General features: G+C 72.0%; 51 protein-coding genes (2 of these 51 running past the window's edge). 27 read left to right on the top strand and 24 right to left on the bottom strand.

The features are described 5' to 3' along the window. Positions 1–1,303, top strand: partial view of an NYN domain-containing protein gene (locus AB0C04_RS16075; RefSeq protein ID WP_357054368.1) — the 3' portion only. Its footprint begins 161 nt before the window's first position; the window shows 1,303 of its 1,464 coding nt (coding positions 162–1,464); the start codon falls outside the window, past its left edge; the stop codon is at positions 1,301–1,303. Between the two features lie 156 nt (positions 1,304–1,459). On the opposite strand, the gene AB0C04_RS16070 is transcribed toward AB0C04_RS16075, so the two are convergent. The 3 genes from AB0C04_RS16070 to AB0C04_RS16060 all read right to left on the bottom strand — a co-directional run bounded on the left by AB0C04_RS16070 (position 1,460) and on the right by AB0C04_RS16060 (position 4,285). Further along, a complete protein-coding gene (locus AB0C04_RS16070; RefSeq protein ID WP_357054365.1) occupies positions 1,460–2,089 on the bottom strand; it encodes a class I SAM-dependent methyltransferase in 630 nt (209 codons plus the stop codon). Positions 2,090–2,220: 131 nt separating this feature from the next. Further along, a complete protein-coding gene (locus AB0C04_RS16065) occupies positions 2,221–3,147 on the bottom strand; it encodes a hypothetical protein (RefSeq protein WP_357054362.1) in 927 nt (308 codons plus the stop codon). Continuing rightward, positions 3,134–4,285 (bottom strand): hypothetical protein, encoded by a 1,152-nt coding sequence (locus AB0C04_RS16060; protein WP_357054359.1) that lies wholly within the window; start codon positions 4,283–4,285, stop codon positions 3,134–3,136. Before AB0C04_RS16060 ends, AB0C04_RS16065 begins: the two co-directional genes overlap by 14 nt. 271 nt (positions 4,286–4,556) lie before the next feature. Here AB0C04_RS16060 and AB0C04_RS16055 point away from each other — a divergent pair, with 271 nt between their 5' ends. Genes AB0C04_RS16055 through AB0C04_RS16030 form a run of 6 tightly spaced genes read left to right on the top strand, consistent with a single transcriptional unit; the run spans position 4,557 to position 11,920 of the window. Continuing rightward, positions 4,557–6,233, top strand: coding sequence for an ABC transporter substrate-binding protein (locus tag AB0C04_RS16055; protein WP_357054356.1), 1,677 nt, complete (start codon positions 4,557–4,559; stop codon positions 6,231–6,233). A gap of 6 nt (positions 6,234–6,239) precedes the next feature. After that, on the top strand, positions 6,240–7,196 hold the full coding sequence (locus AB0C04_RS16050; protein ID WP_357054353.1) for an ABC transporter permease: 957 nt from the start codon (positions 6,240–6,242) through the stop codon (positions 7,194–7,196). Beyond that, complete coding sequence (locus AB0C04_RS16045; RefSeq protein ID WP_357054350.1) at positions 7,193–8,080, top strand: ABC transporter permease; 888 nt, start codon at positions 7,193–7,195, stop codon at positions 8,078–8,080. The genes AB0C04_RS16050 and AB0C04_RS16045 overlap by 4 nt, the downstream gene beginning before the upstream one ends. Continuing rightward, positions 8,077–9,135, top strand: coding sequence for an ABC transporter ATP-binding protein (locus AB0C04_RS16040; RefSeq protein WP_357054347.1), 1,059 nt, complete (start codon positions 8,077–8,079; stop codon positions 9,133–9,135). Before AB0C04_RS16045 ends, AB0C04_RS16040 begins: the two co-directional genes overlap by 4 nt. Beyond that, entirely contained in the window at positions 9,132–10,133 is a 1,002-nt protein-coding gene (locus AB0C04_RS16035) for an oligopeptide/dipeptide ABC transporter ATP-binding protein (protein WP_357054344.1), read from the top strand. Before AB0C04_RS16040 ends, AB0C04_RS16035 begins: the two co-directional genes overlap by 4 nt. Next, positions 10,130–11,920, top strand: coding sequence for a gamma-glutamyltransferase family protein (locus AB0C04_RS16030; RefSeq protein WP_357054341.1), 1,791 nt, complete (start codon positions 10,130–10,132; stop codon positions 11,918–11,920). Before AB0C04_RS16035 ends, AB0C04_RS16030 begins: the two co-directional genes overlap by 4 nt. Here AB0C04_RS16030 and AB0C04_RS16025 read toward each other — a convergent pair. Next, positions 11,917–12,603, bottom strand: coding sequence for a GntR family transcriptional regulator (locus AB0C04_RS16025; RefSeq protein ID WP_350875030.1), 687 nt, complete (start codon positions 12,601–12,603; stop codon positions 11,917–11,919). The genes AB0C04_RS16030 and AB0C04_RS16025 overlap by 4 nt on opposite strands. A gap of 70 nt (positions 12,604–12,673) precedes the next feature. On the opposite strand from AB0C04_RS16025, the gene AB0C04_RS16020 reads away from it, so the two are divergent. Then, complete coding sequence (locus AB0C04_RS16020) at positions 12,674–13,414, top strand: YoaK family protein (RefSeq protein ID WP_357054338.1); 741 nt, start codon at positions 12,674–12,676, stop codon at positions 13,412–13,414. Positions 13,415–13,447: 33 nt separating this feature from the next. On the opposite strand, the gene AB0C04_RS16015 is transcribed toward AB0C04_RS16020, so the two are convergent. Then, positions 13,448–15,433: a sigma-70 family RNA polymerase sigma factor gene (locus AB0C04_RS16015; RefSeq protein WP_357054334.1), complete on the bottom strand. Its 1,986-nt coding sequence runs from the start codon at positions 15,431–15,433 to the stop codon at positions 13,448–13,450. Positions 15,434–15,655: 222 nt separating this feature from the next. Between AB0C04_RS16015 and AB0C04_RS16010 the strand changes: the two genes are divergently transcribed. Together AB0C04_RS16010 and AB0C04_RS16005 are read left to right on the top strand one after the other, a co-directional pair. Further along, positions 15,656–16,258 carry a hypothetical protein gene (locus AB0C04_RS16010; RefSeq protein WP_357054331.1) on the top strand — a complete coding sequence of 201 codons (603 nt, stop codon included), beginning with the start codon at positions 15,656–15,658 and terminating at the stop codon, positions 16,256–16,258. A gap of 107 nt (positions 16,259–16,365) precedes the next feature. Further along, positions 16,366–16,644, top strand: coding sequence for a hypothetical protein (locus AB0C04_RS16005; RefSeq protein ID WP_357054328.1), 279 nt, complete (start codon positions 16,366–16,368; stop codon positions 16,642–16,644). 118 nt (positions 16,645–16,762) lie between these two features. Here the strand turns inward: AB0C04_RS16005 and AB0C04_RS16000 are convergent, their stop codons facing one another. Beyond that, complete coding sequence (locus AB0C04_RS16000; RefSeq protein ID WP_357054325.1) at positions 16,763–17,365, bottom strand: dihydrofolate reductase family protein; 603 nt, start codon at positions 17,363–17,365, stop codon at positions 16,763–16,765. Between the two features lie 224 nt (positions 17,366–17,589). On the opposite strand from AB0C04_RS16000, the gene AB0C04_RS15995 reads away from it, so the two are divergent. The 3 genes from AB0C04_RS15995 to AB0C04_RS15985 all read left to right on the top strand — a co-directional run bounded on the left by AB0C04_RS15995 (position 17,590) and on the right by AB0C04_RS15985 (position 20,111). Beyond that, complete coding sequence (locus AB0C04_RS15995) at positions 17,590–18,666, top strand: NYN domain-containing protein (RefSeq protein WP_357054322.1); 1,077 nt, start codon at positions 17,590–17,592, stop codon at positions 18,664–18,666. 105 nt (positions 18,667–18,771) lie between these two features. Beyond that, on the top strand, positions 18,772–19,533 hold the full coding sequence (locus AB0C04_RS15990; protein ID WP_357054319.1) for an MBL fold metallo-hydrolase: 762 nt from the start codon (positions 18,772–18,774) through the stop codon (positions 19,531–19,533). Then, positions 19,530–20,111, top strand: coding sequence for a VTT domain-containing protein (locus AB0C04_RS15985; RefSeq protein WP_357054316.1), 582 nt, complete (start codon positions 19,530–19,532; stop codon positions 20,109–20,111). The genes AB0C04_RS15990 and AB0C04_RS15985 overlap by 4 nt, the downstream gene beginning before the upstream one ends. Here the strand turns inward: AB0C04_RS15985 and AB0C04_RS15980 are convergent. Further along, the gene (locus AB0C04_RS15980) at positions 20,044–22,398 is read right to left on the bottom strand and encodes an alkaline phosphatase family protein (RefSeq protein WP_357054313.1); all 2,355 of its coding nucleotides are present in this window, start codon (positions 22,396–22,398) and stop codon (positions 20,044–20,046) included. The two genes, AB0C04_RS15985 and AB0C04_RS15980, sit on opposite strands and share 68 nt — an antisense overlap. Positions 22,399–22,956: 558 nt before the next feature. Here AB0C04_RS15980 and helR point away from each other — a divergent pair. From helR to AB0C04_RS15955, 5 genes are all read left to right on the top strand, one after another. Continuing rightward, the gene (gene helR, locus AB0C04_RS15975) at positions 22,957–25,101 is read left to right on the top strand and encodes an RNA polymerase recycling motor ATPase HelR (RefSeq protein WP_357055260.1); all 2,145 of its coding nucleotides are present in this window, start codon (positions 22,957–22,959) and stop codon (positions 25,099–25,101) included. 158 nt (positions 25,102–25,259) lie between these two features. Next, positions 25,260–26,837 (top strand): alkaline phosphatase D family protein, encoded by a 1,578-nt coding sequence (locus tag AB0C04_RS15970; RefSeq protein ID WP_357054310.1) that lies wholly within the window; start codon positions 25,260–25,262, stop codon positions 26,835–26,837. A gap of 254 nt (positions 26,838–27,091) precedes the next feature. Continuing rightward, on the top strand, positions 27,092–28,060 hold the full coding sequence (locus tag AB0C04_RS15965) for an ATP-binding cassette domain-containing protein (RefSeq protein ID WP_357054308.1): 969 nt from the start codon (positions 27,092–27,094) through the stop codon (positions 28,058–28,060). Then, entirely contained in the window at positions 28,053–28,853 is an 801-nt protein-coding gene (locus AB0C04_RS15960) for an ABC-2 family transporter protein (RefSeq protein WP_357054305.1), read from the top strand. Before AB0C04_RS15965 ends, AB0C04_RS15960 begins: the two co-directional genes overlap by 8 nt. Continuing rightward, positions 28,850–29,644 (top strand): ABC-2 family transporter protein, encoded by a 795-nt coding sequence (locus tag AB0C04_RS15955; RefSeq protein ID WP_357054302.1) that lies wholly within the window; start codon positions 28,850–28,852, stop codon positions 29,642–29,644. The genes AB0C04_RS15960 and AB0C04_RS15955 overlap by 4 nt, the downstream gene beginning before the upstream one ends. A 70-nt stretch (positions 29,645–29,714) precedes the next feature. Here AB0C04_RS15955 and AB0C04_RS15950 read toward each other — a convergent pair whose 3' ends face one another. Beyond that, positions 29,715–32,147, bottom strand: a complete 2,433-nt coding sequence (locus AB0C04_RS15950; RefSeq protein ID WP_357054299.1) for a glycoside hydrolase family 2 protein — start codon at positions 32,145–32,147, stop codon at positions 29,715–29,717. Positions 32,148–32,229: 82 nt separating this feature from the next. Beyond that, on the bottom strand, positions 32,230–33,066 hold the full coding sequence (locus AB0C04_RS15945; RefSeq protein WP_357054296.1) for a copper resistance protein CopC: 837 nt from the start codon (positions 33,064–33,066) through the stop codon (positions 32,230–32,232). Positions 33,067–33,168: 102 nt separating this feature from the next. Here AB0C04_RS15945 and AB0C04_RS15940 point away from each other — a divergent pair, with 102 nt between their 5' ends. Both AB0C04_RS15940 and AB0C04_RS15935 read left to right on the top strand, forming a co-directional pair. After that, entirely contained in the window at positions 33,169–33,627 is a 459-nt protein-coding gene (locus AB0C04_RS15940; protein ID WP_357054293.1) for a hypothetical protein, read from the top strand. Positions 33,628–33,633: 6 nt separating this feature from the next. Next, positions 33,634–34,995: a hypothetical protein gene (locus AB0C04_RS15935; RefSeq protein WP_357054290.1), complete on the top strand. Its 1,362-nt coding sequence runs from the start codon at positions 33,634–33,636 to the stop codon at positions 34,993–34,995. Between the two features lie 46 nt (positions 34,996–35,041). Here AB0C04_RS15935 and AB0C04_RS15930 read toward each other — a convergent pair whose 3' ends face one another. The 6 genes from AB0C04_RS15930 to AB0C04_RS15905 all read right to left on the bottom strand — a co-directional run bounded on the left by AB0C04_RS15930 (position 35,042) and on the right by AB0C04_RS15905 (position 39,877). After that, positions 35,042–35,794, bottom strand: a complete 753-nt coding sequence (locus tag AB0C04_RS15930; protein ID WP_357054287.1) for a zf-HC2 domain-containing protein — start codon at positions 35,792–35,794, stop codon at positions 35,042–35,044. Positions 35,795–35,874: 80 nt separating this feature from the next. Then, positions 35,875–36,444 (bottom strand): sigma-70 family RNA polymerase sigma factor, encoded by a 570-nt coding sequence (locus tag AB0C04_RS15925; RefSeq protein ID WP_357054284.1) that lies wholly within the window; start codon positions 36,442–36,444, stop codon positions 35,875–35,877. A gap of 151 nt (positions 36,445–36,595) precedes the next feature. Next, positions 36,596–37,222: a response regulator transcription factor gene (locus tag AB0C04_RS15920; RefSeq protein ID WP_357054281.1), complete on the bottom strand. Its 627-nt coding sequence runs from the start codon at positions 37,220–37,222 to the stop codon at positions 36,596–36,598. Further along, a complete protein-coding gene (locus AB0C04_RS15915; RefSeq protein ID WP_357054279.1) occupies positions 37,219–38,493 on the bottom strand; it encodes a histidine kinase in 1,275 nt (424 codons plus the stop codon). Before AB0C04_RS15915 ends, AB0C04_RS15920 begins: the two co-directional genes overlap by 4 nt. A gap of 5 nt (positions 38,494–38,498) precedes the next feature. After that, positions 38,499–38,954 carry an ABA4-like family protein gene (locus AB0C04_RS15910; RefSeq protein ID WP_357054276.1) on the bottom strand — a complete coding sequence of 152 codons (456 nt, stop codon included), beginning with the start codon at positions 38,952–38,954 and terminating at the stop codon, positions 38,499–38,501. Beyond that, positions 38,951–39,877, bottom strand: coding sequence for a hypothetical protein (locus AB0C04_RS15905; protein WP_357054273.1), 927 nt, complete (start codon positions 39,875–39,877; stop codon positions 38,951–38,953). The genes AB0C04_RS15910 and AB0C04_RS15905 overlap by 4 nt, the downstream gene beginning before the upstream one ends. 166 nt (positions 39,878–40,043) lie before the next feature. Between AB0C04_RS15905 and AB0C04_RS15900 the strand changes: the two genes are divergently transcribed. After that, complete coding sequence (locus AB0C04_RS15900) at positions 40,044–40,793, top strand: glyoxalase (RefSeq protein WP_357054270.1); 750 nt, start codon at positions 40,044–40,046, stop codon at positions 40,791–40,793. Between the two features lie 43 nt (positions 40,794–40,836). Here the strand turns inward: AB0C04_RS15900 and AB0C04_RS15895 are convergent, their stop codons facing one another. After that, entirely contained in the window at positions 40,837–41,478 is a 642-nt protein-coding gene (locus AB0C04_RS15895) for a hypothetical protein (RefSeq protein ID WP_357054267.1), read from the bottom strand. A gap of 166 nt (positions 41,479–41,644) precedes the next feature. On the opposite strand from AB0C04_RS15895, the gene sthA reads away from it, so the two are divergent. Further along, positions 41,645–43,048, top strand: a complete 1,404-nt coding sequence (sthA, locus tag AB0C04_RS15890) for a Si-specific NAD(P)(+) transhydrogenase (protein WP_350874991.1) — start codon at positions 41,645–41,647, stop codon at positions 43,046–43,048. Between the two features lie 331 nt (positions 43,049–43,379). On the opposite strand, the gene AB0C04_RS15885 is transcribed toward sthA, so the two are convergent. Further along, a complete protein-coding gene (locus tag AB0C04_RS15885) occupies positions 43,380–44,219 on the bottom strand; it encodes a manganese catalase family protein (RefSeq protein WP_357054264.1) in 840 nt (279 codons plus the stop codon). 820 nt (positions 44,220–45,039) lie between these two features. On the opposite strand from AB0C04_RS15885, the gene AB0C04_RS15880 reads away from it, so the two are divergent. Continuing rightward, complete coding sequence (locus AB0C04_RS15880) at positions 45,040–45,564, top strand: YetF domain-containing protein (protein WP_357054261.1); 525 nt, start codon at positions 45,040–45,042, stop codon at positions 45,562–45,564. 79 nt (positions 45,565–45,643) lie between these two features. Here AB0C04_RS15880 and AB0C04_RS15875 read toward each other — a convergent pair whose 3' ends face one another. Further along, positions 45,644–45,802 (bottom strand): hypothetical protein, encoded by a 159-nt coding sequence (locus AB0C04_RS15875; RefSeq protein ID WP_357054258.1) that lies wholly within the window; start codon positions 45,800–45,802, stop codon positions 45,644–45,646. 579 nt (positions 45,803–46,381) lie between these two features. Between AB0C04_RS15875 and AB0C04_RS15870 the strand changes: the two genes are divergently transcribed. Both AB0C04_RS15870 and AB0C04_RS15865 read left to right on the top strand, forming a co-directional pair. Next, positions 46,382–46,933: a DUF2243 domain-containing protein gene (locus AB0C04_RS15870; RefSeq protein WP_357054255.1), complete on the top strand. Its 552-nt coding sequence runs from the start codon at positions 46,382–46,384 to the stop codon at positions 46,931–46,933. A 56-nt stretch (positions 46,934–46,989) separates the two neighbouring features. Beyond that, positions 46,990–47,766, top strand: coding sequence for a cytochrome c oxidase assembly protein (locus AB0C04_RS15865; RefSeq protein ID WP_357054252.1), 777 nt, complete (start codon positions 46,990–46,992; stop codon positions 47,764–47,766). Positions 47,767–47,860: 94 nt separating this feature from the next. Here the strand turns inward: AB0C04_RS15865 and AB0C04_RS15860 are convergent, their stop codons facing one another. After that, positions 47,861–48,079, bottom strand: coding sequence for a hypothetical protein (locus AB0C04_RS15860; RefSeq protein ID WP_357054250.1), 219 nt, complete (start codon positions 48,077–48,079; stop codon positions 47,861–47,863). Between the two features lie 108 nt (positions 48,080–48,187). Between AB0C04_RS15860 and AB0C04_RS15855 the strand changes: the two genes are divergently transcribed. After that, positions 48,188–48,886, top strand: coding sequence for a TetR/AcrR family transcriptional regulator C-terminal domain-containing protein (locus AB0C04_RS15855; RefSeq protein ID WP_357054247.1), 699 nt, complete (start codon positions 48,188–48,190; stop codon positions 48,884–48,886). Positions 48,887–49,113: 227 nt separating this feature from the next. After that, positions 49,114–50,175 carry a PQQ-dependent sugar dehydrogenase gene (locus tag AB0C04_RS15850; protein WP_357054244.1) on the top strand — a complete coding sequence of 354 codons (1,062 nt, stop codon included), beginning with the start codon at positions 49,114–49,116 and terminating at the stop codon, positions 50,173–50,175. Positions 50,176–50,208: 33 nt separating this feature from the next. Here AB0C04_RS15850 and AB0C04_RS15845 read toward each other — a convergent pair whose 3' ends face one another. The 5 genes from AB0C04_RS15845 to AB0C04_RS15825 all read right to left on the bottom strand — a co-directional run. Beyond that, positions 50,209–51,438 carry an ROK family transcriptional regulator gene (locus AB0C04_RS15845; protein ID WP_357055257.1) on the bottom strand — a complete coding sequence of 410 codons (1,230 nt, stop codon included), beginning with the start codon at positions 51,436–51,438 and terminating at the stop codon, positions 50,209–50,211. A 113-nt stretch (positions 51,439–51,551) separates the two neighbouring features. Next, positions 51,552–52,652 (bottom strand): sugar-binding protein, encoded by a 1,101-nt coding sequence (locus tag AB0C04_RS15840; protein ID WP_350874962.1) that lies wholly within the window; start codon positions 52,650–52,652, stop codon positions 51,552–51,554. 43 nt (positions 52,653–52,695) lie between these two features. Next, positions 52,696–53,994: a multiple monosaccharide ABC transporter permease gene (gene mmsB, locus AB0C04_RS15835; RefSeq protein WP_350874960.1), complete on the bottom strand. Its 1,299-nt coding sequence runs from the start codon at positions 53,992–53,994 to the stop codon at positions 52,696–52,698. Beyond that, positions 53,991–55,538 (bottom strand): multiple monosaccharide ABC transporter ATP-binding protein, encoded by a 1,548-nt coding sequence (mmsA, locus tag AB0C04_RS15830; RefSeq protein WP_357054239.1) that lies wholly within the window; start codon positions 55,536–55,538, stop codon positions 53,991–53,993. Before mmsA ends, mmsB begins: the two co-directional genes overlap by 4 nt. A 210-nt stretch (positions 55,539–55,748) precedes the next feature. Further along, positions 55,749–57,161, bottom strand: partial view of an AAA family ATPase gene (locus tag AB0C04_RS15825; protein WP_357054236.1) — the 3' portion only. The gene runs 1,050 nt beyond the window's last position; 1,413 of the gene's 2,463 nt are visible here — the last part of the coding sequence; its start codon lies beyond the right edge, outside the window; it ends in the stop codon at positions 55,749–55,751.

Raw genomic sequence — 57,161 nt, 5'->3', positions numbered from 1 at the left:
CCGGTTCGATCCGTCCATCGCCACGGCGATGAGGGAGCGGTTCATCGTCGCCGACGAGGTGCGGAGCACCAAGGAGCAGGCCGACATCAAGCTGACGGTGCTCGCGATGGACTACCTGCACCAGGGGTGTCGCCGTTTCATCCTGGTCACCGGCGACCAGGACTTCATCCCGCTGATCCAGCGCCTGCGCGACGACAGCAGCGAGGTCCTGGTCATCTACGGTGACCCGAACCGGCTCGCGACCGAGCTCCGGCAGACGTTCGCCACGCCCGGGCTGAACTCGGTCGACATCGACGGCATCACCCGCCTGCTCGATCGCAGGCAGGAGACCGGCAGCCGTTCTCTGCTCGGCCTCCTGGAGCTCCAGCGGCGCGGCACCATCCTCGGCGGGCCGGAGAAGGGCAACCGCACGGCCACGCTGGCCCGCTGGGGGATCCTGCCCAACGAGGACGACGCCCAGTACCGCTCGCTGGTGGACTCGCTGGCCGAGAAGGTGTTCCGGCAGGACGCCGCGGTCAAGGCCGGCAACGACTGGGTCTCGAAGGGATCCTGGCGTACCTATCTGGACTTCGGCCTCGGCCGCATGGCGGACGTACGCGCCGTCGACCACGTCGTGCGTAGCCTGCTCGCCCGACCGCAGGGGTTGACCATCGCGAGCCTGCGCACCGGCCCCTTCCGGACCGACGACGGCACGCTGCTGGACCGCGCGCTGGACGCGCTGCTGACCGTCGAGGCGATCCGTCTGGGCGCGGACAACAGGTACACCATCGTCCCGCCCGACCTGACCCTCGGCTATCTGGAACCGCTGTGGCGGGTGTACAGCGCGGTCTCGGCCGAGTGCTACCGGCGGGAGGCCCGCAGCATCCCGTACAACCAGGTCGAGTCGCTGCTCAACCGGGGCGGTGTCGGCCAGGGCAAGGACCAGCGGGCGGCCGGCCGGATCGGCGCCGCGCTCACCTACGCGCGGGCCGCCGGCGTGATCGACGTGGTGGCGGTGGACGGCAAGCGCCATGCCATCGCACCGGTCTCCGCACTCTGCCGGCCGTTCGAGCACGCCTACCACGAGATGTACCGGTCCTTCATCTCCGCCACCGACCCGGTGCCGGAGCTGGATGTGCTCCGGTTCATGGAGGACCGGGACCGCGACAAGGCCGATCCGGTCTTCGGCTTCGACAGCCGAGACCGCCATCGGATCCTGCGCATCCTGAGTCAGTCCCGGCTGATCACCTGGCGGGACCACCAGGTCGTCGTCCAGGAGTCCCGGTGGGGTCGGGCGGGCGCGCCGCTGACCCGCCGCCCGTGACGGTGGCAGCGAGCGCCGTTGACGAGGACGATGCCAGGCGCTAACATAGCGAGTTAGGGGAGCAGTGGATGGCAACGGCGAATTGACGTAACCGTGGTCCGATCTGACTCAATACCCGGCCCCAGCCTTCGTGGCTGGGGCTTTCGCTTTTCCCCATCAGGCCACGGGTTTGCGGGCGGCGAGACGCTCGATCAGGCCGAGGGTGAATCTGTCGTGTGCCTCGACCGGCCAGCCCCAGCCGCGGACCTGGTCGGCGGGGCGGCGGAGGAAGTGCTCGCCGCCCATCGGCACGGTGACCAGCTCGGCGAGGCGCTGCACGAGGCGGACCAGCCAGCGGGCGGCCCGTACGTGATCGGCCAGCAGGAGCAGGCCGCCGGGACGCAGCACGCGCCTCATCTCGTCGAGCGCCCGGCGCTCGTCGGGGATGGCGCACAGCGAGAACGTGCAGACCACGGTGTCGAAGGACGCATCCGCCAGGTCGAGGCGCTGGGCGTCGCCGAGCCGAAGGTCCACGTCGTGGCCCAGCTCCGTGGCCCTGCGCCGAGCGGCGGCGAGCATCTGCGGGCTCCACTCCACCCCGGTCAACCGCACCCCCGCCGGGTAGTGCGGCAGGTTGAGGCCGGTGCCGACCGCCACCTCGAGAACGTCCCCCGAGGCCTTCGCGCAGACCCAGTCGCGGGTGTCGCGGAACAGACGTCGCTCGGCGAAATCCATTTGCCGGTCGTAGGAGCCGGCATGCTTGTCCCAGTAGCGGCGCAGCCGCTGGTGGCGATTCGATTCCGTCATCCGAGCCCGCCTCTCGTCCGGCCGGCATCAGCGCTCGCCGCCGGGTGCCGGCCCCCGCGCAGTCCCTGCTCTCGTACCCGGGCATTCTCCCGCAGCGGCAGCCGGCGCAGGGCCCCGCGGGCGGGCGCGGATCAGTAGGGGCAGCTGCGGCCCGCGCGCACCATCAGCGCGTACTCGGCCCCGGTGATCCGGAATCGACCCTTCCTGCTGCCGTCCTTGCTGACGCAGTCGTTGATCGGATTGAGGTAGACCCAGCTGTAGGCCGCGTCGTCCGCGGCGCCGGTCACCTCGAAGGGCTTGTCGCCGGGCGCCGAGACGGTCATCGTCTGCCGACGCCCGTCGGCGAGGTACTGCAGCTCCAGCCGCCATCGGCAGTGCATCTTCTCGCTGAGCGCCCTGACCTGGACGACATTCTTTTCGCCCTTGGGCAGGCTGATCTTGTTGTCCGCGAAGAACGGGCGACTCGACGCGTCGTCGGTCGTGCTCTCGACCAGCATCCGAGGATTCGGCTGGTCCACCCGCGTCACGAGCACGATCTTCTCGGAGGCTCCCTGGGACTCGTTGGGCTCGCGGATACCGGTGAGCGGCGGGGTGCAGGGTGCGACCAGGACGGACCGCATGTCGACGACCTCGACGGCATCGTCGCGGGTGCCGACGAGGGTGATCTCCCAGGTGCTCCGGCCCAAATCGACCGCCGCGAGGTCGGTGGCCGGGTCGCCTGACGTCGAAGCGTCCAGCTTGGACAGGTCGGAGCCGGCGGGGTAGACGAAGCCGCGGGCGCCCTCCTGGGGATAGGGGATGTGCCGCACGTCGAGGACGACCAGCGGCCCTTTCCCCGCCAGGGCCTCGGCCAGTTCGTCCGCGGACTTCCACTGGTTGAGCGTGCCCAGGACGACGGCGCCGAGCCAGGCGCCGACGGCACCGATCACGATCGTCAGCAGCCAGGTGACCGGCCGTTTCCACCAGGCCACCCGCTCGGGCGTGGGCGAGGGTGCGGCAGTCGGCCGGGCCCCGGCGCGGGTCGGGCGCCGGCGGGGCCCCTTCTTACGCGGGCTCATGGATCGGGGCCTCCAGGGCGGCGACAGGCGTCTCGGTGCGCAGGGTTCGGCGGGCGAGCAGGACCAGCAGTGCCACGAGCCAACCCCAGGCCGCGCCGAATCGCAGTGCGTTGGTCAGCTCGCTGCTCAGGTTCATCCACGGCGCACAGCCGGTGGGGGAGCCCGAGAACGCGCACTCGGCGAGGACGACGGTCGGCGCCGTCAGGGCGCACGCCGCAAGCGTGCCACCCCAGCAGACGACGACGAGGCCGGCGCGGTGACCGGAGGCCGGCAGGTCGGCCAGCACCGACCGGAGCAGGAGCCAGAGCAGCACCAGCAGGACGACGGTGGCCACCGAGTTGGGCACCCACCGATCCATCGTCAGTCTTGCCGGGTCGAGGTCCGGGTGGGCGAGCCGGTAGGCCAGGTCCTCGCGCGGGGGCGGCGGCGAGAGCGCGGGATAGAGGAACCGGCCGAGCAACTCGAACAGGGAGTAGGGCTTGTCGGCGTGGCGCACCATCCGCACGCCCTCGATCAGAGCCAGGACCAGGACGGGAAGGATGCCGGCCAGGGCGAGGTTGCCGCTGCGTCCTCGGCGCTCGCCGATCAGGGAGCTGGGATGGGAAATCTCCGCCGCCGGCGACGGTCCGTCCTGCGTCCAACGGCCGCAGACGAACAGGATCGCGCCGGCCACCGCCACCCAGCAGCCGAGGAAGAGCACGTCGGACGTCCAGCCGCCGCTGAGCGAGTAGTTGGCGCTGAAGAGCAGTGACGGGCCGTCCGACGCTGCGTACCCGTCCCGGGTGGCGCTGTGGCTGCGGAGGACGTACACCGCCCACCCGAGGAGGTCGGCGATCGCGGCGGCGACGAGGACGGCCGACGCGCCCGTCACCGCCGCGGCGATCAGGCCGGTCCTGCGGGTGACGAGGCCGCCGACCAGGTAGATCAGCACCGCGACCAGGAGTATCGCGCCGCCATGCAGCAGCGGGATCACCGGCTCCATCAACGGGGCCGTACGTGCGTCGAGGGGGGCGAAGAAGGCGAAGCCCTTGTCGACCAGTGTCGGCAGGTCGCTGGCGTCCCGCGAGAAGTCCCGCGAGTGGAATCTCGGCGTGGTGGCGACGAGCAGTTGCGCGGCGAACAGCGGTATCACGGTCATCCACGCGATGAGGGTCCTGGCCGCCCGGTTCATGCGGGAAGACTGCTGATCGTCACCCCATCAGTCTCGCCTGACTCGCGGCTGAAGTGAAGTCGATGCCTGCCCGCGTGGCGCGGGCCCGCCCGGTGCGGTGGGCTCCGTCGCGTTGCGGACGAGCTTGATGCCGCGAGACCGTGCCTGCTGGGTGCTCGACAGGCATTCATGAGGGTCTTGCGTCGGTCATCGTATACAACATACGCTCCCCGGAATCGCCCACTTGAGGAGATCCCCCATGACGAACCTCTCCTTCAGCGAAACGAGCCCGTCGCGGCTGCGTCCACTGCGGGCCGCCGTGGCGGCGGCAGCGGTCATCTGCGCCGTCGTCGCCTGCTCCCCGGTGTCGGACAGCGGGGGTGGTAACCAGTCCGGCGACAACCAGTCGGCCGGCCAGGACTCCTTCGGTACGCCGGCGGATCCCGCCGCGGTGAAGAACGGCGGCAAGCTCGTCATCGCCCTCTCCGCGGAGCCCGACGCGCTGGACCCCACCCTGTCGCGCAGCCTCTACTCGCGCTACGTCTTCCAGGCGATGTGCCAGAAGCTCTACGACGTGAACGAGCAGGCGCAGGTCGTACCGCAGCTGGCGACCGCGCTGCCGACCACCAGCGGCGACGGGAGGACGGTGACCATCCCGCTGCGCCAGGACGCGAAGTTCGCCGACGGTACGCAGCTCGACTCCGCCGCGGTGAAGGCCACCCTGCAACGGCACCTGACGAACGCCCGCTCGGCGCGCAAGAGTGAGCTGGGCCCCGTCGAGACCGTCGACACCCCCGACGCGCACACCGTCGTGGTGCGCCTGAAGCAGCCGTTCGCGCCCCTGGTCGGGGCCCTCGCCGACCGGGCCGGCATGATCATGAGCCCGAAGGCGATGCAGAGCCTCGGCGACGACTTCGCCTCGGCGCCGGTCTGCGTCGGGCCTTTCAAGTTCGCCAAGCGGGTGCCGCAGAACTCCATCGACGTGGTGAAGGACCCCAACTTCTACGACGCCGGCAAGGTCCACCTCGACGCCATCTCGTGGCGCATCCTCAGCGACGCCAGCATCCGCGCCGCCAACCTGCGCTCCGGCGACGCCCAGGTCGCCGACAGCGTCTCCACGCAGGACGTCGCCTCCCTGCAGGCGGACAGCGCGCTCACCGTCCTGCAGTCGCAGTCGCTCGGCTACCAGGGGCTGACCTTCAACATCGGCAACGTCGACGGGGTGGGCACCACGCCCAAGCCCATCAACCGCCCGATCGCGCAGAACGCCAAGGTCCGGCAGGCCTTCGAGCACGCGATCGATCGGAAGGCCCTCGTCCAGGCCGTCTTCAACGGGATCCCCGCCGTCGCCTGCTCACCGATCTCGCCCGCGAGCCCGTTCTCGACTCCGGAAGCGCAGACGTGCCCGGCGCACGACCCGGCCAAGGCCAAGCAGCTGCTCGGTGAGGCCGGCGTCCAGACGCCCTACCCGGTGACGATGCTCGCCTCGAACACGCCCGACACGCTGCGTCTCGCCCAAGCGTTGCAGGCCATGGTCAAGGAGGGCGGGTTCGACCTCAAGATCAACCCGGTGGAGTACTCGTCGCTCCTCGACGAGCAGGACCGCGGCAACTTCGAACTGCTGCAACTGGGCTGGAGCGGCCGGATCGACCCCGACGCCAACATCACCAACTTCGTCGGCACCGGCGGCAGCCAGAACGTCTCCGGCTACAGCAACCCCCAGCTCGACGCCGCGCTGACCCAGGCCCGTCAGTCCAACGACCTCGAGGAGCGCAAGAAGCTGTACGGGCAGGCGGTGACGATCCTCCAGCAGGACGACGCGCTGATCTACCTCTACCGGCAGCGGAACCTGACCGCCTTCTCCAAGCAGATCCAGGGCCTGCAGGTGTTTCCGGACGGCGTGATCCGCGCGGCCTTCGCCGGGTTCACCAAGTAGGTCGTCGTGCTTCGATACCTGCTCACGCGCGCCTGGCAGTCAGCGCTGACCCTGCTGCTGTCGACAGTCGTGGTGTTCCTCGGCGTGCGGGCACTGCCCGGGGATCCGGCCCTCGCCCTCGCGGGGGAGGACCGGTCCCCGGAGGCGCTGGCGGCCATCCGGCACCACTACGGGCTGGACCAGCCGCTGCCCCTGCAGTTCGCGCAGTACGTGGAACGGATGGCGCAGGGCGACTTCGGTGAGTCGATCCGGACCGGGATACCGGTCTCCTCGATGCTCACCACCGCCCTGCCCGTGACGGCCGAGCTCTCCGTCCTGGCGATCCTCATCGCCGCGGTGCTCGGTGTCGGCGCCGGGGTGCTCGCGGCGGTACGGCGCGGGCGCCCCGCCGAGTGGCTGGCCAACGGGCTGGCACTGGTGGGCCTGTCGGTGCCGCACTTCTGGCTCGGGCTGCTCGCGATCCTCTACCTCTCCGTGGCGACGGGGCTCTTCCCGGCCTCCGGGTTCGTGCCCTTCCTCGACGACCCGGTGGACAACCTGCACCACGTGGTCCTGCCGGCCGTCATCCTCGGCACCGGTCTGGCCGCCATCATCATGCGACAGACCCGTTCGGCGATGTTGGAGTCGCTCTCCTCCGACTACGTGCGTACGGCGAAGGCGAAGGGTCTGCGACCCCGAGCCGTCATCACCCAGCATGCGCTGCGCAACAGCCTCATCGTGGTGGTGACGATCGTGGGCCTCCAACTCGGCGGCCTGATCTCGGGCGCTGTCGTCACCGAGCAGATCTTCGGGCTGCCGGGCTTCGGCAAGATGACCATCGACGCGGTCTTCCAGCGGGACTACCCGGTCATCCAGGCCGTCGTCCTGCTCACCGCGACCGCCTACATCGTCATCAACTTCCTGGTCGACCTGCTCTACTCGGTCATCGACCCACGAATCCGCGTGACGGGGGACCCGGCATGACCGTCCTCACCGTTCCGATGGCGGAGACCGCCCCCGCCGGCATCACCCGACGCACCCGCGTGCTGAGCCGGTTGCGAAGGAACCCGCTGGCCGTGGTGAGCTTCGTCGTGCTGGCGCTCGCGGCCGTCGCCGCCCTGCTCTCACCCTGGATCGCCCCCTACTCCGTCGAGCAGACCGACTTCGCGCACACGTTCTCGCCGCCGGGCACCCCGGGGCACCTGCTCGGCACCGACGACCTGGGCCGGGACGTACTGTCCCGCATCATGCTGGGCGCCCGGGCGTCGCTGCAGGTGGGACTCCTCGCGGTAGCCACCTCGTTGGTCATCGGCGTACCGCTCGGACTCGCGGCGGGCTACTTCCGGGCCTGGGACGCCGTGATCTCGCGCTTCACCGACCTGCTGCTCGCGTTCCCGTTCCTGATCATGGCGGTCGGGCTGGCCGCCATCCGCGGCGCGAGCCTCGGCAACGCCGCGGTGGCCATCGGGATCGCCCAGATCCCGGGGGTGATCCGCGTGGTCCGCTCGGACACGCTGCGGCTCAAGTCGCTGGACTTCGTCGCCGCGGCCGTCGTGGACGGCGCAAGCGACCTGTGGGTGCTCGCCCGGCACATCCTGCCCAACGCGACGTCGGTGATCCTGGTGCAGGCCACGGTCGCCATTCCGGCCGCGATCCTGGGCGAGGCGGTGCTCTCCTTCCTCGGCCTCGGCATCCAGCCCCCGGCACCCAGCCTGGGCACCATGCTGGCCACCGCCCAGCAGTTCTCCGCCCGGGCCCCGTGGGCGGCGGTCCTCCCCGGCGTCGTGATCATGGGGCTGGCGCTGGCCTTCAACGTCTTCGGCGACGCCCTTCGGGACGCCCTCGACCCGAAGGGAGAGCGGCGATGACCACCGTCGAACCGGCGAGCGCCGCCACGGTCGGCACCTCGGTGCTGGAGATCCGCGATCTCACGGTCTCCTTCCGGACCGAGAGCGGGACCGTCTCGGCGGTCGACCGGGTCAGCCTGGACCTCGCTCCCGGCGAGATCGTCGGGATGGTGGGCGAATCGGGCTGCGGAAAGAGCGTCACCGCGATGAGCCTCGCCGGCCTGCTCCCGGAGAGCGCTCGGATCTCCGGCTCGGTACGGCTGCAGGGCACCGAACTCGTCGGCACCCGGGAGTCGGTGCTGCGCCGCGTGCGCGGCAAGGAGATCGCCTACATCTTCCAGGAGCCGATGACGTCCCTGAACCCGGTGCTCACCGTCGGGCGCCAGATCGGGGAGGTGCTGCAGGTTCACGAACGGATGTCCCGGCGGGCCGCGCGGGCGCGTGCCGTCGAGCTGCTCTCGCTGGTGGGCATCCCGTCCGCCGCCGCCCGCGTCGACAACTATCCCCACCAGCTCAGCGGGGGCATGCGCCAGCGGGTGATGATCGCGATGGCGGTGGCCTGCGGCCCGAAGGTGCTGGTGGCCGACGAGCCGACCACCGCCCTGGACGTCACGGTCCAGGCCGGCATCCTCCAGGTCCTCCGCGACCTGCGCGACAGACTGGGCACGAGCATCCTCGTCATCACCCACGACCTCGGCGTGATCGCCGACATCGCGGACCGCGTCGTCGTCATGTACGCCGGGCGCGTGGTGGAACGGGCTCAGGTCAACGACCTCTTCGCGCATCCGCACCACCGGTACACGGCGGGTCTGTTGTCGGCTTCGCCCACCCCGGGCCGGCACGCCGGCACCCAGCGGTTGCAGGAGATCCCCGGTCTCGTGCCCGTCCTGTCCAGCCAACCCGACGCCTGCACGTTCGCGGACCGCTGCCCGGTCGCCGACTCGCAGTGCCTCGACTCCGCCCCGCCCCTGGCGGCGGTCGGAGCAGAGACCGCGGCCGCCGCGAGCGACCATCTGGCGGCGTGTTGGCACCCCTGCCCGACGCCTCGGGCCCAGCCCCAGGAGGTGAACCCATGACGGCACAGCCACCCGCCCTCGAACTCGAGGACCTGGTGATGCACTTCGGGCCGGTACGTGCCGTGGACGGTGTGTCCCTCACGATCCCCAAGGGCCGGGTCACGGCCCTGGTGGGGGAGAGCGGCTCCGGAAAATCGACGGTGGGCCGGTGCGTGGTGCGGCTCGTGGAGCCGACCGCGGGCGTGGTCCGGATCGCGGGGACGGACGTGACGCACCTGTCCCGGCGGCAGCTGCGACGGCACCGCAGCGACGTGTCGATCGTCTTCCAGGACCCCGCCGGCTCGCTGGATCCGCGCATGCTGGTGGGCGACGTGGTGGCCGAGCCGCTGCGCCTGTCCGGCCGGCGGATGCCGCGACGCGACCGGGCGGCCAGGGTCGCCACGGAACTCGAACGGGTCGGCCTGCGCCCAGAGGTGGCGCACCGCTACCCCCACGAGCTCTCCGGCGGGCAACGCCAGCGGGTGAGCATCGCCCGGGCGCTGATCTCCGAGCCGATGCTGCTCATCGCCGACGAACCCACCAGCGCACTCGACGTCTCCGTGCAGGCGTCGGTGCTCAACCTCCTCGCCGATCTGCAACGGGACATCGGGTTCGCCTGCCTCTTCATCACCCACGACCTGTCCGCCGTGGAGTACCTGGCCGACGACATCGCCGTCATGTACCTCGGTCAACTCGCCGAGAAGGGCTCACGCGAGCAGATCTTCACGCGGCCCGCGCACCCCTACACGCAGGCGCTGCTGGCGGCCGCGCCGGTGGCCGACCCGGTCCGCCAACGCCAGCGCCAACCGGTCCTGCTCGGCGACGACCTGCCGTCCGCGTTGGACCCCCCGTCCGGCTGCCGCTTCCGCACCCGCTGCCCGCTCGCGTTCGACAGATGCGCGACCGAGGTGCCGCCGCAGGTGGAGATCGGCGGCGGGATGGCCGCCTGCCATCTGGTGCAGCCGGACGGCACCCGGCCCGATGTCCGGGCCACCGACCCGAGTGAGGTGTTGTCATGACGTTCACCACCCGACCGACCCTGCAGGGAACCTTCGGAATGGTGTCCTCGACGCACTGGCTCGCCAGCCAGGCGGCCATGGGGACCCTGGAGCGCGGTGGGAACGCCTTCGACGCGGCGGTCACCGCCGGGTTCGTCCTGCACGTCGTCGAACCCCACCTCAACGGACCGGCCGGTGAGGTTCCCGCCATCGTGGCGACGGCGCAGGACCCGGCCCCGAAGGTGCTGTGCGGGCAGGGGCCGGCGCCGGCCGCCGCCACCATCGCGCACTTCCGGTCCCTCGGGATGGAACTCATCCCCGGATCGGGCCCGCTCGCGGCGGCCGTGCCCGGCGCCGTGGACGCCTGGCTCCTGCTGCTGCGCGACCACGGCACGCTCCGGCTGGAGGAGGTGTTGGAACCGGCGATCGGCTACGCGGGCGCCGGCCACCCGCTGATCGGCCGGGTCGGTGACACCGTGGCAGCCGTGCGGACGCTCTTCGAGGAGCACTGGCCCACCTCCGCGGAGCTGTGGCTGCGCGGCGGTAGGCCGCCGGCGGAGGGCGAGCTGTTCGCCAACCCCGCCTACGCCCGTACGCTGCGCAAGCTGGTCAACGCCGGGCAGGCGGCCGGCGCCGACCGCGCGGCGCAGATCGACGCCGCCCGTCGCGCCTGGAGTGAGGGTTTCGTCGCCGAGGCGATCGAGCGGTTCAGCCGGCAACCGTTCCAGGACTCCAGCGGGCGTCCCCACGCCGGCCTCGTCACCGGCGCCGACATGGCCGCCTACTCGGCGACCTGGGAGGAGCCGGTCACCCTCGACTGGCACGGCTACTCGGTGGCGAAGACCGGCTTCTGGGGCCAGGGCCCGGTGTTGCTGCAGACCCTGTCGGTCCTGGACGCGCTCGACGACCCCCGCGCGTACGACTCGTCGACCGCACCGGGCATCCATGCCCAGGCCGAAGCGCTCAAGCTCGCCTTCGCCGACCGCGAGGCCTGGTACGGCGACGGTTTCGACACGCCCGCGAAGGCGCTGCTCTCCCGGGAGTACGCGCGGGAGCGGGCGGACCTGATCGGGGCGGACGCGTCGAGGGAGCTACGGCCGGGGCGTCCCGACGGCATGCAGCCGCGTCTCGCCGGTCACCTCCAATGGGGTGCCGGGGGCCGCGCCGACGCGGCGGATGCCACGACCGGCGAGCCGACGGTGAAGTCGGACGGCGTCACCCGCGGCGACACCTGTCACGTGGACGTGGTCGACCGGTGGGGCAACATGATCTCCGCGACCCCCAGCGGCGGCTGGCTGCAGAGCTCACCCACCATCCCCGAGCTCGGCTTCCCCCTCGGCAGTCGACTGCAGATGTTCTGGCTCGAGGAGGGGCTCGCCTCGTCGCTCGCCCCGGGGCGCCGACCGCGCACCACGTTGAGCCCGACGATGGCGCACCGCGACGGGGAGCCCGTGCTGGCGTGCGGCACTCCCGGCGGCGACCAGCAGGACCAGTGGCAGCTGCCGTTCCTGCTCCGCCACCTCGTCGAGGGGCAGCCGCTGCAGGAGGCCATCGACGCGCCCGCCTGGCACACCATCAGCCTGCCGGGGTCGTTCTACCCGCGCGACTCCGAGCCCGGCGTCCTGGTGGTGGAGGACCGCCTCGACGAGGACGTCCTGGCGGCGCTGCGGGCGTACGGGCACGAGGTACGGCTCTCCGGGTCGTGGAGCCTCGGCCGGCTCTGCGCGGTGACCCGCGATCCGGCTACCGGAGTGCTCGCGGCGGGCGCGAACCCGCGGGGCATGCAGGGTTACGCGACCGGCCGCTAACCGCCGGCGGCTCCGTAGCCGCCTTCGGCGTTCTCGTAGGCGGCCGCGGACGCGGCGTCGAGGTGGGCGAGGGCGGCCCGCTCGGCCCGCTCACCGTCACCTGACTCGATGGCGTCGACCAGCTGGATGTGCTCGGCCCACGAGTGCGGTGCGCGCTCCGCGGCTCCCAACCGGAAGACCCACTGCACATGGAGGTACAGCGCCTTGGCGATCGACGACAGCCAGGGGTTCCCGCTGATCTGGAGGATCCGCAGGTGCAGGGCGCTGTTCAGCTCGGCGACCCGGCGCAGGTCCTGCTGCTCCGTCGCCTCGCGGCCCTGCTCGAGCAGCGTCCGCAGGGCGGCCACGTCGGCCGGTGTCGACCGCTCGGCCGCCAGCCGGGCGGCCAGCGCCTCCAGGCGCTCGCGTACCGCGAACATGTCCGCGATGGTTCCGCTGCTGGGAGAGGCGACGACGGCACCGCGTCGGGGCAGGATCACCACGAACCCCTCGGCCTCCGCGACCCGCAGCGCCTCCCGGACCGGGTTGCGGGAGACGGCGAAGTCTTCGGCCAGCCGGTCCTCGGTCAGCCGCTCACCGGGGAGGTAGTCGCCGTTGATGATGGCGGTCCGCAATGCGGCGAGGACCTGGTCGCGTAGCGGCAGGTGTTGAGCGCCGAGCTTGTCCCGCAGGTCTTCAGCCAACCTGATCGCCTCTCCGTGATCCAGCTGGAAAAAGTGTATACGAAGGACAATCTGTGGAGGGTAGCCGAAAGTGCTGAAAACACTGCCGCACGTCATCCGCGCCCGGGTCACCGCGAAGGAAAAGCCACTCCTCCTGCGCCGACGGCACGCCCTGGTGGTGGTGCTGACCTTCGTGACCGGGAGCGCCGACGCCATCGGCTTCCTCGCCCTCGGCGGCGCCTTCTCCAGCGTGATGACGGGCAACATGGTCCTGCTCGGGCTCTCGGCCGGCAGGGGGAACGCGGAGCTCGCGCTGACCTCGGGCTGCGCCATCATCAGCTTCATCGTCGGCGTCCTCGCCGGCGCCCGCCTCGCCGGCTCGGCGCAACCGGACGACCCCGTCTGGCCCCGCCCGGTCACCCGCGCGCTCGTCCTGGAACTCCTGGTGTTCGTCGTGCTCCTCGTCGTCTGGGAGTTCGCCACCCACACGGAGCACGTCGACCTCGCGCTGCTGATGCTCTCGGCGGCGGCGCTGGGCGTACAGAGCAGCGCCGTCCAACGGTTCGGGGTGCCCGGACTCTCGTCCACCTACCTGACCGGCACCCTCACGAGCCTGATCGCCGGCGTCGCCGTCCGAACCCCGTGGCGCAACCTGCGGCCCAAGGCCCAGATCCTGCTGGCCCTGATGACCGGTGCCGCCGTCGGCGCCCTGGTCGCCCTGCACCTGCCCGCCTGGTCGCCGGCCCTGCTGATCGGGCCACTCGTGGTCGTGATCGCCGTGTCCAGACGGATGGCGCAGAAGCCGTCCGACGACATGCCGGTCACGCGGTAGGCCTTCCGGGCGGATACGGCGGCGCTCCGCTCGTCAGCGCGCGCCCTGAAAGGCGCGACCGACGGCCGTCGCCTCGCTGCCGGTACGGAAGAGCCCGGTCTGGTCCTTCGCCGTGGCGGGTAGGCCGAACCAGGCGTACCGGTGCAGCCAGGGCAGCCCGCTCAACATCCGGGTCGCCGCGGTGAGGAACGCGGCCTGCTGCTGCTGGCTCGGGAAGCGGACGCCGTCGGAGAAGTCGATCAGGGCGAACTCGGTGAGCCAGATCGGCAGCCGGTAGCGGTCGTGGACCGCCTGGAGATAGGACTTGAGCTGGTTGACCGCGTTGGCGGTGGTGAAGTCGCCGCCGTACCAGTGCAGGGCGATGAAGTCGACCCGGTAGCCGCGCTGCTTCGCGCCGGCCATGAAGCGGTCGAGCCACTCACCCGGGCGGTCCCCGCCCCAGGCCACCGCCGGGCTGCCCAGGGGGAGACCGGTCGCCTGCAGCTGCGGCCACAGGTCCAGCGCCTGCTCCACGCTCATGTTCGCCTGACCGCCCATGTCCGGCTCGTTGAACCCGAGCAGGTAGCGGCCGTTCTTCTTCGCCTGCTGCAGGTTGCTGGCGGTGACGCTCTTCGCCCCCCAGATCATCGGGACGAACTCGGCGCCCTTCGGGCTGGTGACGCCCGGGTGGTCCACGTTCCAGGTGTAGTACCAACTCGCCTTGGAGTTGGCCAGCGCCTGGCTGACCCCGTTGAAGGTCCAGACGCCGACGCCCTTCTTCTTCGAGGTCACCGCGGGGGGCGGGGCGGCCGGCCGGGCCGTCGTCGGATTCGCCTTCGGGGTCGCGGCCGGTGGCGTCGTCGGAGCGCCCGGCGTGGCAGCCGTCGACGGGCCGGCCAGCGAGGTCGTGGTCGGCAGCGCCTCGACCGCCTGCGTCGCCGCCGGGGCGGGCGTCGATCCGGTCGGCTGGGCCACGACGATCGCCCCGACCACCAGCACGGCGACCGCGGCGGCCACGGAGATCGGGCCCAGCACCGGGTTCGAGCCGAACGAGATGAGGCGGCTCAGCCCGCCCGGGCGTACCGCGTGGGCCCCGCCGGACGCACCGCCGCCCGATGGCCCGGCAGCGGCGCGCCCGGTCGCCTCGATCACCTGCGGGTCGGGCGTCGGGGCGGCCGGGCTCGTCGCGCCGGCGTGGGGGATGGCCGTCGCGGCTTGCTGAGCGGTCCCCGGCGCGAGGCCCACCGCGAGGGTCTCGGCGATGCCGGGCGGGATCGGCAGCAGCGGAAGCCCGGCGAGCAGCCGGTCGATCGGGAGCAGGTCGGCGGTCCAGCGGACGCATTCGCCGCACTCCCGCACGTGCCGGGCCAGACGCTTGCGCCACAGCGGGCTCGGCCGGCCGTCCCACGTCCGGGTCAGCTCCCGCAGCCCGGGGCAGGCGGCGCCGCCGCGCAGCGCGCGGACGACGATCCGCGACGCCTGCAGCTGTTCCTTCATCCGCTGGATCCGGACCGCCGCGTGGCCCTCGGTCAGGCCGAGCGCCGCGGCGAGTTCCGTCCGATCGATCTCCCCGGTGGCCTCCAGCCACCAGAGCGCGAGCAGCGTCTGGTCGTCGTCGTCGAGCCAGCGGGTCGCCTCGGCCACCTCGCGGCGCTGGTCGGTCAGACCGAGGCGGAGAATCGTGATCCCGGCGAAGTCCGCGGCCGGGTCGTACACCCCGTAGGCGACGTCGAGGTCGGCGGTGTGGTCCAACGCCGCCCGGCGGTACTGCTCACGGTCGCGCACCTGCCGGACGGCGATGGCGATCAGCCAGGACCGGTACGCGGCCGGATCCCGCAGGTCGGTCAGGTGCCGGACGACGCGCAACAGGGTCTCCTGGACCACGTCGTCGACGTCGGCGTGCCCCCGCAGCGCCCGGCCGACCACGTTGTACACGAGCGGGAGAGACGCCGCCACCAGTGCGTCGAGCGCCCGCGGGTCGCCGTTGCGGGCGGCGACCACCAGCCCGGCGTCGGCGCCACCCCGACTCGTTCCGCGCATCGTCTCCACTCCTTCACGTGGTCGCACCGCTCCCCGGCGGCGTCGGCGGTGGAACCCGCCAACGCCTCCCCATCAGGAGACCGGCCGGCCGCGGCGAAATAACAGTTTCCACGCCGGAACCGGCTGGATCGGACCGCCTGCCGTCCCGGCTACCCGCCATCCCTGCCCGCCGAAGGCCTGGACCAGCGGGAAGTGTCGGCCGGTGGTGTTACGTTGCCGGCCGTGGAGGGGAACCTGACGTGGATCGACCAGATCATCGAGGTGACCGGATGGCGTCAGGATCCTGAGCGCGTGGACTGGGAGCAGGTGGAGGCCGAGCTCGGTGTCGCGCTGCCAACGGACTTCAAGGAGCTGTGTCGGCGGTTCGTGCCGGGAGCGTTCTACGCATACCTCGACCTGCTCCGGCCGACCGGCGATCACGCTTCACAGCCGCTGCTGCGGACGTGGGCCTCTTCCCGGCAGCACGCCATCCAGCATGAGTCCTCGCAGTTGTGGACTCCATACGAGATGTATGGGCCCGACAAGGGGCCGGGGCTGATCCAGTGGGGTAGCGACCAGACTGAGGGGGAGTACTACTGGCTGGCGGACCGTTGCGTGGAGCCCGACCGGTGGCCCGTGGTCGCGCGGTGGGACGGCATCGAGCCGTGGCACCAGTACGACATGTCGACGGCCGAGTTCGTCTACCGGGTGATCGCGGACCCGGAGTTCAAGCCGTTCACGGTTGCCGAACCACCACGGCGGCCCTTCTACCTGCCGTACTGGGGGCCGTTTCCCCTCAGCGTCGAGGAATGGCTGGCGCTCACCGATCCGAACCGCGAAAGCTGAACGTGAATTCACGCCGTACCTGCCCGTGAACTCCGCTGGATCTACCCACCGACGACTCGTCTGGCGTTCGTGCGCGGCTGGGCGTCGAACCGTGAAAGGCGCCTGGCGTGACTGATGACGATCTGTTGGACCTGCGTGCGCGGGCGGCAGCCGGTGATCGAGACGCCGTCGACCAGCTCGTCGAGCTGGCCGGCGAGCGGGGTGATCTGGACGAGCTGCGCCGCTTTGCCGACGGCGGCAACACCGACGCCGTCGACCAACTGGTCGAGCTTGCGGGCGAGCGCGGTGACACGGCCGAGCTGCGACGTCTCGCCGATGGCGGCAGCCGTGACGCGGCCGACATGTTGACCGAGCTTGCCGAAGAGCAGGGCGGCACCAGCAGATAGCGGACGCGCGCCGCGGCGCGACGGACATCGAGGAGACGCCGTCCGGGGTGAGCGGCTTCGGCCAGCTCTGACGGTTCGCGGGGCGGCCTGCGGTGGGCCGCCCGCCCCGCGCCCGCCGTCAGTCTGCCTTGCGCACCCGGTAGGCGAGGTGCGTGACGCCGTCGCCCTCGACGACGCTCGTGGGCCCCTCCAACTGGACGGGCGCGATCTTCAGGTCGGCGAAGAGCGGGATGCCGTCGCCGAGCAGGACCGGAACGAGATCCACGTGCACCTCGTCGAGCAGGCCGGCCTGGATGACCTGCGCCGCGATGGTGCCGCCGTTGACGCCGACGTACTTGTCGCCCGCGATGGCCTTCGCCCGACCGATCGCGCTCTCGATGCCGTCGGTGACGAAGACGAACGAGTCGTTCTCGCGCTCCCAGCCCTCGGGCACGGCGTGCGTGACGACGACCACCGGTACGTCCATCGGGTGCCGGCCGCCCCAGCCGTTGGTCATGTCGAAGAGTCGCCGGCCGACGACCAGCGCCCCGGTCCGCTCGTTCAGCTCGCGCAGGTGCCGGGCGCTCGCCGCCGAGGTGCGCAGCGTCATGTCGGGGTTGGCCGTCGGCGTCTCGACCTCGCCGTTGCCGTACCACTGGAAGAGGTACTCGAACCCACCATGGGACGCGTCCGCGATGTAGCCGTCCAACGACATCGTCGCCCCGGTCATGACCTTCGTCATCAGATCCGCTCCTTGGTCTCCGGCGGCCCGCCACTGAACCGGGCCTGCCCTTCACCTACAGGTCGAAGCCGCCGGGGACTCTCTCGACATCATCGCCAGGAATTCTTTCCGGCGACCGGCGAGCGTCCCGGGCCGGCTGGCCGGAGCGCGACCGACCGACCGGGGCGGCGGCGCCGCCCGCGAGTCTGCGGTGGCCCGGCCGGCACCGGGCTAGGCTGGCTGCCGTGGATCAAGAAGACCGCATCGCCCTGTTCCTCGACTACGAGAACCTCGCCCTCGGGTTCCGCGACCATCACGGCGGCATGGCCTTCGACTTCCGCCCCATCGCCGACGCTCTCGCCGAGCGAGGGCGGGTTGTGGTGCGCCGCGCGTACGCCGACTGGTCGTACTTCGGCGAGGACCGGCGGATGCTCACCCGCAGCCACGTCGAGCTCATCGAGATCCCGCAGCGGATGGGCGCCTCCCGGAAGAACGCGGCCGACATCAAGATGGCGGTCGACGCCGTGGAGTTGGCCTTCGAGCGGGAGTACATCTCGACCTTCGTGATCTGCACCGGCGACAGCGACTTCACCCCGCTGGTGCACAAGCTTCGCGAGCTCAACAAGCGGGTCATCGGTGTCGGGGTCGAGAAGTCCACCTCGGCGCTGCTGCCGCCGGCCTGCGACGAGTTCCTCTACTACGACCGTCTGGAGGGCGTCGAGATCCCGCCGGCGCCCGCCCGTCGCGGCCGTCCCGCCCGCCCGCCGCAGGCGGAGCCGCAGCAGGTGGAGCAGGAACCCGAGCCCCAACCGGTGGTCGAGCAACCCGTACGCGACGTCGACACGCTCGCCGCCCTGGTGGCCCAGACCGTGGCCGGTCTGCAGGGCAGTTCCAGCGGTGAGGTGACCGCGTCGAGACTGAAGCGGACCCTGCTCAGGAAGGACCCGACCTTCAGCGAGTCCGACTACGGCTTCCGCACCTTCGGCGAACTCCTGCGGCACCTCGCCGAGCACAACGTGATTGAGTTGGCCGAGGGCCCCGCCAAGGGCGACCCCGAGGTCTCGCTGCCCGAGCACGACGACCGGGAGGTGGCGTTCGGGCTGCTCCGGTCGGTGGTCGTCGACCTGGCCGGCAGCGACGGGGCGCTGGCGCTCTCCGGCCTGAAGGACCAGCTCCGACGAGCGCGGCCCGACTTCAGCGAGCAGAAACTCGGCTACCGCAGCTTCCTGCAGTTCTGCAAGGCGGCCGCCACCGCTGGCGCCGTCCAACTGCGGTGGAGTCCCGACGCCGACGACTACCTCGTCACCCCGCAGGCCTCGTGACCCCACTCGGGCCGGGCAGCCCGCGTACCGGCGTGGGCGTCCTCGTGCCGCCGCCGCGGCGCCGGATACGGTGGCAGACGTGACAGACGCGGCGCGGGTGGCGGTGTGCTCCAGCTGACCTGGTACGGGCACAGCACTGTGTGGATCGAGGACTCCGGCACCCGGCTGCTGACCGACCCCCTGCTGCGTAACCGTCTCGCGCACCTGCGTCGGCGCCGCGGGTCCGTCCCGCAGCTGCCCGGCGCCCCGGACGCGGTCCTCGTGTCGCACCTGCACGCAGACCATCTGGACTTCGCGTCGCTGCGCCGACTGCCCGAGCACACCACGCTGGTGGTCCCGGCCGGCGCGGGACGCCTCGTCCGTCAGGCACTGGGCGGCACCGCCGGCCGGTGCGTCGAACTGGCGGCCGGTGACCGGACCACCATCGGGCAGCTCACCGTCACCGCCGTACCCGCCGCCCACCATCCCGGGCGGGGGCCCTGGTCCCGGCACCGGGCGCCGGCGCTGGGCTACCTGGTGGAGGGTCAGGCCAGCACCTGGTTCGCCGGAGACACCGGCCTCTTCGACGAGATGACCAAGCTGGGACCGGTCGACCTGGCACTGGTCCCGGTGGGCGGGTGGGGGCCCACCCTCGGCCCCGGCCACCTCGACCCGGCGGGCGCGGCCGAGGCGGTGCGCCGGGCGGCGGCGGCCTGGGCCGTACCCATCCACTTCGGCACCTTCTGGCCGGTCGGCTGCGACCGGCTCCGCCCGGAGCTGTTCCGCCAGCCGGGAGACGATTTCGCCGGCCACGCCAGGGCGATCGCCCCCGGCACCCGGGTACGCGTGTTGAGCCCGGGCGAGTCGTTGACGATTCCGCGGCCATGACGGCGTCCCTCGGCGCGCTGGGCTGGCTGGCCCTGGTCGTGATGTTCGGGGCGGTGGTCCCGGTGGTGCCGACCGGCGCCGCGGTCAGCGGCGCCGCCGCCCTCGCCGCGCACCAGGACCTGCCGACCGTGGCCCTCGTCGTGCTGGCCGGCGCCCTCGGGGCGTACGTGGGCGACCTGGCGACCTACCTGCTGCTCGACTGGGGCGGCGAGCGCATCGCCCGACGGCTGCACCTGCTACGCGGACCGCAACGCTTCGAGCGGCTGTCGGCGCGCGTACGCGAAGGCCGTGTCTCGATGCTCCTGGTGTCCCGACTGATCCCGGGCGGCCGGCTTCCGGTGCTGCTCGCGGCGGCGGTGGCCGGGCTGACCTCGCGACGCTTCGCCATCGCCAACGCGCCGGCCAGCCTCGCCTGGTCGGCCTTCTACGCCGCGATCGGCGTGCTCGGGCGCGCCGTCTTTCCCGAACCGTGGCAGAGCGTGGTCGCCGCCGTCCTGCTCGTCGTGCTGGTCAGCCAGGGGCTGAGCTGGATGGGCCGACGCCGGAGCGCGCCGGCTCATCCACCGGTGACGCCATAGCCGGCAGCCGCGCACCTGAGCGCCCGCCCCGATCGTGGTCCGCGTGGTCGTCCGTTGCGCGGGGCGCGTGGCCGCGCGGCGCGTCGTCGGCGTCCTCGTCGCTCTGGCGGAGGCCGAGCCGGCGCAGCCACCCGAGCAACTGGGCGTGTACGGCCTCCGGGCCGACCAGTTCGCCGTCCTGCGGCCAGTCGGCGGGATGGATGAGCAGCGCCTCGGTCTGCCAGCCGCCCAGCCCACCGTGGCAGCCGACCAGCTCCTCGAAGGCCGCCACCTCCTCCAGGCTCGGGTCCACGACGCTGATCACCACCAGGTCGCCGACGTGGTCCATCTCCTGGTGCCGCAGCAGATCCTGGCGCGCTCGCGCGCCGTACGGCGCCAGCGGGTCGTCGCCCTCGACCTGCCCGCCGCGCAGCCGGTGCTCACCGCGCGGCCCGAGCGCCACCGGACCGGCGGCGGAGTCGACGACGACCACCCCGACGCCCGGATGCGCCCTCAGGCCGTCGATCAGCCCCGGGACGACGGTGTCGATCCGCTCCCGGACCAGCCGGCCCGGATGCCGGGCGAGGTAGATCATCGCCAGGTTGCCGGACGCCACCACCACGGTCTGCGGGTCGGTGCGGGCGGCCTCCTCCTGCTCCCGCGCGGCCGGCCCGAGGGCGACCTCACCACCGACCGAGTGCGACCGCACCGCCGCCCGTGTCGCGGCGCCGGTCATTCCGCCGCGGCCGGCCACCTCGGTGAGCAACGTGTTGACCCGGCCCCACTGCTCGACGCGACCGGCGGCCTCGGCGCTCGCCGTGACCGGGGTCGCGTCCGTCGGGTCGGCGGGGGCCGGTGGGCGCACCGCCGGGGCGGCGAGCCGGGCGACCACCTGCGCCAGCGACTCGCCGTACCGCTGCCGGAACGTGGCGCCCTGGCTCTGCCCGTGGTCGCTCAGCACGACGAGGTGATAGCGCCGCCCCGCCTCGGCCGCCAGCCGCTGCAGGATGCCGAGCGTGTGGTCGAGCGCCTCCAGGGCCGCCATCGCCTCCGGGCGGGCTGGTCCGGCGTGGTGGGCCACCTCGTCGTAGTCGACGAAGTCGCAGAAGATCACCGGCGCGCCGCGGGCCATCTGCTCGGCGATGAGCGACACGTTGAGGTCGTTGAGCAGGCTCGCCAGCGGACGCAGCGCCAGGTAGGAGCCGCCGCGATCCCCCCGGGGCTGCACGCCGCGGATCCGCTGTCGCCGACCCTCGTGCAGCTCACGGAGCAGCTGCCCGGCGCCCAGCACGACCGCGCGGGCGAAGCCGTACGGGCTGGTCATGAAGGTCGCGTAGCCGGGGTTGGACCGCCCTGGCAGCCCGGCGCGGCTCACCGTGAGCAGGCTGGTGGGGGCGTCGCCGGAGAAGGCGGTGCTGATGCTCACGCCGCCGTCGCGCAGCAGCCCGTGACCGGTCGACAGGCGCTGCTCGATCTCGGCGGCGTCCCGGGGCCGGCTGGTCACCATCAGCCGGCCGGGCGAGCGCGTGCCGTCGCTGCTCACCGTCGCCTTCTCGTACCAGCGGAAGGCCGGCACCCGACGAATCTCGCCGTGCAGCAGACCCGCCTGCGCCGCCGGCGTGGTGGCCGGCAGGCCGGTGTGCCAGCGGGTCATCCGGTGGCTGCGGGAGCGCAGCCACCGGCCGATGGTGGGAAGGTTTCCGGCCCGCACCGCCCACTGCACCAACGGTGCGGCCACACCGTCGAGCTGGATGACGAGCACGCCGTCCGCGGGCTGCTCGTCAGCTGACGGGCCCGCGTCGCCGGGCCGGCGGCGTCGCCAGGTCATCCTCCGGCGCCGCTCCGGCGCACGCCGTACCCGGGTCATCAGCCGCAGCATCTCGCTGACGAACGTGTCGTCGGTGCCGGCGTCGGCCAGCCAGTTCACGATCGCGGCGAGCGCCACGGCGAGCCACGCGGCGACGAAGGCGACGGCGAACCCGGCCACGTGCGCCTCGGGGTCGAGACGTAATGCCACGTACATGACGACGGCCTGCACGCCTACGCCGATGGCGAGCGCCCAGAGCCCGCCGAGCGCGGTGGCCAGCGCCAGCAGCAGCGGGCGCAGCACCGCGCCGACGCCGGTGACCAGGGCGACCAGCCACAGCATCGCGACCAGGCCGCTGGCGGTGACCCCGGGCAGCAGCCACAGCGTCGTGGTGAGCACCACGAACGAGGTCGCCATGCTGCGGACCAGCGCCCGGACCCGCGCGACGGTGGGCCGGTACTCGCGCAGCATCCGTACGGCGACCCGCAGGGGCTGGGGCATCACGCGCCGCGCCTCGCCATCCACCTGCGGCTTCATAGCTCGCCACAATGCCACACCCGGCCCACCAAGATCGCTGCGGCGACGGCCGGTGTGTCCTGCGGCGCGGGCGCTCGGCGCGGCACGCCCGGTTCCGCCACCGCAGGTATGGACCGAGGTGAGATCACTCCTGGGCCGGCCGAAGCGGCGTACGCGGCGCGGCGCGCGTTGCGAAGAGGGTTTCCGTCCAGCTGACGGTCGAAGGGAGGGGCGACCTGCTCCCCTCCACTTTCAAGGTATAGCCCACCCGGGGGCTTGCGGCAAGACCCGGGTCGTGCCGCAGAATCGCTGGCCGAGGTCAGATACCTGCAAAAACGGGGGAGTTGCGAAGTACGCATGGTGTTGTCGACGTTTGGGGCCGGTGGGGACGACGGTGGCCGCGAAGTTGCCACTCGACCCGGTCAGCAGAGAACGACCCGCAGCGTCCGCGTGAACACGCGGGATTGCCGAGCCAGCACCGCGGAGACGAGAACAAACGGCCGCCGCAGGCGGCCCGAGATCGGAGCTGATGACGTGAACCCGCTGACCACCAGCGCGTTTGATCTGCCCGAGAACCTCTCGGCCAAGGCCGATCCGAGGCTGATCACCGCCGACGAGCAGCACTTCGCGGCCGTCGCGGAGAGCCTCGAGCGGTCGATCGCCGAGCTGTCGGGCCAGCTCGATGCCGCGCGCAAGGAGCCCGGCGGTATCGGCCGGCGGGCGATGGACCGGGACGAGGAGATCCACCGGCTGACCGGCCGCCTGCGCGCCCTGCGCCGCTTCGGCCTGGACCTCTGCCTCGGACGCATGGTCAGCGCGGACGACGCCGAACCCGTCTACGTCGGACGGTTCGGCCTCACCGACGACGCCGGTCGTCGGCTGCTGCTCGACTGGCGCTCTCCCGCGGCGGAGCCGTTCTTCGGAGCGACCCACGCCAACCCGATGGGGCTGGCAAGCCGCCGTAGGTATCGCTGGACCCGCGGCCGGATCAGCGACTACTGGGACGAGGTGTTCACCGCGGACGGGCTGGAAGGGCACGCCGCGCTCGACGACCAGTCCGCCTTCATCGCCAGCCTGGGCGGCAACCGCTCGGCCCGGATGCGGGACGTGCTCGGCACCATCCAGGCCGACCAGGACGCCATCATCCGCGGGGGATCGAGCGGCGCGCTCGTGGTCGACGGCGGTCCGGGCACCGGGAAGACCGTCGTCGCGCTGCACCGCACCGCCTACCTCCTCTACGCCGACCCGCGGCTGCGCCACCGTCGGGGTGGGGTGTTGTTCGTCGGCCCGCACCAGCCCTATCTCGCGTACGTCGCCGACGTCCTGCCCAGCCTCGGCGAGGAGGACGTGCAGACCTGCACGCTGCGGGACCTCGTCCCCGAGGGCGCCGCGGCAAGCATCGAGACCGACCCGGAGGTGGCTTTGCTGAAGTCGTCCGCAAACCTGGTCAAGGCGATCGAAGCGGCCGTCAGGTTCTACGAGGAGCCGCCGGCCAAACCGATGACGGTCGCGACCGACGAGTCCGATCTCCGGCTGAGCGCCGACGACTGGGCCGAGGCGTTCGACGCGCCGGGGCCGGGCACCCCGCACAACGAGGCGCGGGACGAGATCTGGGCGGAGCTGCTCACGATCCTGCTGAACAAGTACGACGGCGACGAGCCGGAGGACCTGATCCGCAGGTCGCTGCTGCGCAACAGGGAGCTGCTCACGACCTTCCACCGGGCCTGGCCGCTGCTCGACGCGGCCGACCTCGTCGCGGATCTGTTCTCGGTCCCCGCCTACCTGCGCAAGTGCGCTCCCTGGCTCAGCCCCGACGAGGTCCGAAAGCTGCAACGCGGCGACGCCCGGGCCTGGACGGTCTCCGACCTGCCGCTGCTGGACGCGGCGCGGCAGCGGCTCGGCGACGCGGAGGCGTCCCGACGCCGGCATCGGCGCGAGGCGGCCGTCGCCGTCCAGCGCGAGCAGATGGCCCGGGTCGTCGACGACCTGATCGCATCCGACGCGTACGACGACGGCGAAGGCCTGATGACGATGCTGTATCAGCAGGACCTGCGGGACGCCCTGGTCGACGAGGCCGGACTGCCCGACGCCGATCCGGACCGGCTCGCCGGCCCGTTCGCGCACATCGTCGTCGACGAGGCTCAGGAGCTGACCGACGCGGAGTGGCAGATGTTGCTGCTGCGCTGCCCGTCCCGCAGCTTCACCATCGTCGGGGACCGCGCCCAGGCCCGGCACGGGTTCCCGGAGTCGTGGCAGGAACGGCTCCGGCGGATCGGGCTGGACCGGATCGACCTGGCCGCGCTGAGCATCAACTACCGGACGCCGAAAGAGGTCATGGCGGAAGCCGCGCCGGTCATCCGGGCCGTGCTTTCCGACGCCAACGTGCCGACGTCCATCCGCAGCAGCGGCCGGTCCGTCGTGCGCGGATCCGCCTCGGAGCTGGGCTCGATCCTCGACACCTGGCTCGCCGAGCACGCCGAGGGGATCGCCTGCGTCATCGGCGAGGCCACCTTCCAGGCGACGTCCCGCGTCCGGTCGCTGACCCCGGAGCTGGCGAAGGGGCTCGAGTTCGACCTGGTCGTCCTCGTCGACCCCGAGGCGTTCGGCGAGGGCATCGAAGGAGCGGTGGACCGCTACGTCGCGATGACCCGGGCGACCCAGCAACTCGTCATCCTCACCAGTTCCTGACGTCGGTCGACACCGGGGTCGCCGCCGAGCGCGGCCCCGGTGAACCGATCGACCCGCTCATGATCGGCGCCGTTCATCGCGCATTTCGGCGGGTGTCACATCGGACAGTTGGGATCGGGACAACGCCAAGATCGACCGCCGTCCGGAAGGCACCCGCCATGTCGCAGTCACCACCGATGCTGCCCCGCCGTCACTTCCTCGCCCTGGGTGGTGTCGCCGCGGGTGCGGCGATCCTCGCCGCCGAGCCGGCTTCGGCGACGTCCGCCTCGACCGACCGGATCACCCTGACCGGCTACGCGTTCAAGCTCGGTGTCGCCTCCGGCGATCCGATGCCGGACGGCGTCGTGCTCTGGACCCGCCTGGCGCCGGACCCGCTCGCCCTCGACGGGCTCGGGGGGATGCCCGACCGCGCGGTGCAGGTGCGGTGGGAGGTGGCGGAGGACGAGCGGTTCCGCCGGGTGGTGCGCCGCGGCGTGGAACGCGCCACGGCCGAGTGGGGGCACTCGGTGCACGCGGAGGTGCACGGCCTTCGGCCGGATCGCGAGTACTGGTACCGGTTCCGGGTCGCCGACCAGGTCAGCCCGGTGGGCCGGACCCGCACCGCCCCGCGCCCCGGGGCCGCTCTCCAGTCGTTGACCTTCGCCTTCGCGAGCTGCCAGGCCTACACCGACGGCTACTTCACCGCGTTCGAGCACCTGGCCCGCGAGGATCTGGACCTGGTCGTCCACCTCGGCGACTACATCTACGAGGGCGGCGGTGCCGGCTCGATCGGCCGGGCGCACCTCCCGGCGGCGGAGACGTTCTCCCTGACCGACTACCGGATCCGCTACTCCCAGTACAAGCTCGACCCGGCCCTGCAGGCCGCGCACGCGACCGCGCCCTGGGTGGTCGCCCCGGACGACCACGACGTGGAGAACAACTGGGCCGGCGACCACTCGCAGCCGGACACCGAGCCGGACCAGGATCCGGCGGTGTTCCGGCTCCGCCGTGCCGCCGCCTACCAGGCTTACTACGAGAACCTGCCGCTGCGCGCGTCGTCGATGCCGCGGGGCCCGGAGATGCAGGTCTACCGGCGGCTGAAGTTCGGCGATCTGCTGCAGCTCGACGTGCTCGACACCCGGCGGTTCCGCGACCAGCAGCTCACCGACCAGTCGCTGCGCTGGGACCCGAACCGGCAGATGCTCGGCGCCAAGCAGGAGGCCTGGCTGCTGGCCGGCCTCGGCGCGTCCACCGCACGGTGGAACGTGCTCGGCAACCAGATCTTCGCCATGGAGGCCGACCACACCGCCGGCGCGCCCGAGACCTTCGGGATGGACACCTGGGACGGGTACGCGGCGGCGCGCCAGCGGCTCTTCGACGGTGTGGCGAGCCGGGGCGTCGAGAACTTCCTCATCATCACCGGCGACGCGCATCGCAGTGTGGCCGCCGATCTCAAGCTGAACTTCGCCGACCCGGCCTCGCGCACGATCGGTACCGAGTTCCTCGGAACCGCGATCAGCTCGGGTGGCAACGGCGCGGACATGGACCAGCTCGGGGTGACCTGGCTGGCCGAGAACCCGCACATGAAGTTCCACAACGCCCAGCGTGGCTACCAGGTGTGCCATCTCGGCCGGCACGAGATGCACACCGACTACCGGGTCGTACCGTTCGTCAACGCCCCGGGCGCCCCGATCTCGACGCGAGCCCGCGTCCACGTGCAGAGCGGCCGGCCCGGGGTGGCGCACGTGTCGGCCTGACCGACCCGCGATCCTGCGCCCCCTCCGCCCGTTGACCGGGCGGAGGGGGCGTTCGCTGCCGGTGGCCACGGGCGGTGTCACCTCTTCTTCGCGGCTGCCTCGCCCCAGATCAGGCCCCCGATGCTCGGCCTGGCCTCGGTGGTGATCACCGCCAGCGCCCGCCGGACCAGCCGGTCGTCGGTCAACTGCGCCGGTCGGAGCCGGGCCGCAATATTCGATATCGATCGCGGTGCGCCTCGCACTAGGGTCGGTGGATGATCGAGGTGCGCGATCTGGCGAAGCACTATCGGGTGCACCGGCGACAACCCGGGCTGCGCGCCGCGCTCCGCTCCCTCGTGCGGCGCGAGCACGTCACCGTTCGCGCAGTCGATCGGGTCAGCTTCACGATCCCCGCTGGCGAGGTCGTCGGCTTCCTCGGCCCCAACGGCGCCGGCAAGACGACCACGTTGAAATGCCTGACCGGTCTACTGCATCCCACCGCCGGTACCGTGCGGGTGCTCGGGCACACCCCACACCGCCGGGAGTCGGCGTTCCTGCGCCGGATTTCGCTGGTCATGGGCCAGCGGAACTCCCTGTTCTGGGATCTGCCCGCCGCCGACGCATTCGAGGTCAACCGGGCGATCTACGGTCTGGCCGTCGGCCCGTACCAGTCGGCGCTCGACGAGCTGGTCGCCCTGCTGGGCCTCGAACCGCTGCTCAACAAACAGGTGCGGGTGCTCAGCCTCGGCGAGCGGATGCGCTGCGAGCTGGCCGCCGCGCTGCTGCACCGACCGGACGTGCTCTTCCTCGACGAGCCGACCCTCGGCCTGGACGTCAACGGCCAAGCGGCGGTACGGATGTTCCTGCGCGACTACAACGCCCGGCATGGCGCTACCGTACTGCTCACCAGTCACTACATGGGTGACGTGACCGCGCTGGCCCGGCGAGTGCTGGTCATCGACCGCGGCACGCTGCGCTTCGACGGCGACCTCGCCGCGCTGGTCGAGGCCCACTCGCCGCACCGGCTGGTCCGGGTCACCCTGCGGGAGGCCGTGCCGGCGCGGACCTGGGCGGACCTGGGCGAGGTCTCCTCGGTGGACGGCGCCGTGGTCACCCTCGCCGTGCCGCGCGCCGAGACGGCGGCAATCGCCGCCCGGCTGTTGAGCACCCTGCCCGTCGAGGACGTGGCAATCGAGGACCCGCCCGTGGAGGACATCATCCGTGCGGTCTTCGCCCATGCGTGAGGTCCTCACCGCCTACCCCTCGCTGGTGCGCAGCGCGACGCTGGTAGCGACCACCTACCGGGGCCGGGTCGCGCTGTCGGTTCTCACCGCCTTCTTCCCGCTGCTGATGCTGGCCGTGTGGCTCACCGTCGTCGCCGAGGGTGGGCCACCGGCGGGCTGGAGCACCGGCGACTTCCTGTCCTACTACGCCGCGGCGACCCTGATGTGGAACCTCACGGGTGACCGCGTCGTGTGGCAGTGGGACGCCGACATGCGCAGCGGCGACCTGTCCGTGCGGCTGCTACGCCCGGTGCACCCCTTCCATCAGTACGCCACCGGTGACCTCGGCCAGCGGGTGGTGTTCCTGACGGTGCTCGTGCCGGCGCTGGTACTCGCCGCGCTGCTGGTGCCGGGCCTCGACTACCCGGTCAGTCCCGGCCGGGTCGCCGCCGTGGCCGCCGCGATGGCCCTGGCGTACGCGGTCAGCCTGCTGATGGCGTCGACGTTCGCGTTGATCGGGTTCTGGAGTACCCAGACGGCCAATGCGTGGCTGCTGTGGTGGGGCCTGGGCTCGTTCGCCTCGGGATGGATCGCACCGCTGGCGCTGATGCCCGACTGGTTGCGTACGGCCGCGCTGATGCTGCCGTTCCGCACCGCGATGGGGTTCCCGGTGGAGCTGCTGATGGGCCGCCTCGACGCCGCCCAGACCGGGTACGGCTTCGCGGTGGGGCTCGGTTGGCTCGCCGCCTTCGCCCTGCTGTACCGGGTCGCCTGGCGCCACGGGGTACGCCGCTACCAGGCGGTGGCCGGGTGAGCGGGTGGACCCGGCAGGCGCGGATCCTAGGGATCTGCTGGCGGGCGGCGTTCGCCAGCGAGGTGGAGTACCGGCTCAACTTCCTCTCCAACGTCGCGCTGAGCACGTTCTGGCTGCTGTGGGCGGCGGCGGGCGCGTCGGTCTACTTCCGGTTCACCGGTGCCGTGGCCGGGTGGACCCACGCCGAGGTGCTCGTGGTCATCGGCCTGTTCTTCGCCCTCAACGGCCTACGCCAGGCGCTGCTACAGCCCAACCTGGAGCGGATGACCGAGTACGTGCGCCAGGGCACCCTCGACTTCCTGCTCACCAAGCCGTTCGACGCGCAGCTGCTGGTCAGCCTGCGGCACCTGCGGGTCAACAACCTGCTCGACCCGGTGCTCGGTCTGGTCCTGACCGCCGTCGGGGTCGGCCTGTCCGGGCGCGGCGTGTCGGTGGCCCCGCTGGCCGCGTTCCTGCTGCTGCTGGTCTGCGCCATGCTGCTGATGTACGCCTTGACCCTGGCGTTGATGGCCCTCGCGGTGCTGCTGGTCGCCGCCGACGAACTCGACCGGGTCGGCTTCGCCTTCGTCGAGTTGTCACGCTTCCCGGTGGATCTGTACCGCAATCCGGTACAGACCGTCCTCACGGTGGTGCCGGTTGCCTTCCTCACGACGTACCCCGCGGCGGCGCTGCTGGGCCGGCTCGACGCGTACCTCCTGCTGCTCTCCCCGGCGGTGGCGGCCGGCGCGGTCGTCCTGGCCACGCTGGCCTGGCGGCGCTCCCTGCGCTCCTACGCCGGCGCCAGCGCCTAGCCGCACGCGCACCAGCGGCACGGCGGACCCGCTGCGCAAAGTGGATCCACGAGTGCTCGACTCGACCTTCCTAAGCGACCAGGTCGTTGACGCAGCGCAGCACCGGTCGGGTGGTGAGCGCCGCCGGGTCCAGCGCGGCGCGCGCCCGCACGGTGAAGGTGGCGGACTCACCGGGTAGCAGGGTGACCAGGGCGTCGTCCACGGTCGCGGCCGGGTCGAGCCGGTCGGGGAAGAGCGTCAGGTCGCGCAGTACCGTGCGGGCGGTGATGCGGACCCGTCGGCCGTCGCCGATCGGCTCGACCACCGCGTCCCACGCCGCCGGCTGCCAGGCGGTCTCCTTGTCCTCGGTGAAGAACCAGAGCGCCCGCCCGGCGGGCTCCCCGGCGTCGGCGACCAACAGCTCGTGCCGGGCCTCGTCGGGTCGGGCCAGCTCCGCGGGCAGGGCCAGGGTGACCGAGGAGTACGCGGGCACGTCCAACTCCAGCGAGGTCTTCGCCCGTGGCTCGCCGGTCAGGGTCAGCCGGGTCACCGCCGCGCTGGCCCGCCAGTCGGTGGGCCCGTCGTTGACCGCGACCAGGGCCAGCCCCTCGCCGCGAGGCTGCACGGTGAGTAGCCGGTCGGCGTACGCGCGGCGCAGCGCGTACCAGAGCGGTTTGCGGCGGCCGTCTCCGTCCACGGCCGACCAGGAGGTGACCGGCCAGCAGTCGTTGAGCTGCCACACGATGGTGCCCATGCAGACCGGCCGGTGCGACCGGAAGTGCTCCACCCCGAGCTGGATGGCCCGGGCCTGGTTGAGTTGGGTGAGCCAGTGCCAGTCGTCGAAGTCGCGCGGCGCGGGCAGGTGGGCGTCCAGTCCGCGCTGGAGCTTGGCGTCGCCGTCGGCGGCCTTCTGGTGGTGCGCCATCCCGGGGGAGTCGTGGGCCAGCGGCTCGTCCGACAGTGCCCGGCGCAACGTGGCGTACGCCGGGGGCGCCTGGTAGCCGAACTCGGCGACGAACCGGGGCAGGTAGGCCCGGTAGCGGGTGTAGTCGTGGGTGTTCCACACGTCCCAGATGTGCGTGGTGCCGTGCGCCGGGTCGTTCGGGTGCACGTCCTCGCCGCCCGACCACGGGCTGCCCGGCCAGTACGGTCGGGTCGGGTCCAGCTCCGCGACGATCCGGGGCAGCAGTTCGAGGTAGTAACCGCGCCCCCAGCTGCGCCCCGCGAGCGGCTCCTGCCAGTCCCAGTCGTGCCAGGCCCAGATGTTCTCGTTGTTGCCCGTCCAGAGCACCAGGCTGGGGTGGGCGGCCAGCCGGGTCACCTGCTCCCGCGCCTCCGCCTCGACCTCGGCGCCGAACGGCTCCTCCTCCGGGTACGCGGCGCAGGCGAAGAGGAAGTCCTGCTGCACCAGCAGCCCCAGCTCGTCGGCGAGGTCGTAGAAGTCGTCGGACTCGTAGCGGCCGCCGCCCCAGACCCGCAGCAGGTTGACGTTCGCCGCCGCGGCCTGGCCCAGCCGCTCGGCGAGTCGCCCGCGGGTGATCCGGGTCGGGAAGACGTCGTCCGGGATCCAGTTGACGCCGCGGACGAAGACCGGCACGTCGTTGACGTGCAGTGCGAACGGCGAGCCGTGCGCGTCGGGCGCGGTGTCCAGGCGTACCGAGCGGAAGCCGATCCGTCGGGACCAGCTGTCCAGCGTTCGGCCGCCCGGCCCGAGCAGGGTCACCTCCAGCGAATGGCGGGCCTGCTCGCCGTACCCGCGCGGCCACCAGCGCGCCGGCTCGCGGACGCTGAGGGTCAGCTCGGTCGCGACCTCGCCGGCCGGGATCGTCGCGTCGACGGTCACGCCGGCCACCGCCGCCCGGACGGTCACCGGCTCGCCGGACGCCCGCTCGATCTCGACGCGCAGCTCCACCCGCCCGTCGGCGCCGTCGAGCGTCACCAGCGGCCGTACGGTCGCCAACCGGGCGGTGGACCAGGTGTGCAGGCCGATCTCCTGCCAGATGCCGGCGGTGACCATCGTGGGTCCCCAGTCCCAGCCGAAGTTGCAGGCCATCTTCCGGATGAAGTGGAACGGCTCCGGGTAGGCGTTCGGCCGGTCGCCGAGACGGTCCTGGTGCGCCTCGGCGTAGCGGTAGGCGGAGTCGAACCGTACGACCAGGGTGTTGTCCCCGGGTCGCAGCAGTGACCGGACGTCGAACCGGTAGCCGCGGTGCATGTTCTCGGTGCGCCCGACCTCGACGCCGTTGAGGGTGAGCGTGGCCACCGTGTCCAGTCCGGCGCAGACCAGGTCGACCCGGTCGTCGGCACCCGGCTCGTGCCGGAACGTGGTCCGGTAGATCCAGTCGGTCCGCCCGATCCAGGCCAGCCCGCGCTCGTTGTCGTCGTGGAACGGGTCGGCGATCAGCCCGGCGGCGAGCAGGTCGCTGTGCACGCAGCCGGGCACGGCGGCCGGCAGCGTGCGCCCGGCGATCCCCTCCGGGACCTGCGGCCCGGGCACCGCCTCCAGCAACCACCCATGGTGCATCGGGATCACGATGTCACCGCCTTCTCCTGGTCCGAACCGAAGCCGTACGGGTCGCGCCAGCGCCTCGACGCGGCGGCCCGCGTCAGCGCCGGCGCGGGCGACCCTTCGCGCCGGCGGTGCCGGTGCGCCCGCTCATCTTGGCGGGCCGCCGCGCGCCGGTGGCGGGGGACCCCCGCCTGGCGGCGGGCGTGGGGGAGGGACGGCGGCGTGCGGCGACGATGACGACGGCGGCGACGACGGCCAGGATGATGCCGGGCACGAGCCACGGCCCGATGCCGCCTCCGGACGACGAGGTCGCCGCGCCGGGGGCGGCCGGGGTGCCCGACACCGTTGCCGGCGTTCCGGCCGTCGCGGGGCTGGCCGGCGTGGTGTGGCCGCTCTCCATCATCGCGAGCAGTTCGGGGGCGGGCTCGTTGGTCGGTGGCACCCAGCCGGCCGGTGCCGAGGTCGTCGGACCTCGGTAGTCGAAGGCGACCGCGCCGCGTACCGGTTCGCCGTCCGAGGCCACCGAGAGGTAGCTCGCCGTGTAGCGGCCGGTGGCCGGCCAGTGCGCCACCGACACCACGGCGGGAAACCCGACGTGGTAGAGCCGGGGTTCGAAGGTGCCGTTGACCAGGAAGTACTCCTGGACCGGCTTGTCCAGGCGCTTCGGCTCCCCCGGGGACCAGCTGCTGTCCACCCGGGTTCCACCCGGGCCGCTGATGGTGAAATGGGCGTTCGCCGCGGGCTTCTCGGTGAAGTAGAGCTTCAGCTCGGTCAGCGGCTGCTTGACCACGCTGCCGGTCAGCGGGGTGGAGGTGGCGAGCTGCCCGTGCGCGGACGCCGGTGCGGCGGGCAGCACGACGCCGGCGAGCACGACGGCCAGTGTTGCCGCCGCCCGGGCCAGGAGGTGACGGAGAGTGGTCGTCGTCGATTGCATTCGTTCATGATGGTCATTCCCCGGACGTCGAACAAGACGTAAGGTTCATGATCCCGACGGTCAGATCGACATCCGCCCCTTCGCGTCGTTCGGAGCCCGCCCGTGTCCGTGCGTACCCCTGGCGTCGCCATCGCCGCCGCCGCGCTCGCCAGCCTGCTGCTCACCGGTTGTGGGGGTGGCGCGGACGAGCCGGCCGCCACCGCGTCCCCGATCGCCCCCAGCACCAGCGTCGCCGCCGCGACGACGACGGCGGCCGCCTCACCCACTCCGGCGGTCACCACGCCGGCCGCGTCGCCGGTCGACAAGCAGATCACGGTGACGGTCGCCAAGCGCCGCGTCGACCCGCCGACCGGCCGCGTCACCGTCGCCAAGGGTGACCTGGTGCGGATCACGGTCACCTCGGACGTTCCCGACGAGCTGCACGTGCACGGCTACGACCTGGGTGCCCGACTGCCGGCCGGAAAGGCCGGGTCGGTGGAGTTCCGCGCCGACCGGACGGGCCTGTTCGAGGTGGAGACGCACGAGACCGAGCTGGTGCTGTTCCAGCTCGTCGTCCGCTGACCCGCCGTGGACGCCCGTTCCGTGCTGGCCCACGGCGTCGGCGGGCGCCAGGACCTGCCCCTCTCCCTGGCCCAGCTGGTCGTGGCCGCCGCGATCACCCTGGTGATCACCTTCCTGGCGTTGGGGGTGCTCTGGCGCGAACCCCGGCTGGACGCCAGCGATACGGCCGGTCGGCCCGTGCCCGCGCCGATCACCCGGATCGTCGACGCCGCCGCCGCCCGCTGGGTGCTGCGTGGACTCGGCCTGCTCCTGGCCGGCTGGTTCTGCGTCGGTCTCCTCGGGGGCCCGGACACCCCGGACAACCCGACCGCCGGCGTTCTCTACGTGCTGGTCTGGGTGGGTCTGGTGCCCGCGTCGCTTCTGCTCGGCCCGGTCTGGCGGGCGGTCAGCCCACTGCGGACGGTGCATCTGGTCGCCGTCGGGCTGTTCCGTCGTGACCCGGAGGCGGGGTTGCGCGCAGTGCCGTCCGCGGTCGGGTTGTGGCCGGCGGCCGTGGGGCTGTTCGCGTTCGTCTGGCTGGAGCTGGCCGCGCCCGAGCGGGCCACCCTGCCGGTTATCGGCACCTGGCTCGTCGGCTACACCATCTTCCTGCTCGCCGGTGCGGCGCTCTACGGCGCGAACTGGTTCGCGCGCGCGGACCCGTTCGAGGTGTACAGCGCGCTCGTCGGCCGGCTCGCGCCGGTCGGCCGCACCGCCGACGGCACGCTCGTCTGGCGCAACCCGCTCGACGGCATCGCCGGGCTGCGCCCGGAGCCCGGGCTCGTCGCCGTGGTGACCATCCTGCTCGGCTCGACGATGTTCGACAGCCTCTCCAACGCTCCCGGCTGGCTGCGGTTCGGTCAGGAGAGCGGGCTACCGGCGGTGGTGACCGGCACCGGCGGGCTGATCGTGGTCATCGGCGCGGTCGCCCTGGCCTACCTGGCCGCCACCCGCGGCGCCGCCGGCCTGGGCGGTTCCGCAGCGCCGCCCGCCGGCGGCGTGGACCCGGTCGCGCCCGGGCGGGTGCCGGGCGAACTGGCCCACTCCATCGTGCCGATCGCGGTCGGCTACCTCATCGCGCACTACTACTCGCTGCTGATCCTCGAGGGGCAACGTACGATCGCGCTGCTCTCCGACCCACTCGGCACCGGCGCCGACTGGCTGGGCACCGCCGGCTGGGAACCCCGCACCGGCCTGATCACCCCGGACGGCGTCGCCGCCCTGCAGATCACCGTCATCATCCTCGGCCACCTGCTGGGCACCCTGCTCGCCCACGACCGGGCGCTGCACCTGTTCCCCCGACGCCGGGCGGTCACCGGACAGCTGCCGATGCTGGCGCTGATGGTCGCCTACACCGTTGCCGGCCTGCTTCTGCTCTACGCCGGCTGAGCGCCGGAGGCGGTCCCGCCGAGGCTCGATCCTGCTTCGCGAGGGATCAGGCCGCACGCCGGCCGGAGGCGTGGGCGGAACCGGGGTACGGCGACGGAAGCAGCCGCAGCGCCGGCGGTTCGGGCTGCGGTTCGCCCGGCAGATGCCACTGCGCGCCACCGGAGCGGTCCCGCTCGGCCGGCCCGCCCGGGCGCAGCCCCGGGCGGGACAGCGCGACGACGATGGCGTAGCCGGCGACCAGGAACCCGTGACTGACCAGGCGGCTCGTGTCCACCCGCCCGGTCACCATGTCGTTGACCGACAACAGCACCAGCGTGGCGACGAACGCGCTCAACATCGGCACCAGACCGGTGGGCGGCGTACGCCGGGTGGCGACGAAGAGGAACCCGGCGCCGACGGCGACGTTCCAGGCCGCCGACTCGTGCCACAGGTGCCCGGAGGCCAGCGCGCCGGCCGCCGCGTGGGCGTGCGCACCCGTCGCGCCCCGGCCGATCTGGGCCAGCCCCACCAGCAGCTGCAGTGCCCCGACCAGCCCCAGGGCGGCGCGGAGGGTGAGCACCAGGCGCTGGCGGCGGCGTGGCGCCCGCGCGGGCAGCGCGCCCAGCACGACGTCGGTGAGGTCCGGGCCAGGGACGCTGACCGACAGCCGGGCCCGCCGGGTCACCGCCGCCGCCTGGTCGAACCACGTCCGGCACTCCCGGCACTCCGCCAGATGAGTCTCCGCCGCCGCGCGCTCGGCGGCCGTCTCCTCGCCGTCCAACTGCGCCGACAGCATCTCGCGCCACTGCTCACACCCCATGTACGGATAGTCGCCGCGCAACGGGCGTTGGTTCCCGCGACTTCCGTAGGTCGACGCAGGTCAACCGGGACGCGCCGGGCTCAGCCGGTCGCGTCGCCGCCCCGTCGCCCGCCGGAACCGGACCGGCTCCGCACTGCGGTGACGAGCTCCTCCCGGGCGCGGGCCACCCGGGAGCGGATGGTGCCGACCGGGCAGCCGCACACCTCGGCCGCCTCGGCGTAGGAGAGGCCGAGGACCTGGGTGGCGACGAACGCCTCACGCCGGTCGGGCGGCAAGCCGGCGACGAGCTGTTCCAGCACCACCTGCTGGTCGAAGCCGCTGCGCGACACGTCCGGCGTGTCGTACCCGTCCGGCATCCACACCGTGCGCGGGCGAGTCATCACATTGCGTAGGTGGTCGGCGGCGACCCGGCGTGCGATGGCCAGCAACCAGGTACGCGCCGACGACCGACCGGCGAAGGACGGCAGCGCCCGCACGGCCCGCAGGAACGTCTCCTGGGTCAGGTCGTCCGCCTCGGCGGGGGAGACCAGCCCGGCGAGGAAGCGCCGAGCCTGCTGCTGCGTCGCCCGGACGAAGCGGGCGGCCGCCTCCCGGTCGCCCCGACCGGCGGCCAGCGCCCACGCGGTGATCTCCGCGTCGTCGTCCGCCATCCGGCACCTCCGCCCGAGACCGCTCCCCGGCCGGAACCGACGGCAGCCACGACAGCTCGTAGTAGTAGCTGGCCGGAAGCGTACCGCAACGGGGACGCCCGCCTCGCCGCACCGCTACGGCCCGGGACCGGATCGCATCGATCAGCGCGGGTCACGCGCCGCGGGCGAACAGGGCCAGGCGTACCCGGTTGGGGCTGTCGGTCTTGGCCATCAGGTTGGTGATGTGAGTCTTGACCGTGGTGACGCCGATGTGCAACCGGTCGGCGATCTCCGCGTTGGACAGGCCATCGGCGACCAGGTCCAGCACGTCCTGCTCACGGGCGGTCAGCCCCTGCACCGACCGCGGCGCCTCGGCGCGGGCGTGCACCGCGCGTTGGACCAGGCGCTGCAGCACCTCGTGACTGAACGGGCTGTCACCAACGGCGGCTCGACGGATGCCGTCGAGCAGGTCGGCGGGGGGCGCGTCCTTGAGCAGGAACCCGCACGCACCGGCGGTCAGCGCCGGATAGAGGTGATCGTCGTCGCCGAACGTGGTCAGCACCAGCACGCGGGTGGCGGGGCGTTCGGCGAGGATTCGGCTCGTCGCGGTGATCCCGTCCACGCCCGGCATGCGCAGGTCCATCACGACGACGTCGGGCAGGAGCCGCGCGGCGAGGGAGATCGCCTCGCGGCCGTTGTCGGCCTCGCCGACCACCTCGATGTCGGGTTGGGCGTCGCAGAGCATGCGCAGCCCGGCGCGGATGAGGTGCTGGTCGTCGACCAGCAGGACGCGGATCATGCCGGCCCCGGCGCGGGCGAACCGGACGGTGCGTCGAGCCCGCGGGCGACCGGCGCGGCGGTGGGGGAGGCGGCAGCAGCCGCCGGCGCGGCGCCGGCGGTGACGACCGGGGCCGGCAGGACGGTGCGGACCCGCCAACCGGCGCCGGCCGGGCCCGCCTCCAGCCGGCCGCCGAGCACCTCGACCCGTTCACGCATGCCGGTGATGCCGTGACCGCCCCCGGGCGGCACCGCCGCGGGCGCCCGTCCGCGCCCGTCGTCCGCCACTTCCCAGTGCAGGGCCCCGTCGCGCACGGCGACCACCAGGCGGGCCAGCGCGGCCGTGCCGGCATGCTTGGCCACGTTGGTCAGCGCCTCCTGGGTCAGTCGCAACACCGCGAGGCCGCGAACCGCGTCGAGCGAACCGATCGCCGGGTCGATGTCGGTCTCCACCGTGACACCGGCCTGGCGGGCGCGATCGACCGCCGCGCCCAGCGCCGCGGGGAGCGCCGACGGCTCGATGGCGGTCAGCGCCGCGTCACCGCGTACCCCGTCGGGGTCGCGCAGGACCGTGACCAGCCGGCGCAGGTCCGCCAGGGCGGCGGTCCCCGTGCCGTGCACGTCGTCGAAGACCTCGCCCACCCGCGGCTCCAGGTCGGTGAGCACGTGCCGGGCCACGCCGACGCGCAGCACCATGGACGCCACGTGATGCGCGACGACGTCGTGCAGCTCGCGGGCGATGGCGCTGCGTTCGTCGGCGCGCGCGGCCCGGCTCTCCGACTCACGCCGGCGCTGCTCCTCCTGAGCCCGCTGCACCGCCTGCCGGCCGAGCTCCCGGTTGGTCCGGATGACCAGGCCGAGCAGCAACGGCACACCGACCTCCAGGGTCAGCCCGAAGACGCCGGAGGCGACCCGGCCGATCGGGTCGCCGATCGAGTCGGTCAGGTCGACCACGGCCAGCAGCGCGGTGCAGAGCCAGATGGTCCGCGCCCGGCGCGCCCGCATCGTCACCTCGAGCAGCGCCCAGCTGGCACCCACCTGGTTGATCGTGATGTCGTCGACCAGCGGGATCGCGACCGCCAGCAGCGCGGCCTGCGCCACCAGGTTGACCACCGGCCGGCGGTGCAGCACCAGCGCGGCGGCGAACGCGACCACCGCGAGGATCCACTGCGTCGCCGTGGGCGGGCGCCCGGCGTGGTTGCCGAAGGCCAGGTAGCACAGGCCGCTGAGGTCGAGCAGCACCATCCGCACGAGCGCGTCGCGCGTGTCGAAGAGCCGTCCCGCCCACCCCACGGGGGTCAGCCTAGGCGCTGCGGCTCGGGGGTACGAGCGGCCGACGACCGTCGCCACCGGCTCCGGACCCCGAGGTAGGCGGCCAGGCCGAGCGGTCCGAGCAGGATCGTCAGCACCAGCACCGGTGCCATGATCAATGCCGGTACCCCCCGTTCCCGGCTGTCGAGCCACGCCCACCGGCCGGCGAACAGGTCGAACGCGATCAGGTGTGCCCAGGCCGCTGCCGCGCCGTCGGCACTGCTGAGCAGCTCGCGCACGCCCTCCAGGGTGGGCGAGAGCACAGCCGGCAGCACCTCGCGGTAGGCCGGGATCACCAGCAGCGCGTAGATCACCAGGACCGGCAGCACGATCAGCGGCGAGCTGACGATCCGAGCGGTCCACGACCAGCGCGGCAGCAGGATCATCAGCGCCCAGAAGGGCGCGGCGAGCGCGAACGTCAGCGTGAACAACGTCGTGGTCATGCGGCCAGCGCCAGTTCCGGGTCGCGGCGGCGCGCCACCACCAGGGCCGCCGCGGTCGCGGTCGCGAGCACCAGGGCCGCCACCGCGGCCAGCGTCAGCGCGTCCGGGCGCAGCAGCGGCTGTCCACGCAGGGCCTGCCAGGTCAACAGGACCGTGAGTACGCCGTACGCCCCACCGGCGACGACCACCAGCCCCGCCCGGGCGCGCTCGTCCAGCCGGGTCAGGAACCGGTTCAGCAGGATCGCCAGGATCGGCAGCGCCTGCAGGGCGTGCAGACCCACGAAGTGCCCGATGCGCAGGTCGCCGCCGGTGGTGCTCCAGCCGACCAGCGGCAGCCCGGCCCCGCCGTCGGCGACCCCGACGCTGTGCGCCCCGGAGATGCCCTCGATCCCCGGATCCTGGCTGGGCAGCACCATCGGTACCGCCGCCAGCATGCCCAGCAGGGACAGGCCGAGCCCCCACCCGACCGCGCGCGCGGCGACCCGGTCCGCGATCCGCCGTTGCAGCACCACGATCCCGATGACGAAGTGCGCGAGGAACAGCACCATGATCGACGCACCCATCGCCGCGAACAGCGCGGTGTTCAGCGGGGTGGTGTCGTTGAAGTGGCTGGTCGTGCCGCGTACCACCTGCCCGACGATCAGCGCCATCTCGATCACCGCCATCGCGACGATGACCGTGCCCGCCCACTCCGCGATCCGGCTGCGCCGCGGCAGCAGCGAGAGCATCCAGGCGAGGGTGGTGCCGTACACCACGAAGGACACCGCGAACTTGAACGGCTTGAGCCAGATCGGCGCGCCGGTGAGGACGCGCGAGTCGACGAGAACGCCGACCGCGGAGACGACGGCGAGCACCGCCATCGCGGCGACGAAGAGCATCAGTGGGCGGTGCCAGTGTGCCGCCCGGCGCAGGTCGATGGTCATGTCTGTAGATGCTCGTGAACCCGTCCGCCGATCGCGTCCGACCGCGAGCCCCGGTTGCGGCCGGTGGTCCGAGCGCCACCTCCTCCCTGGGTAGGAGGAAAGGCGGTCGTACCCCTTCGTCGGCGCTGGCACAATGGCCGGCCTGTCGACCGGACCGGGAGTGGCCATGACGACCAACGAGGATCGTGTCCAGCCGAACGAGACCACGGTGCCGCTGCTGCACTGTGTGTCGCCGGAGGAGACCCTGGCGTTCTGGCGGGCGCTCGGGTTCGAGGTGACCTACGAGCAGACGAAGCCGTACGTGTACCTGGCGTTCCGGTGGAGCGGTCTGCACCTGCACTACGGTTCCGCGCCGAAGGACCTGGACCCGGCGAAGGAGAACACCGGCGGCTGCCTGGTGATGGTCGACGCGGTCGCGGCGTACCACGCGGCGCTCACCGAGGCGATGCGCGGCGCCTACGGCAAGGTGCTCGTCAAGGGCCAACCGAGGATGACCCGCTACCGGCCCGGCGCGTCGCGCTTCACCCTCATCGACCCGTCGGGAAACAGCATCATCTTCATCCAGCGCGGCGAGCCGGCGGAGTTGGAGTACGGCGGCTCGAAGCGGTTGCAGGGGTTGGCCAGGGTCCTCGACAACGCGCGGATCCTGCGCGAGTTCAAGACCGACGACCTGGCCGCCTTCCGGGCACTCAACTCGGGGCTGCGCCGCCACGGCGACAGCGCACCGGTCGTCGAGCAGGCGTTGGCGCTCGCCGGGCTGATCGACCTGTCCATCGGGCTGGGGGAACCGGAGCGGGTGCCGGACTGGGGCACCCGACTCCGGACGCTCCCGTTGACCGCCGAGGAGCGGGAGCAGGTGCGGGCGACCGTCGCCGACCCTGCCGTGCTGGGGCCGTGGCTGCCCGAGGTGAGCTGATCAGCGGACGCCGGGTACGGCGCCGCTCGTACCGTTCGCCGAGTCAGGAAGGCCGACGCGGCGCGGCGTACGCCAGCGGCAGGGGAGCGGGCTGGGTCTCCCAGGTGCCGGCCAGCCGGCTGCCGGGCAGGGGGACGTGGTCACCGAGCCGCCGGACGACGGTCAGTTCGACCGAGTCGGTGACGATCCGGGTCGGGTCGCCGTCCGCCACCCGCTCGATCGAGCCGATCCGCGGAACGTCGGCCTGCTGCGGTCCGTCCGCGATGATCGCCATGCTCGGCGCGCGAGGCTCGCGTCGGCCGTCCTGCTCGAAGTACTCCTCCGCCTGGCCGGCGTTCGTGAGGATCGCGGTGGCCAGCGCCGCAGCGTAGACCGGGTCACCGCAGGCGTCGTACACCCAGCGGCGGCCCAGCACGGAGTGCTCGCAGGTGCCGACGAGCCACGCCTCGGCGCCGTCCAGCGGCGCGCCCCGGTAGGTCAGCGGCACCTGGTGCACCGGCCCGGCGCCGGCCCGGACCAGCATGGTCTCGATCCCGACCTCGCCGGCGGGGTCGTCGAAGCGGTACGCCGCGACCCGTTCGAGGCCGACGCCCGCCTCGCCCTGGAACCAGGGGCGCGCGGGAAGCCACGCGGTCAGAAACTCGATCTTCGTCGGGTGCAGTTCCGCCCGGTGCAGCAACGCCATACGCCGGATCATAGGGACCGCCGCCGCGGCAGGCGCGGGCCGGTGGCGCCTGCCGTCACCCCCGACCCGACCTGCCCGGCGATTCCGCGCGTCACCGGGCGATCGCATCGGCTGGCCAGAGCCGGGGGTCTGGCGCGCGCCGCGACATCTTGCGACGCTAACGCTCGTGTATGACTACGACCTGTTGGTGCTGGGTTCCGGACCCAGCGGTCAGAAGGCCGCGATCGCCGCTGCCAAGCTGGGCAGGCGAGTCGCCATCGTGGACCGCCGCGACATGATCGGTGGGGTCTGCATCAACACCGGCACCGTCCCCTCCAAGACCCTGCGCGAGGCAGTGCTCTACCTGACCGGCCTGAGCCAGCGGGATCTCTACGGCAGCAGCTACCGGGTCAAGGAAGAGATCACGGTCAGCGACCTGGCCGCCCGGACCCAGCACGTGATCAGCCGGCAGACCGACGTCATCCGTAACCAGTTGGCCCGCAACCGGGTCGTGATGATCACCGGCACCGGGCGGTTCGCGGACGCGCACGCGGTCTGGGTGGACGGCGGCTCCGGGCGCGAGTCCAGGGTCACCTTCGACAAGCTCGTCATCGCCGCGGGCACCCGACCGGCCCGCCCGGAGAGCGTCGACTTCGACGACCGGACGATCGTGGACTCCGACGGTGTCATCAACCTCCAGGCGGTGCCCCGCAGCATGGTCGTGGTCGGCGCCGGCGTGATCGGCATGGAGTACGCCTCCATGTTCGCCGCCCTCGGTACGAAGGTGACCGTGGTGGAGCGCCGCGACCGGATGCTCGACTTCTGCGACGAAGAGGTCGTCGAGTCGCTCAAGTACCACCTGCGCGACCTCTCGGTGACGTTCCGCTTCGGCGAGGAGGTCGCCGCCGTGGAGAAGCACCAGACCGCCGCGCTCTGCATCCTGAAGAGCGGCAAGAAGATCGCCGCGGACACCGTGATGTACTCGGCGGGCCGTCAGGGCCAGACCGACGACCTGGCGCTGGAGGCGGCCGGCCTGGAGGCTGACCGGCGCGGGCGGATCAAGGTCGACGCGAGCTACCGCACCGCGGTGGAGAACATCTACGCGGTCGGCGACGTGATCGGCTTCCCGGCGCTGGCCTCCACGTCCATGGAGCAGGGCCGGCTGGCCGCGCAGCACGCCTGCGGCGAGCCGGTCCGGGAGATGCACGAGCTGCAGCCGATCGGCATCTACACGATCCCGGAGATCAGCTTCGTCGGAAAGACCGAGGAGCAGCTCACCGAGAGCTCGACGCCGTTCGAGGTGGGCATCGCGCGCTACCGCGAGCTGGCCCGTGGCCAGATCGTGGGTGACTCGTACGGAATGCTGAAGCTGCTCGTCTCGCCGGACGACGGCCGCCTGCTCGGCGTGCACGTCTTCGGGACCGGCGCCACCGAGATCGTCCACATCGGGCAGGCGGTGATGGGCTGCGGCGGGACGGTCGACTACCTGGTCGATGCGGTGTTCAACTATCCGACGCTGGCCGAGGCGTACAAGGTGGCGGCGCTGGACGCCTCCAACAAGATCCGCAACATCACCCGGATCGACGGCTAGTGACCGGCGCGACGGCTGGCTGACGGCATCCGATCGGAGCCGGGTGACGGCGACGGGCAGATCGTCAACCAGCAACCACCACCTGATCGCCTAGTCCCGGTGCGATTCTCGCCAGTCGCGCACCGCGTCCCGGGCCCGGTCGAACACGGCCATGGGTGGTCCGGCGACGAGGTTCGCCCTCGCGGATTCCCCGCTGTGCGGATGTGGGCGGGTCGGCGCCGTGGCCCCCGCGGCCCGGAGCGCGCCTTCCCGCGCCGCGAGCGTCCATGCCACCCGGCTGACTGCCCGGGCCTTGCGGTGGAATCTTGCCCCGCCCGAGTGCTCGTGCTGGTCAGCTGCGGGATGTTCCGGGCGCCGTGCCGTAGAGCCGGGGGTCCGCCGGGGGCAGCATCGGTGCGTCCGCGTGGGCCGTCGGGCTCGCCTGGTAGCTGAACTGTCCCCTGCCGTCCGGGGCCGGGCCGGAGGCCCAGCGTCCCTCCGCGGCCTCCTCGCCCGCGGAGAAGTTGATGTACTGGTAGGCGAACTCGGTCTCCTGCTCGGCGTCGGGGAACGCCTCGGGGACCGGCATCTCCTCGAGTCCGTCCTCCTTGAGCTGTTCGATCGCGGCGAGCCACATGTTCTGGTGCATGGTGTCGCGGGCCAACAGGAACCGCAGCATCTGCTTGACGCCGGGATCGTCGGTCATGTTGAACAGCCGGGCGACCTGAAGTCGTCCTTGGGCCTCCGCGGTGACGTTGAGGTGGAAGTCGGCGAGCAGGTTGCCGCTGGCGGTGATGAAGGCGCCGTTCCACGGCACCCCGTTGCTGTCCACCGGCAGTGGACCACCGCCGGCGTGGATGAAATGCGCCGGATTCGACCCGGAGTAGATCGCGCTGAGCATCGGGTTGTCCTCGGCTGCCGCTTCCTGGACCGACAGCGGCGCGCTGTCCAGCAGGCGGGCGATCATCGTGCAGATCATCTCGACGTGCCCCATCTCCTCGGTGCCGACATCGAGGAACAGGTCCTTGTACTTGCCGGGGAGCCGGCAGCTCCAGCCCTGGAAGAGGTACTGGTTGGCCACGGTCATCTCGCCCCACTTGCCGCCCAGCACTTCCTGCAGGCGGCGGGCGAAGGCGGCATCGGGGGCGTCTGGCTTGGCCTCGAACTGTAGGTCCTTGACGTGGCTGAACACGGTGTCCTCCTCGTGGAAGTGCGTACCGTGCTCGTACCCGGTCGCCTGGCCTGGCCGGGCCAACCGGCGGCCCCGCCGGGCCAGCGGAGCCGCGCGCCGGCTCGGGCGCGGGGGAGCGGCCGGACGCGACCGTTCAGCTACCCGACTCCGTGATGACCGGGCGGGCCCGCACGTGGGGCCGGAAGGGGACAGTGGCGATCACTCGGCGACGACGAGCGCCTGCGGGGCGGCCTGTTTCATCCGGGTGCGCAGCCACTTGAGCTCGATGGCGGTCTCCACCTCGCAGCGCTTGACGACGGCCAGGAGTTCCTCCTCGCGGGCGCCGTAGGCGGCTTGGCCGACGACGGTCCAGGTGATGTCGCACTCGCGCGGCCATCAGGTAGAGGTCCTGCAGGTCACGCAGCAGCCCGAGGCCGCCGGTCCGGGTGCCGGTGAACAGCTGCGAGTGCAGCCGGTCGGGTTCGGTGGCGATGTCCTGCGCGTACCGGGCCGTGAAGGGTCGCAGCCGTTCGGCGTGCGCGTCGCAGCGTCGCGCCTGTTGCTGGCAGAGGTGGAAGATGTCCGGCTCCTCGGCGTGGGCGTCGCCCACCTGCCGGAACGCGCTGGCGAGCTCTGCCCGCTTCCTCAACGCTCGGGCCCCTCTCTGCGGCAGCGTGTCCGAATCGGTTACTTCTCCGGAATCCCGATCGTCACACCCATTGGAGTGGGGCAGTGCGAAACGTGCGAACCGGGGTGGTGCGTCTCGCCGCCGGTGGCGCCGGTGTCGCGGTATGCCGAGCCGGCCTCGCATGGCCGACGGCCACCCGGGTAGCCCCCGGAGGTGACGGACTGGTGGAAGGTCGTCGTTCCCGACACCCCGCCGCTGGAGATCGTCGCGCGGGGCAGTGCCATCTACCTGACCCTGTTCTTCTTGCTGAGGGTCCTGCTCAAGCGGGAGAGCGGCACCACCGGCGTGACCGACCTGCTCGTCATCGTGCTGATCGCCGACGCCGCCCAGAACGGAATGTCCGACGACTACACGTCGGTGACCGACGGGGTCCTCCTCGTCGCGGTGATCATCGGCTGGTCGTACCTGCTGGACGCGCTCGCCTACCGCTGGCCGGCCGCCGCGAGGATCATTCATCCCGGTTCTCTGGTGCTGGTACGCGACGGCCGGATGCTGCGCCGCAACATGCGCCGTGAGCTGGTGACGGAGGAGGAGCTGCGCGGTCAGCTCCGCCAGCAGGGCGTCGAGGACCTCGCCGACGTGCGCGAGGTGCGGATGGAGTCCGACGGAGAGTTCAGCGTCATCGTCCGCAATGGCGACACCCCGCACCACAGGCGTGGCAGGCGGAGGGGGACCTGACCTGTTCGCTGCGGAGGTGGTCCCGGGAATACAGACGCCGGCACTCGAATCGAGTGCCGGCGTCTTCGGTGCGACTGGCTCAGCCCTTGGCTTGCCGCTTGGCCATCTGGGGATCGCTGCCCTTGCCGACCCTCTTCAAGGCATCCCGCAGCTGACTCTCGGTCATCTTCGAGTTGCCCTCGATGCCGGCGTTGTGAGCCCGCTGGCGCATGTCGTGCAACTGCTCGCGATCGGCCATGTCAGCCTCCCGATGCGTGTCGGGGTCTCCATCTAACCCCCGTGGACCAGTTGCCTTCCCCCGCCGGCCCGTGGCTAACGCCCGTGCGCAGCCACATCCACCTTCAGAGCGGCAACGAGCGTCGAAGGGCCGCACTACTGGGACGATTCCGTCGCCCACCGCACCAGCGACTCGGCGGAATCTCGCCACGTGCGGTTTGTGCTCGTACGGGTGGGCGTCGCCGATCACGCGTCGGTTGTCGAGTTCACGGGCAGGGATCAGGGGAGGTCGCCTCGCCGTCATCGAACAGGCCAAGGGCATCATCATGGGGGAGCGGCGGTGCGGCGCCAGCAGGCCTTCGCCATCCTCGGGTGTCCCAGGATTCCAACCGCAAGCTGCGCGATGTCGCGCAGGCTCTCGTCGACCGGGCGGCGTCGGCGTAGCTCGCTGACACCTCTCCCCGGTGGGTCGCGCATCCGGGCGGACGTGCCCGGGCGGGTCGGTACCGTGCGCGGCGGCCGCACGGCGACGTTTCGCCAGCTTCTCACCGGGAACGGGCGAAAGACCGCCGAGCGGCGGCGAAGCGATGGAGACGCAACGATGACGAGCACCGTGGGCGAGGCCCGGGTGGGTGGGACGCCGGCAAGCCTCCGACTGCCGGGGATCGTGCTGGGCGTGGGACTCGGCGGATTCGTCGACGGCATCCTGCTGCATCAGCTCCTCCAGTGGCACCACCTGCTGAACAGCACGAACACCGACAACATCGGGGTGCGGTACTACAACCCGAAGACGGTCTCCGGGCTGGAGATGAACACCCTGTGGGACGGCATCTTCCACACCGTGTGCTGGGTCTCGGTACTCGTCGGCCTGGCGGTCCTCTACGCCCGGGTCACCGAGAACCGCCGCCGGGTGTGGACCTCGCGGGTGCTGTGGGGCTGGATCCTGGCCGGCTGGGGTCTGTTCAACCTCGTCGAAGGCGTGCTGGACCACCACATCCTGGGCATCCACCACGTGCACGGCGGCCCCCACCAGTTGTGGTGGGACATCGGCTTTCTCGTGCTGGGCGCGCTGCTGCTCATCGGTGGCTACCTGCTCCAGCGCAGCGGAAAGCCCTACGATCCCGCCGCCCGGCAGGCTGAACGGCACGCGTGATGGGGCATGGGACGCACACCGGGCACGACCACGGGGCAGGTGGCAGCCTCCCCGAGTTGCTGCTTCCTGTCGTCGCCCTGCTCCTGGCCGCCCAGCTGTACGGCTACCTGGCCCGCCGGGCCCGCCGCCGCAATCCGGTCCTGGGCTGGAGCCGGTGGCGGACGGCCAGCTTCGCGGCCGGGCTCGCCCTGCTGGCCGTCGCGCTCCTGCCGCCCGTCGCGCCGCTCGCCCACACCGACTTCCGTGCGCACATGGCCCAGCACCTGCTCATCGGCATGTACGCGCCGATCGCTCTGGTGCTCGGCGCCCCCGTCACCCTGCTGCTGCGGACCCTGCCCGCGCGCCGCGGTCGAGCGCTGACCGCCGTGCTGCACAGCCGCCCGGCCCGGCTACTGGCGCACCCGGCCACCGCCCTGCTGCTCTCCACCGGCAGCCTCGTGCCGCTCTATTTCACCCCGCTCCACCACGCCGCGACGCACCCGGCCGGGCACTGGCTGCTGCATGCCCATTTCCTGCTCAGCGGTTGCCTGTTCGCCTACGTCATCGCCGGACCCGACCCCGCACCCGCCCGGCCCGGTGTCCGTACCCGCCTGGTCTGCCTCGGCTTGGCCATCGCGGGGCACGCCGTCATCTCACAGCTGATGTACGGCGGGTACTGGATCGACATCCACGCCCCGGTCGCCGAGGTCCAGGGTGGCGCGGAAATCATGTACTACGGCGGCGACATCGCCGAACTCCTGCTCGCTGCCGCGCTCGTCGCCACCTGGCGCCCAGGTCGTAGGCCCCAGCCGGTTGCGGACACTGCACCCGGCTACCGGCCCGCGCGGATCTGACCGCCGCCGTCGCCCGGACCGGTCACCGGTCGGTGAAGGTCACCCCCCCCCAGGCCGACCGCCGGACCCGCGGCTGGCCCTGCCGCCACCGCCGTCAGGGGACGGTGTCCCGGTAGACCTCCACGTCGTAGAGCAGCCGAACCGGCACGCCGTTGGTGACGCCGACGAAGACCGGCTCACCCGCCGGCGTCCGCCCGAGACGCCAGACCTCCGCGCGGGCGGCGTCCCGGGACTCGCGGTGGATCCTTCCGGCCCGATGCAGCTCGAGGACCCGGCGGGCGGTGGTCCGGTCGCTGTCCAGCTGAATCCGCACCAGAGGCACTGCTGGGCCCCTCCCGTTCCGCGACGACGGCCGCAGCTGTACGTCGATCATTTAACTTAACGCCGTTAACCTGACTGAGCACTGTACTAGGGTGGCGAGGTGACAGAGAAGAGCCAGCAGACCGGGCCGCCCGGCGGGGCCACCTCGGTGTGGCTCCGCGCGGAGAGCGGCCGCGCGCGCCGTACGCCGCCGCTGAGCCGGGACCGCATCGTCGACGCGGCGGTGACGCTGCTCGACCAGCACGGCACCGACGGTCTGACCATGCGTCGCCTCGCCCAGCTGCTCGACGTCACCTCGACCGCGCTCTACTGGCACGTGCGGACGAAGGATGACGTCCTGGACCTGGCCGTCGACCAGATCTTCGGCGCGGTGCGCCTCCCGGCCGCCACCGACGACTGGCAAGACGACGTACGCGCACTGATCCGGAACTGGCGCGCGGCGATGCTCCGTCACCCCTGGGCGCCCGGTCTGATCGGGCGCCCGATGCTCGGACCCAACGTGCTCGCCCGCACCGAGTTCCTCCAGGCGGCACTGGTCCGCGGTGGCTGCACCGCCCTGGAGCTGGCGGTGACCACCCGCCTGCTGGCCAACTACGTGATCGGCGCGGCGGTCACCGAAGCCACCTGGCGGCGGACCGCCGACCCGCAGGCCCGGGCGGCGGCCCGGCGACACATCGCGGCCGACCCCACCGCCTATCCGACCCTCGACGCCTCCGGCCACCTCGACGATGCCCGGTGGAGCGACGACGAGCTGTTCGAACGGGGCCTCGAAGCCATCCTGGCGACCGCACCCCGCTAGGCGCCGACCGCGCCGGGAAAGCTGCACCGCCCGGCCCGCCCCGGGCACGGGAGCGTCTATGCCCTGGCCGCCGCGGTGACGATGCCGTGACGGCGGGACGTCGACGCTGGTCGCGTGCCCGTCGGTCCCGGCCAGGCGGGCGACGCCGGCATCGACCGGCGGCTGTCGAGCTGGTCCAGGGGTGTGGCGTGAGAAGACGCGGTGTTGTCGCTGGAATCGTCCTCGCCGTGTGCGTCAGCGTCGCCGGGCTGCCCGCCTCGGCGAACGCCCACGGATCCGCGAGCGCGGATGCGTACGGCTGGTGGGGCTTCGACTTCACCCGACCGACGGTCGTCGCCACCGGCCTCGAAGCGCCCTGGGGACTGGCCTTCCTGCCGGACGGCAGCGCGCTCGTCGGCGAGCGCGACAGCGGGCGGGTGCTGCAGGTCCGTCGCGGGTCGGCGCCTCGGCCGGTCGCGCAGATCGCCGGCGTCGCCGCGACCGGCGAAGCCGGACTGCTCGGGCTGGCGGTCTCGCCGAACTACCGCCTCGACCGTTACGTGTACGCGTACTTCACCTCCAGTGTCGACAACCGGATCGTCCGCTTCCGGCTCAGCGCGCCGTGGCTGCAGCAGCCGATTCTCACCGGGCTCGCCCGGGCCGCGGTGCACGACGGCGGACGCATCGCGTTCGGCCCCGACGGGATGCTCTACGCGGGCGTCGGCGATGCCGGGCAGGCCGCCACGGCGCAGGACCCCCGAAGCCGCAACGGCAAGATTCTGCGCATGCGACCCGACGGCGGCGTGCCCTCGAACAACCCGATCGCCGGGTCCCTGGTCTACAGCCTCGGCCACCGCAACGTGCAGGGCCTGGCCTGGGACCGGCGGGGCCGGCTCTACGCGACCGAGTTCGGTCAGAGCAGCTGGGACGAGGTCAACCGCATCGCGCCCGGCGGCAACTACGGTTGGCCCGTCGTCGAGGGAGTCTCCGGGGATCCGCGCTTCCGCGACCCGATCGTCACGTGGCGACCCGCGGAGTCCTCGCCCAGCGGCGCGGCGATCGTGGGCGGGAAGCTCTACGTCGCGGCCCTGCGCGGCACCCGGCTGTGGGTGGTGCCGCTCGACGGCGGTGGCGGTGCCGGCGCCCCCACGGCGCAGCTCGTCGGCACCTATGGTCGGCTGCGGACGGTGGTGGCCGCGCCGGACGGATCGCTCTGGGTCGTGACCAGCAACCGCGACGGTCGGGGCGCCCCGGCCGCCGGCGACGACCGGATCCTGCGGTTCCCGCCTCGGCTCGGCTGGTGGTGGTGAGCAGCGCCGTCCGGCGTCGGGCGGCCGCAGCGGTCAGCCGGGGACGCCGACGTTGAGCGGGTCGGCCAGCAACTGGTCGAAGGCGAGCTCGGCGGCGCCGATCAGGGCGGCGTCGCGGCCGAGCGCCGCCGGTCGCAGCCGCACCTGGCGCGGAGCCGAGGTGGGCAGGGCCAGTTCGTCCAGGCGGCGGCGTACGGTGCCCGTCCCGGCGGCGTGGACCGCACGCAGGGAGCCGCCGAGCACGACGGTGTGCGGGTTGATCACGTTGATCAGGTTGGCCAGACCGAACCCGAGCCAGTCGGCGACGTGGTCGACCGCCGCGCTGGCCGTGGGCTCACCGCTGACCGCCGCGCGCAGCACCTCGGCGACCGCGCCCGGCGCGTCCGCGTGCCGGCCGGCGTGCCGCAGCAGCGCCGCCTCGCCGATCTCGGTCTCCCAGCAGCCGCGCGAGCCACACCAGCACGGCAGCCCGTCCGGGTTGACGACCATGTGGCCCACCTTGCCGCTGTGCCCACGGTGGCCGACGACCAGCCGGCCGCCGACGATGATGCCGGCGCTGACGCCGGGGCCACCGTGCAGATAGACGAGATCGTCACTGCCGGCCGCCGCGCCACGGGCGTGTTCCGCGAGGCCGGCGATGTCGGCGAGGTCGCCGGCCACGACGGCGGGACCGTCGGCGAACTGGGCCGCTACCTCGGCGCGTAGTGCTTCGTCGGGCCCGCCGATCCGGACCCGTCCGCCGGCGGAGCGGGTGGCGTCCGCCACCGCGACGGCGCCGCCAACGCAGACCCTGTCCGCCTCGACGAGGCGCTCCATCTCACGGACCAGGGCGGCCAGCGCGCCGACGGCGTCGACGGCGGACATGCCGGGCGGTCGGTCGGCCTCCCGCAGGTCGAGGATGCGGCCGCCGAGGCCGATGCGGGCGGCGCGCAGCCGGTCCGCCTCGATGCTCAACGCCTGGGCGTAGACCCGGCCTGAGCGGGGGCTCACCACGAGCGAGGGGCGGCCGGCGCGACGGCCGGTGGTGGGTGCCGCCTCTTCGGTCACCAGGCCGACGGCGGCGAGATCGCCGGCGAGCGCTCCGATCGTGCTGCGGTTGAGGCCGAGCCGGCTGGTCAACTCGGCCCGGCTGGTCGGCCCGTGCAGGTGGACGTGGCGCAGCACGGCGCCCAGGTTCTGCCGACGGGTCTCCTCCTGGCTGGCGCCGAGCGCCGGCGCGGTCGGCGAGCCCGGGTCTCGACCGTCCCGGGGGACCCCGGACAGCACACGTTGCCGCACGTTCGAGCCGCCTCTCGTCCGGTGCCACGTCGTTCACCGTGCGCCAGTACGACGAAGGGTCCCGGAGATCTCCGGGACCCGACGTCGTGGTGCGGTGCTTACTTGGTGAGCGGCGAGAGCTTCGGGTCGTTCGCGTACGCCTCGGCCGCGTTCGCCTTGGTGACGGCGACCGGCGGAAGCAGGTACGTGTCGACGACCTTGACGCCGTTGTTGTAGGACTTGGTGTCGTTCACCTCGGCCTTGTTGCCGGCCTGCAGCGCCTTCACCATCTCGATGGTCTGCTTGACCAGGTTCCGGGTGTCCTTGTTGATCGTCATGTACTGCTCGCCAGCCATGATCGACTTGACCGACTCAACCTCGGAGTCCTGGCCGCTGACCACCGGGACCGGCTTGCCGGCACCCTTGATCGAGGTGATGATCGCGCGGGCCAGGGTGTCGTTCGGGGAGAGGACGCCGTCCAGCTCCTTGTTGCCGTAGGTCGAGGTCAGCAGCTGGTCCATACGGGCCTGCGCACCCTCGGCCTTCCAGCCCTGGATGGCGGTCTGCTTGACGTCGGTCTGCTTCGAGGCGACGACCACGTTGCCCTTGTCGATCTCCGGCTTCAGCACGTCCATCGCGCCGTCGAAGAAGACCTTGGCGTTGTTGTCGTCCGGCGAGCCGGAGAACAGCTCGATGTTGTACGGGCCGTTCGGCTTCTTGGCCTTCATGCCGTCCAGCAGGGCCTGGCCCTGGAGCTGGCCGACCTTGAAGTTGTCGAACGCGACGTAGTAGTCGACGTCCGGCGAGTTGACGATCAGCCGGTCGTAGGCGATGACCTTCGCGCCGGCGGCGTGGGCAGCGGCGACCTGGGTCGACAGCTGCGCGGCGTCGGTCGCGCCGATGACGATGACCTTGGCGCCCTTGGTGACCATGGCGGTGATCTGCGCCTGCTGGTCGGCGACCGTGGTCGACGCGCCCGCGTACTGCACGTCAGCCTGGAAACCGGCCTCCTTGAGACCGTTGGTGAAGAGGTCGCCCGCGAGGACCCAGTTCTCCGAGGTCTTGGCCGGCAGGGCCACACCGATCAGGGAGTTGGCCGGGAAGCCCTTGGCCTCGGAGCCCGAGCCGCTGGTGCCCTCGTCGCGGCCGGAGCCGCAGGCGGTGAGGGCAAGCGCCGCGATGGCGCCGACGGCCACCGCCTTGCCGATGATGTTGCGCATGAGGGTTGGGTGCCTTTCTTGGTGGTGAGGGAAGTGGTCGGCGTCAGCCGGCCACTGGTGCCTTGGCGGGCTCGCGGTCCGCGTCGGACGTCGGTGGTGGTGCCGCGGGGGTGTCGCGGCGGAACGAGCGGGTGAGGCTTCCGATGATCGAGAAGCGTCCCTGCCGCTTGTTGTAGACGTCGAGGGCGACCGCCAGCAGCAGGACCAGGCCCTTGATGATCTGGACCCGGTCGGTGCCGACGCCCATCAGCTGCAGACCGTTGTTGAGCACGGCCATGACCAGGCCGCCGACGATCGAGCCGCTGATGGTGCCGATGCCGCCGGAGACGGCCGCGCCGCCGATGAAGACCGCGGCGATGGCGTCGAGTTCCCAGCCGTTGCCGTCCTGCGGCCCGGAGGCCGCCGAACGGGCCACGAAGATCATGCCGGCCAGCGCTGCCAGCACGGACATGTTCATCATGACGTAGAAGTTGACCCGCTTGAGCTTCACGCCGGACAGCTCGGCCGCCCGGAAGTTGCCGCCGACGGCGTAGATGTGCCGGCCGCCCGCGGTGTTGCGGGTGTAGAAGGAGTAGGCGATCACCAGCGCCACGAGGATGATGCCGGAGACCGGGAAGCTCGTGCCGACGCGACCGCTGGCGAAGCGGAGCGAGACGAAGACGAGCACACCGACCATGACCGCCATCCGCAGGATGGAGATCCACATCGGCGCGGGATCGGCGTTCATGTCCCGGCGCGTCTTGCGCGCCGACAGCTCCCGCCACACCACCGCGACGCAGCCCGCGAGGCCGAGCAGCAGGGTGAGGTTGTTGTAGCCGGTGTTCGGCCCGACCTCGGGCAGGAACCCGGAGCCGATCACCCGGAAGCCCTCGGGCACCGGGATGGTGTTGGCGTTACCGATGAACTGGTTGCCGCCGCGGAAGAGCAGCATGCCGGCCAGGGTGACGATGAACGCCGGCACCCCGATGTAGGCCACCCAGAACCCCTGCCAGGCGCCGATGATCGCGCCGATGGCGAGGCCGAAGAGGATCGCCACGGGCCAGGGCAGGTTCCACTCGGCCATCGCCTTGGCGACCAGGATGCCGGTGAAGGCGGCGATCGAGCCGACCGAGAGGTCGATGTGCCCGGCGACGATCACCATCAGCATGCCGATGGCCAGGATGAGGATGTACGAGTTCTGCTGGAAGAGCGCGATCAGGTTGTCCGACCGCAGGGTCAGCCCGTCCGTCCAGATCTGGAACAGGACGACGATCGCGACCAGCGTGAAGATCATCCCGAACTGGCGGGCGTTGGAGGTGGTGCCTCCGAAGAGGTTCTTCTGGAGTTCCTTCAGTCGGCTCATCGTGTCTGCATCTTCTTAGTCGAGGTCATCAGCTTGAGGAGGGTTTCCGGGTTCGCGTCCTGGCGGGCGACTTCGCCGGTGATGGCGCCTTCGGACACCGTGTAGATGCGGTCGCAGATCCCGATCAGCTCAGGCAGCTCCGAGGAGATGACGACGACGCCCTTCCCCTGGTCGGCGAGCCGCTGAATGATGCCATAGATCTCGTATTTGGCGCCCACGTCGATGCCACGGGTCGGCTCGTCGAGGATCAGCAGGTCCGGGTCGGTGAACATCCACTTCGCCAGCACGACCTTCTGCTGGTTGCCACCGGAGAGCTTGTCGACGCCCTCGTCGACCGTCGGAGCCTTGATCCGCAGGTCCCGGCGGTACGCCTCGGCCGCCCGGTACTCGTCGACCTCGCTGAGCACGCCGTGATGCGTGATCTTCGACAACTTGGCCGCCACCGTCGACATCTTGATGTCGTCGAGCAGGTTCAGGCCGATCGCCTTGCGGTCCTCGCTGACGTACGCGAGCCCGTTGGCGATCGCGTCCGCCACCGACTTCAGGACGATCTCCTTGCCGTCCTTGATGATCGTCCCGGCCTCGTACACCCCGTAGGAGCGGCCGAAGACGCTCATGGCCAGCTCGGTACGGCCGGCGCCCATGAGGCCGGCGAAGCCGACGATCTCGCCGCGACGTACGACGAAGTTCGAGTTCTTGGCGACCAGCCGCTCGGCGGAGATCGGGTGCCGGACGGTCCAGTCGCGGACCTCGAAGAAGACCTCGCCGATCTTGGGCGTGTGGTCCGGGAACCGGCTGTGCAGCTCCCGGCCGACCATGCCCCGCACGATGCGGTCCTCGTCGACGCCGTCGGCCTTGACGTCCAGCGTCTCGACGGTCTGGCCGTCCCGGAGGATGGTGATCCGGTCGGCGATCGCCTCGATCTCGTTCAGCTTGTGCGAGATGATGATCGAGGTGATGCCGCGCTCGCGGAAGCCCCGCAGCAGGTCGAGCAGGTGCCGCGAGTCCTCCTCGTTCAGGGCCGCGGTCGGCTCGTCCAGGATGAGCAGCTTGACGTCCTTGGCGAACGCCTTGGCGATTTCCACCAGCTGCTGCTTGCCGACCCCGATGTCCTTGATCAGGGTGTCCGGGTCCTCTTCCAGGCCGACGCGGGCCATCAGGTCCAGCGCCATCCGGTTGGCGGCCTTCCAGTCGATCGCGCCGCGCTTGCGCGGCTCGTTGCCGAGGAAGATGTTCTCGGTGATCGACATGTGCGGGATCAGCGCGAGCTCCTGGTGGATGATCACGATGCCCGCGTGCTCGCTGCTCCGAATGTCCGAGAAGCGACTTTCCGCCCCTCGATAGACGATCGTGCCGTCGTAGCTGCCGTAGGGATACACCCCGCTGAGGACCTTCATCAGCGTGGACTTGCCCGCGCCGTTCTCGCCGCATATGGCGTGGATCTCACCGGCGCGTACCGCAAGGTTCACGTCGGAGAGGGCCCGCACCCCGGGGAACTCCTTGGTGATGGAGCGCATCTCCAGGAGGACAGGAGCCTCGCTCATCGTTCACCACCTCGCCAATGTCATGATCTCTCCGAAGGGGTCTGGCCCGCACCTGCTTTTGTTGCCGACGGCAACCTATTCAGCCGGAGGATCTTGTGCAAGCGCGGGGGCCAACATTTCAGTAACAACCAGGAAATAGAGGCTACTCCGGGCTGCTGTCCGCGCCACGTGCCGAGAGCCTCCGCGCGGCCCTCGGCCGCGTACTCTCCGTCACATTTCGGAAACACCGTGTACGCCGTCGATGGGCCCCCGGGCGGGAAGAAGTTCCCGGCACCGGCTCAGCACGACCAGCGCCGCCGGCGCGTCCCGACCCTGGATGCCGGCGGCCAGGTCGGCCACCGCCGGGGCGGCCCGCTCCGGTTCTCCCGCCGCCGCGGCTGCCTCGGCCAGCACCAGGACGGCTTCGGCTGCCCACGCCCAGATTCCCTTGGCCCGCACCAGCGACAACGCGTCGGTGGCGTGCCGGGCGGCCTCCTCCGGGCGGCCGGTGAGGGTCAGCCGGGCCAGCGCCGAGAGCGCCTGCACCAGCGGCCAGATCGCACCGACCCGCCGCGCGTCGGTGATCACCTCCCGTAGCGCCCGTTCGGCCCGCGCCACGTCTGCGCCGGTGGCCGTGCGGGCCAGCACGGTGGCCAGCTCGGCCCGGGCGTCGAGCAGGGTGACCGGCATCCGCTCGGCGGCGGCGACCAGCCGGGCGAGCCGCTCCGCCAGCCCGTCCAGCCGCCCGGCGGCGCGGTCCAGCGACAGCTCGGTCGCCTCCACCAGGGCGGCGAGCCGCTCGTAGCCGGTCTCCTCGACCAGCTCCCGTCCGCTGGCCAGGAGCGCGGCGGCCTGCTCCAGGTGCCCGGCGTGCAGCGCGCCCTGCGCCCAGTTCAGGCAGGCCCGCGCGTGCTCCCGGGGTCGCTCCGTCAGCTCCACCGAGGCGCGCAGCTCGGCGATGACCGCCCAGGCCGCCGGATCGCCCAGCTCCAGCAGCAGCGACGCACGGGCGATCCGGACCGCGAGGTGCGCCGCCGGATCCCCACTGGTGACCGCGGCGGCTTCCGCCTCCGCGCAGCGGGCCAGGTGGTCGTCGACGTGCCGGCCGACCACCGTGTCCGGGGCGGCCAGCACCGCGAGGGCCGGGGCCCGGCGCCGGGGCGCCCGCAGGAACGGCACGGCGCGCTCGATCTCGGCGTACCCGCGCAGCGCCTCACCCTGCTGGCGCAACATCCGCCCGAGCACCAGACCCAACTCGCCCCGGGCGCCGGGCGGCAGCCGCCGGTCGGCGAGCAGCCGCTCCAGCACCGGGATCGCCTCGGCCTGGCTGAGTCCGTCGATGGCCGACCGGCCCAGCTTGCCGGCGAGCCGTGCCCGTACCGGTCGGGGCAACTCGGCGACGGCCATGGTCTGGAGCAGGAAACCGGCGGCGGTCGCGTCGTCCCCGCGTTCGGTGGCCAGGTCGGCGGCGGCCTCGGCGTTGCGGACGAAGTCGGCGCCGCTGCCGGCCAGCCGGTAGTGGTGCGCGAGTTGGGCCACCGGCCGGGGCAGTTCCCGCTCCAGCACCCGCGCCACGCGCAGGTGCAGCCACTCCCGGGTGTCCCGGGGCACCATGTCGTAGACCACCTGCCGGGCCAGGTCGTG

Source organism: Micromonospora sp. NPDC048909 (genome assembly GCF_040649635.1).
GTDB lineage: Bacteria > Actinomycetota > Actinomycetes > Mycobacteriales > Micromonosporaceae > Micromonospora.
The sequence above is the reverse complement of the archived record's forward strand: the minus strand, read 5'-3'. Positions and strand labels throughout refer to the sequence as shown.

Excerpts from the sequence above, each read along its gene's own strand:
- AB0C04_RS16070 (WP_357054365.1), bottom strand. The coding sequence starts at position 2,089 with ATGACGGAATCGAATCGCCACCAGCGGCTGCGCCGCTACTGGGACAAG.
- AB0C04_RS16065 (WP_357054362.1), bottom strand. The coding sequence starts at position 3,147 with ATGAGCCCGCGTAAGAAGGGGCCCCGCCGGCGCCCGACCCGCGCCGGG.
- AB0C04_RS16060 (WP_357054359.1), bottom strand. The coding sequence starts at position 4,285 with ATGACCGTGATACCGCTGTTCGCCGCGCAACTGCTCGTCGCCACCACG.
- AB0C04_RS16055 (WP_357054356.1), top strand. The coding sequence starts at position 4,557 with ATGACGAACCTCTCCTTCAGCGAAACGAGCCCGTCGCGGCTGCGTCCA.
- AB0C04_RS16045 (WP_357054350.1), top strand. The coding sequence starts at position 7,193 with ATGACCGTCCTCACCGTTCCGATGGCGGAGACCGCCCCCGCCGGCATC.
- AB0C04_RS16040 (WP_357054347.1), top strand. The coding sequence starts at position 8,077 with ATGACCACCGTCGAACCGGCGAGCGCCGCCACGGTCGGCACCTCGGTG.
- AB0C04_RS16035 (WP_357054344.1), top strand. The coding sequence starts at position 9,132 with ATGACGGCACAGCCACCCGCCCTCGAACTCGAGGACCTGGTGATGCAC.
- AB0C04_RS16030 (WP_357054341.1), top strand. The coding sequence starts at position 10,130 with ATGACGTTCACCACCCGACCGACCCTGCAGGGAACCTTCGGAATGGTG.
- AB0C04_RS16015 (WP_357054334.1), bottom strand. The coding sequence starts at position 15,433 with ATGCGCGGAACGAGTCGGGGTGGCGCCGACGCCGGGCTGGTGGTCGCC.
- AB0C04_RS16000 (WP_357054325.1), bottom strand. The coding sequence starts at position 17,365 with ATGACGAAGGTCATGACCGGGGCGACGATGTCGTTGGACGGCTACATC.
- AB0C04_RS15985 (WP_357054316.1), top strand. The coding sequence starts at position 19,530 with ATGACGGCGTCCCTCGGCGCGCTGGGCTGGCTGGCCCTGGTCGTGATG.
- AB0C04_RS15980 (WP_357054313.1), bottom strand. The coding sequence starts at position 22,398 with ATGCCCCAGCCCCTGCGGGTCGCCGTACGGATGCTGCGCGAGTACCGG.
- AB0C04_RS15970 (WP_357054310.1), top strand. The coding sequence starts at position 25,260 with ATGTCGCAGTCACCACCGATGCTGCCCCGCCGTCACTTCCTCGCCCTG.
- AB0C04_RS15965 (WP_357054308.1), top strand. The coding sequence starts at position 27,092 with ATGATCGAGGTGCGCGATCTGGCGAAGCACTATCGGGTGCACCGGCGA.
- AB0C04_RS15960 (WP_357054305.1), top strand. The coding sequence starts at position 28,053 with ATGCGTGAGGTCCTCACCGCCTACCCCTCGCTGGTGCGCAGCGCGACG.
- AB0C04_RS15950 (WP_357054299.1), bottom strand. The coding sequence starts at position 32,147 with ATGCACCATGGGTGGTTGCTGGAGGCGGTGCCCGGGCCGCAGGTCCCG.
- AB0C04_RS15945 (WP_357054296.1), bottom strand. The coding sequence starts at position 33,066 with ATGCAATCGACGACGACCACTCTCCGTCACCTCCTGGCCCGGGCGGCG.
- AB0C04_RS15930 (WP_357054287.1), bottom strand. The coding sequence starts at position 35,794 with ATGGGGTGTGAGCAGTGGCGCGAGATGCTGTCGGCGCAGTTGGACGGC.
- AB0C04_RS15925 (WP_357054284.1), bottom strand. The coding sequence starts at position 36,444 with ATGGCGGACGACGACGCGGAGATCACCGCGTGGGCGCTGGCCGCCGGT.
- AB0C04_RS15920 (WP_357054281.1), bottom strand. The coding sequence starts at position 37,222 with ATGATCCGCGTCCTGCTGGTCGACGACCAGCACCTCATCCGCGCCGGG.
- AB0C04_RS15910 (WP_357054276.1), bottom strand. The coding sequence starts at position 38,954 with ATGACCACGACGTTGTTCACGCTGACGTTCGCGCTCGCCGCGCCCTTC.
- AB0C04_RS15905 (WP_357054273.1), bottom strand. The coding sequence starts at position 39,877 with ATGACCATCGACCTGCGCCGGGCGGCACACTGGCACCGCCCACTGATG.
- AB0C04_RS15900 (WP_357054270.1), top strand. The coding sequence starts at position 40,044 with ATGACGACCAACGAGGATCGTGTCCAGCCGAACGAGACCACGGTGCCG.
- AB0C04_RS15895 (WP_357054267.1), bottom strand. The coding sequence starts at position 41,478 with ATGGCGTTGCTGCACCGGGCGGAACTGCACCCGACGAAGATCGAGTTT.
- AB0C04_RS15875 (WP_357054258.1), bottom strand. The coding sequence starts at position 45,802 with ATGGCCGATCGCGAGCAGTTGCACGACATGCGCCAGCGGGCTCACAAC.
- AB0C04_RS15870 (WP_357054255.1), top strand. The coding sequence starts at position 46,382 with ATGACGAGCACCGTGGGCGAGGCCCGGGTGGGTGGGACGCCGGCAAGC.
- AB0C04_RS15840 (WP_350874962.1), bottom strand. The coding sequence starts at position 52,652 with ATGCGCAACATCATCGGCAAGGCGGTGGCCGTCGGCGCCATCGCGGCG.
- mmsB (WP_350874960.1), bottom strand. The coding sequence starts at position 53,994 with ATGAGCCGACTGAAGGAACTCCAGAAGAACCTCTTCGGAGGCACCACC.
- mmsA (WP_357054239.1), bottom strand. The coding sequence starts at position 55,538 with ATGAGCGAGGCTCCTGTCCTCCTGGAGATGCGCTCCATCACCAAGGAG.